The sequence below is a fragment of the Cellulomonas sp. genome, from assembly GCF_036279715.1.
Lineage (GTDB): Bacteria > Actinomycetota > Actinomycetes > Actinomycetales > Cellulomonadaceae > Cellulomonas_A.
In genome coordinates this window covers 1-41,707 of sequence record NZ_DASUIR010000171.1, presented here as the reverse complement: position 1 = coordinate 41,707, position 41,707 = coordinate 1, and the positions used below count along the sequence as shown (strand labels likewise).

Sequence of the window (41,707 nt, the reverse complement as noted above, 5' to 3'; positions counted from 1 at the left end):
CAGCGTTGCGCCGCAACGGGCGCTCGGGCACCGATGCACCGCCGGTCGCGGCGACCCACCCGTCCCGCGCCCACCCGGGGATCCGGCCGGTGGGGGCCAACGGCGCACCCGACGCCGCCGCCCACGCCCGGATCGCCGCATTCACGCGAGTGTCGTGCTTGCCGCTGCGTTCCCACCGCTCGGTCACCCGCCGCGTCGACTCGGCCGTCACCGCGTGGTTCCACTCGCGTACCGCGGCGGGCGTCAGCGATGCCAGCGTCCGGATCCCCAGATGGACGGCCGTTGGCCGCCCAGAGGCCGCGGTCATGGGGACGGGCGCGTCGATCCAGGTGGCCAGCACCTGCTCGTACAGCGCCCGGGTCGACTCGGCGATGTCGGTGCGCGTCGCGATCCAGCCGCGGAACCATTCGCCCAGCAGCTGCTCGCCCAGGCGCGGGTCGCGCCACCCGCCGCGGGCCATCGTGGAGACCTCGTGGGCGAGCGCCTGGTCGGCCTCGGTCTTGGTCGCGAAGGTGCCGATGGTGCGCATCGCGCCGTCGGGCCCGGTGTACCTGGCCTGCCACCTCCCCGACGGCAGCCGACGGATGGCGCCGCTCGCGCGGCGGTGCGAGGAGCGATCAGTCATGGCGGGACCTCCGGGCGCTTATGGCACGTTATGGCACGACAGGCCTGCGACAAGGGTCCAGCGGGGGTCTGACACGGTCGTCGCAGGTCTCTGACCTGCGGAAACGTTGGAGCGGGTGAGGAGAATCGAACTCCCGTAGCCAGTTTGGAAGACTGGGGCTCTACCATTGAGCTACACCCGCATGGTCGGCTCGCGCCGTCCAGCGCACCTAGGTTACCGGGTCGGCGGCACTGGTCGGTGGCCCCACTACACTCGTCGCGCACGGGATGTGGCGCAGGTTGGTAGCGCGTCCGCTTTGGGAGCGGAAGGTCGTGGGTTCGAATCCCGCCATCCCGACCGATCAGTAACTCGACCTCGGCCGCGTGACGCGCCCGCGGCTTTGGGGCGTCGCGGTGCCGTGACGTAGCATCGAGGGTCGCGTGACGCGTGCCGCCTCACCCCGTCCGGTCTCTTCGGACCTCGGGACCAGGCACGGCTCGCGCAGCACGCCACGGATGTCGCCGGAGTCGCCGGCGCCCGCCCCGAGCAGTTGGAGACCACTGAAGTGAAGAGCGCCGTCGAGACCCTGGACGCCACCAAGGTCAAGCTGACCGTCGAGGTGCCGTACGACGAGCTCAAGCCGAGCATCGACCACGCGTACCAGCACATCGCCGAGCAGGTCACCGTTCCCGGCTTCCGCAAGGGCAAGGTCCCGCCACGCATCATCGACCAGCGGGTCGGTCGCGTCGCGGTCATCGAGCACGCGGTCAACGAGGGGCTCTCGGGCTTCTATGCCGAGGCTGTCCGCGACAACAAGCTGCGCCCGATGGGTCAGCCCGCGGTCGAGGTCACGAAGATCCCCGCGCTCGAGGGCACCCCGACGGGCGCCGAGGGCGAGCTCCACTTCACCGCCGAGGTCGAGGTCCGGCCCGAGATCACCGTCCCGTCGCTCGACGCGATCGCGATCACGGTCGACGACGTCGAGGTCACCGACGAGGACGTCACCGAGCGCCTCGACGCGCTGCGCGAGCGCTTCGGCACGCTCGTCGGTGTCGACCGGCCCGCCGCCGACGGTGACTTCGTCGTCCTCGACCTCGAGGCCACGATCGACGGCGAGACCGTCGACTCGGTCAGCGGGACCAGCTACCGCGTCGGCTCCGGCAACCTGCTCGAGGGCCTCGACGAGGCCGTCACGGGCCTGTCCGCCGGCGAGACCACGACGTTCGAGACGGCCCTCGCGGGCGGCGAGCACGCCGGCGAGCAGGCGCAGGTCTCCATCTCCGCGACGACCGTCAAGGAGCGCGAGCTCCCCACGGCCGACGACGACTTCGCCCAGCTCGCGAGCGAGTTCGACACGCTCGAGGAGCTGACCGCGGACCTGCGCGAGCAGGTCGCACGGATCAAGGCCTCCAACCAGGCCGTGCAGGCGCGTGACCAGCTCCTCGAGCAGCTCATCGCCGCGACGGAGATCCCGGTCCCGCAGGGCGTCGTCGAGGCCGAGGTGACCCGTCACCTCGAGTCCGAGGGGCGCCTCGAGGACGACGAGCACCGCGCCGAGGTCGGGGAGCAGGCCACGACGGCGCTGCGCAACCAGATCCTGCTCGACACGCTCGCGGAGAACCTCGAGATCAAGGTCAACCAGAACGAGCTCCTCGACTACCTCGTGAGCGCGTCGCGCCAGTACGGCATGGACCCGAACACGTTCATCCAGACGGTCGACCAGCAGGGGCAGATCCCGGCGATGGTTGCCGAGGTCGCCCGTTCGAAGGCGCTCGCGGTCGCGCTGCGCAAGATCGAGGTCAAGGACGGTGGCGGCAACGTCGTCGACCTGTCCGAGTTCATCGGGACGGACGCGGAGGACGCGATCGAGGCGCTCGCCGAGACGCGCGACGACGAGTCGGACATCATCTTCGACGACGAGCAGCCGGCCACGTCGGAGCCCACGGCCTGACCTGGACGTCCCGCCCCGAGGGCCCCGCACCGCACCCGGTGCGGGGCCCTCGGCGTTCCGGGTCGGGTGCCGCCTCGGGGCCGGGGTGCTGACCTGCCCCAGGGCGTGTGCGCCGACAGCGAAAACGCGCCGACGAGGGACGTTCGGGGCGGGCACGTCGCGTTAGGGTCACTGAACATGCAGGGTCCGCACCGGGATTCCGGTCGCGGACGCAGTCAGACGAAGGAGCCTTCGTGAACGACCAGACACCAGCGATCGCCCGGGCGGACTCGCCTGGATTCGGCCTCAACGACCACATCTACAACCGGTTGCTGCGCGAGCGGATCATCTGGCTGGGCTCGGAGGTCCGCGACGAGAACGCGAACGCCATCTGCGCCCAGATGATGCTTCTCGCGGCCGAGGACCCGACCAAGGACATCTTCCTGTACATCAACTCGCCCGGCGGCTCGATCACGGCCGGCATGGCGATCTACGACACCATGAAGTACATCCAGCCGGACGTGGCGACCGTCGCGATCGGCATGGCTGCCTCGATGGGCCAGTTCCTGCTCTCCTCGGGCACCAAGGGCAAGCGCTACGCGACGCCCCATGCGCGCGTCATGATGCACCAGCCCTCGGGCGGCATCGGGGGGACCGCGACCGACGTCCGAATCAACGCCCAGCTGATCCTGCACATGAAGTCGCTGCTCGCCGAGCTCATCGCCGGCCAGACCGGCAAGACGGTCGAGCAGATCACCGCCGACTCGGACCGCGACCGCTGGTTCACCGCGCCGGAGGCGCTCGAGTACGGCTTCGTCGACCACGTCGTCACCCATGCCGGGTCTGTCTCCGGCGGCGGTGGGACGACGGCGTCCTGACCGGCGCGCCGACCGTCCCCCGCGAGAGCACGAGGAGAACCCCCATGAGCATCGAGTCGCAGTTCTACGCCCGCGCCGGGCGCCTGGGTGGTCCGGGCGCATCGGGCCTGGCCCCCACCTCACCCAACGGACGCTATGTGCTTCCGCAGTTCGAGGAGCGCACGGCCTACGGCTTCAAGCGTCAGGACCCGTACACCAAGCTGTTCGAGGACCGCATCATCTTCCTCGGTGTCCAGGTCGACGATGCGTCCGCGGACGACGTCATGGCCCAGCTGCTCGTGCTCGAGAGCACGGACCCGGACCGCGACATCATCCTGTACATCAACTCACCGGGTGGCTCGTTCACCGCCATGACGGCGATCTACGACACCATGCAGTACATCAAGCCGCAGATCCAGACGGTGTGCCTCGGCCAGGCGGCCTCGGCCGCGGCGGTGCTCCTCGGTGCGGGCAGCCCCGGCAAGCGCCTCGCGCTGCCGAACGCCCGAATCCTGATCCACCAGCCCGCGATGGAGGGCGGCGGCTACGCGCAGGCCTCCGACATCGAGATCCAGGCCAACGAGCTCATCCGCATGCGCGAGTGGCTCGAGGAGACGCTGGCGAAGCACTCGGGCCGCACGGTCGACCAGGTCCGTCTCGACATCGAGCGCGACAAGATCCTCACGGCGGCCGAGGCCCTCGAGTACGGCCTCGTCGACCAGGTGCTCGCGTCGCGCAAGGGCGTCGTCCCGGTCGTCGTCCAGCCGGTCTGACCCTCGACCTGCCGGGCCCGTCACGCGGGCCCGGCAGGGACACGCCGGGCTCCCGAGGGTCCGCAGGCTGACATGTCGGCGCGGGTGGTGTGCAATGGGGGGAGCACGGGGGCGACCGGCGAGGCCGCGCCCCGTCGGAGCAGGACGACGCGCCGCCCAGCCGGACGGAGAGCGACACGAAGGAAGGGGACGCACGTGGCTCGTATCGGGGACGGAGCCGATCTCCTCAAGTGCTCGTTCTGCGGGAAGTCCCAGAAGCAGGTCAAGAAGCTCATCGCGGGGCCAGGGGTCTACATCTGCGACGAGTGCATCGACCTGTGCAACGAGATCATCGAGGAAGAGCTGGCCGAGTCGACCGAGACCGCCATGGTCGACCTGCCGAAGCCGAAAGAGATCTTCGCGTTCCTCGAGCAGTACATCATCGGCCAGGAGCCGGCCAAGCGGACCCTCGCGGTCGCGGTGTACAACCACTACAAGCGGATCCAGGCCGGCGAGCTCGGCCGGGCGGGCAGCGGCATCGGCGGCGACGACCCGATCGAGATCGCGAAGTCGAACATCCTGCTGATCGGCCCCACGGGCTGCGGCAAGACGTACCTCGCGCAGACCCTCGCCAAGATGCTCAACGTGCCGTTCGCGATCGCCGACGCCACGGCGCTCACCGAGGCCGGCTACGTCGGCGAGGACGTCGAGAACATCCTCCTCAAGCTGATCCAGGCCGCTGACTACGACGTCAAGAAGGCCGAGACCGGCATCATCTACATCGACGAGGTCGACAAGATCGCCCGCAAGAGCGAGAACCCGTCGATCACGCGCGACGTCTCGGGCGAGGGCGTGCAGCAGGCGCTGCTGAAGATTCTCGAGGGCACGACCGCCTCGGTCCCGCCGCAGGGCGGCCGCAAGCACCCCCACCAGGAGTTCATCCAGATCGACACGACGAACGTGCTGTTCATCGTCGCCGGTGCGTTCGCGGGCCTCGACGAGATCATCACGTCGCGCGCCGGTCGTCGAGGGATCGGGTTCGGCGCCTCCCTGCACTCGGTCGACGACGTCGACGTGTTCGGCGAGGTCATGCCGGAGGACCTGCTCAAGTTCGGGCTCATCCCGGAGTTCATCGGCCGTGTCCCGGTCATCACCACGGTCTCGCCGCTCGACCGTGACGCCCTCGTGCGCATCCTCACCGAGCCCCGCAACGCGCTCGTCAAGCAGTACCAGCGCATGTTCCAGATCGACGGCGTCGAGCTGGAGTTCACGGAGGACGCGATCGCCGCGATCGCCGACCAGGCGCTGCTGCGCGGCACTGGCGCGCGTGGGCTGCGAGCGATCATGGAAGAGGTCCTCCAGCAGGTCATGTTCGAGATCCCGAGCCGGGACGACGTCGGCCGGGTCGTCATCACCCGCGGGGTCGTGCTCGAGAACGTGAACCCGACGCTCGTCCCGCGTGACGTCCAGAAGCCCAAGCGGACCGAGCGCGAGAAGAGCGCGTGACCGCGGTTCCGGACAGCGCCAGCTCCCAGGAGCCGCTGCCTGCCGAGCTCGTGCGGCTGCGCGGGAGCATCGACAACATCGACGCGGCGCTCGTGTACCTGCTGGCCGAGCGGTTCAAGGCGACGCAGCAGGTCGGCATGCTCAAGGCCGCCCGAGGTCTGCCGGCCTCCGACCTCGGGCGGGAGGCGCAGCAGGTCGCGCGGCTGCGTCAGCTCGCCCACGAGGCGGATCTCGACCCCGTGTTCGCCGAGAAGTTTCTGGCCTTCATCGTCGAAGAGGTCATCCGTCACCACGAGGCCCTCGCCAACGGTCCGGCGGTCCCGGGCGCCTGACCGGGTGACCGATCGCGCCGGGGGTGGCGCCGGACGCCCACCTGGCGGAGGGTAGGTGGGGTCAGCACCCGGAGTGGCGTGCCGCAGGCGCCACCACGGCCGGGTTTGGGAATCGACTCCGGAGACGTTGCCCATGGATCTGAACTGGCTCAAGCCCCTGCTCGGCCGACCCGCCCCCTTCACGACCGTCTACATCGACGCCACCCCCGCGGAGGCGGCCGGCTCGTCCGAGTCCTCGGACCGCTGGAAGGCGGTGCGCCGGGAGCTCGAGCATCAGGGGGCGCCGACCGCCGTGCTGGACGAGATCGGCGATCGTGTGGCCCGCCCCGCCCGCGTCGCGGGGTCGCACGGTCGGGTCCTGATCGCCGACGCGGAGGGCGTCCGGGTCGATCGGGTGCTCGCGGAGCCTCCCGCGCAGTCGCTCGCCGTCTGCGGACCCGCGCCGGCGCTGCTGCCGGCCGCGCGCGCCGCCGACGAGTCGACGCGGTACCTGCTCGTCGAGGTCGATCGCCTGGGCGCCGACCTGACGTGGTCCGAGGGATCGGGTCTCGTCGGTCCGCCGATGGAGTCGATCGAGGGCGGGCACGACGTGCTGCACAAGACCCATGACGGCGGCACCTCGCAGCGCCGGCTCGCGACGCGCGCAGAGGACTCCTGGGAACGCAACGCGCAGGTCGTCGCGGCGGAGCTCGACCGCGTCGTCGGACGGCGCCATCCCGAGCTCGTCCTGCTGACGGGCGACGTGCGAGCGGTCGCGCTCGTTCGCGACGCGGTCGGCCAGCGCGTGCGGGAGATGCTCATCGAGGTCCCCGGCGGCTCACGTGCCGACGGCATCAAGCAGGAGGTGTTCGCGGCCCGGGTGGCCAAGGCTCTGGCCGATCACCGGACGCGGCGCCGCGAGCTCGTCCTCGACCTGTTCCGGACGCAGCAGGGCCGTGGCGGGTCTGCCGTGACCGAGCTGGGTGACGTGGTCGACGTGCTGCGCCGCGGTCAGGTGCGCGAGCTCGTCCTGGCGGAGTCCGTCGCGGGCGCGTCGTCCCCCTTGGCTGAGCGTGAGCTCTGGGTGGGTCCTGAGCCTCTGCAGGTCGCCCTCAGCCGGGCCGACCTCGCGACGATGGGCGTCGAGGAGGGTGCGCGGACCCTACGTGCCGACATCGCCCTCATGCGGGCTGCGCTCGGTCAGGATGCAGGTCTCACGTTCGCCGAGGACGGTGCCGTGGACCTCGTCGACGGGGTCGGCGCGCTGCTGCGGTGGAACGACGGCTCCACACCGCGCGAGTCGGTGCTCAGCCAGTCGGGCGACAGGTCGCGGCTGCGCAACAGCGTCTGAGGCGTCGAACCGAGCGCGCCGCCCCGGACCCCGGTGGCGCGCTCGATTCGTCACCCGCGGGTGTCAGTCGCTCGTCCGGGTGTCGACGTAGAGCGCGTCGATCTCCGCCGCGAAGTCCTTGAGCACCTGGGCGCGCTTCACCTTGAGCGTCGGGGTGAGGTACCCGTTCGCCTCGCTGAAGTCGGTCGGCAGCACGTGGATCTTGCGGATCGACTCCGCGCGCGAGACCGCCTCGTTGGCGCGCGTGACCGCTCGGTCCAGGGCCGCGAGCACCCCGGGGTTGGTCGCCGCCGCCGCCGGCTCCATCGGGGGCAGGCCGTGCGCCGACAGCCATCCGGGCAGCAGCTCGGCGTCGAGGGTCACGAGCGCGCCGATGAAGGGACGCGCGTCGCCGACGACGACGACCTGGCTCACGATCGGGTGGCCCCGGAGCCGGTCCTCGAGCACGGCGGGTGCGACGTTCTTCCCGCCCGCGGTCACGATGATCTCCTTGAGACGACCGGTGATACGCAGGTTGCCGTCGTCGTCGAACAACCCGAGGTCGCCGGTGTGGAACCAGCCGTCGACGAGCGACTCGGCCGTCGCCTCCGGGTTGTTGTGGTACCCGCGGAAGATGTGCGGTCCGGCGATCGAGATCTCGCCGTCGTCCTCGATCCGCATCGAGGTACCGGGGAACGGCGGGCCGACGGTGCCGATCTTGACCGACTCGGGTCGGTTGACGGCGGTCGCCGACGTCGACTCCGTCAGCCCGTAGCCCTCGAGGACCTGCAGGCCGATGCCGCGGTAGAAGTGGCCAAGCCGTTCGCCGAGCGGGGCGCCGCCCGAGATGGCGTACTTCGCCTTGCCGCCGAGCGCGGCGCGCAGCTTGCGGTGCACGAGCGCGTCAGCGACGGCGTGCTGGGCCTTGAGTACCAACCCCGGACCGCTCGCTGTCTCGAGCGCGCGCGAGTAGGTGATCGCGACCTTCGCCGACCACCGGAAGATCCGCAGCGTCGCGCCGGCGCCGGCCTTCTGCTCGGCGGAGTTGTAGACCTTCTCGAAGACGCGAGGCACGGCCAGGATGAACGTCGGCTTGAACGTCTCGAGGTCGGCGAGCAGGTTGCGCGTGTCGGGCGTGTGGCCCAGCACCGCGCCGGACGGGATGCACAGCACCTCGATGTACCGAGCGAAGACGTGGGCGAGCGGCATGAACAGCAGCGTGCGCGAGTCCGGCTGCGCGCAGACCTCGGCGAGGCCCAGGGTGCCGTTGAGCGTGAGCGCCACGAAGTTGCCGTGCGTCAGCACGACCCCCTTCGGGCGGCCCGTCGTGCCGGACGTGTAGATGATCGTCGCGACGTCCTCGGCGCCGAGCTGCGCGCTGCGGTGCTCGATCTCGGCGTCCGGGACGTCCGCGCCGTGGGCGACGAGCGCCGCGATGCCGCCTTCGTCGATCACGACCACCTCACCGAGGTCGGGCAGCTCGGCGCGGACGTTCTCGATGACGGCCGCGTGGGCGGCGGTCTCGACGATCGCGAGCCGCACGTTCGAGTCGGACAGGATCCAGCGGACCTGGTCGGGCGACGACGTCTCGTAGATCGGCACGCTGATGGCGCCCGCGGCCCAGATCGCGAAGTCGGCGACGGTCCACTCATACCGCGTGTGCGACATGATCGACACGTGGTCGCCCGGCGCGATCCCGTGCGCGACGAGCCCCTTGGCCACCGCCGCGACCTCGGCGGCGAAGGCGGCCGCGGTGACCGGGGTCCAGGTCCCACCGAGACCCGACGAGCGCTCGATCACGGTCCCGTGCGGGCTGCGGGCGACGCGCTTGGCGAGCAGTCCCGGGATGCTCCAGGCCGGGTCGGCCTCGACGAGGCTGGGGGACGTGATCTCGCGCATCGGTGCTCCAGGTCAGCAGGGGTCGGGCACGTCGACCCTAGTCGGCGGCTGTGCCCCGCGCTGCAGCGGCGTGCGTCGGGTCGACGACCCGCTGGAGGAACGTGCGGGTGCGCTCCTCGCGCGGCGCGGAGATGACCTGCTCGGCGGGCCCGATCTCGACGACCTGGCCGTCGTCCATGAACACCACGCGGTCGCCGACCTCGCGGGCGAACGCCATCTCATGGGTCACGACGAGCATCGTCATGCCGGCCTCGGCCAGGTCGCGCATGACGGCGAGGACCTCGCCGACGAGCTCGGGGTCCAGGGCCGACGTCGGCTCGTCGAAGAGCATGAGGTGGGGGTCCATGCTGAGCGCGCGCGCGATCGCGACCCGCTGCTGCATGCCGCCCGAGAGCTGCGCGGGGTGGGCGCCGGCCCGGTCGGCGAGCCCGACGAGCGTGAGGTTCGCCATCGCGACCCGCTCGGCCTCGGCCTTCGAGCGCCCCAGCACGTTGCGCTGGGCGAGCGTGCAGTTGTCGAGGACCGTGCGGTGCGTGAACAGGTTGAACTGCTGGAACACCATCCCGACGTGCGTCCGGACGTGGTCGATGTCCACGTCGGGGTCGGTGACCTCGGTGCCGAGCACCCGGATCGTGCCCGCCGTCGGCTGCTCCAGGAGGTTCACGCAGCGCAGCAGTGTGGACTTGCCCGAGCCCGAGGGTCCGATGATGCACACCACCTCACCGGGTGCCACCTGGAGGTCGATGCCGCGCAGGACCTCGCGCTCGCCGAACGACTTGTGCAGGCCGGAGATCTCGACGACGGGTGCGTCGCCCGGGCCGGCCGTGGGGCTCGTGCTCATGGGCGGTTGCCCCCTCCGCTGCGGCGCTCGAGCCAGCGGGCGAGGAACCCGAGCGGGATGGTGATGACGAGGTAGGCGGCGCCGACGACGAAGAGGGCGGTCAACCCGCCCGTGGCCTTGTTGAGGGCGTCTCGGCCGATATAGGTGAGGTCCACCTGCGCCGGCTTGAGCCCGAGCAGGAACACGAGCGAGGTGTCCTTGGTCAGCAGGATGAACTCGTTGGTCATCGGCGGGAGCACGATGCGGAACGCCTGCGGGATGACGACGGTCATCAGCGTGCGCGTGTGCGACATGCCGAGAGACCGGGCCGCCTCGATCTGTCCACGCGGGACCGCCTGGATCCCGGCCCGGAGCGTCTCGGCGATGTAGGCCGCGGAGACCAGTCCCAGCGCGAGCGCGATCTTCACGAGCAGGGACCCGATGTTCACCCCGAAGGCGATCGGCACCGCGAAGCCGAACGCGACGACGACGAGCAGCGCGGGGATGCCGCGGAAGAACTCGATGTACGTCGTCGCGATCCACCGGTAGGGGCGCACCGAGGAGAGCTTCATGAGCGCGAGCAGCGTGCCGAGGCTGAGGCCGACTACGAACGCTGCCAGCGTGTACAGCACCGTGTTGCGGATGCCGGTCGGCAGCTGGTGCATGATGTGCGACGCAGCCGTCGGGTTGAAGAACGACGTCCCGATGCGTGACCAGTCGGTCACGGCGGCGACGGCGGCGAGTGCGACGATCAGCACCACGTACTGGATGCCGCGCGCCGTCCGGGCGCGCTGACGCGGGCTCCGGCCGGTGCGAGGCACCAGCGCCAGTGACTCGCCGTCCGTCACGGCCATGTCAGCTGCCCGTGGGGGCGGTGCCGATGCGCGTCTTGTAGATCGCGTCGTAGGTGCCGTCCGCGTGGATGCGCGCGAGGGTCTTGTTGATCGCCGCGACCAGCGCGGTGTTCCCCTTCTTCACGCCCAGGCCGTACTGCTCGCCGGTCGAGAAGTTCGCCGCCACCGTGAAGCCCTGGCTGACGAACGGGCCGAGCACCGCGATGTCGTTGACGACCGCGTCGACCTGGCCGGTCTTGAGCGCCTGGATCTGCAGGCCCAGGTCCTCGAACGTGACGGCGTCCAGGCCGTTGTCCTTCGCCCACGTCTCGCCCGTGGTCGCCTGCTGCACGGCGACGTTCTTGCCCTTGAGCGACGCGATGTCCTTGAGGTCGGAGCCCTCGGGGACGAGCAGGCCCTGGTCCGCGTTGAAGTACGGGTCGGAGAAGTCGATCTTGGCCTTGCGGTCGGCGGTGATCGTGATCCCCGACGCGACGACGTCGCACGTGCCCGTGTCGAGGTTCGCGCCCGACTGGATGCCCTCGAACGGCGTCACCGTCGTCGCGAGCGAGACGCCCAGGTCCTTGGCGACCTCACCCACGATGTCGATGTCGAGCCCGACGATGTTGCCCGACGCGTCGCTGAACTCGAACGGCTCGTAGGGCGGGTTGGTGCACACGGTGAGCTTGCCCGGGTCGACGAAGGTGACGTCGGTCGTCGCTGCGGTGCTCGCTGCCGAGCTCCCCTCCGTGGCCGCCGTGCTCGCAGCGGGGCTGCTCGACGACGCGCATCCGGTCAGCGCGAGGGCGGCCGCGAGGCCGAGGGGGATCAGACGAAGGGCGGTCTTCATGACGGCAGTCCTCTCAAAGGTGGCTGCATGAGTATGCACTCGGGACACTAGATATGCAAGTTGGCGGGCTTGGGCTCCGCGGGGAGCAGCTCGGTGTCGCGGGCGACCACGGACTCGACCTCGGCGGTCTCGATCGTGAGCGTCCCCGTGACCCGGCCTGCCGCGCGCACGTCGTCGAGCGCGACCTCGACGCCGACCCGCAGCGCGGCAGGGACGAGCAGTGTGACCGCCGCGATCTCGGTCCGCATCGACACCTTGGCCTCGGACTTCACCTTGCGCAAGGCAGCGAGCGCCGAGCCTGCGGCCGTGACGACGCCCGGGTCGGCGTCTCCTGCAGCGGCGCGGAGCGGGTCTGACGTCGGCCACGGGGTGCGGTGCACCGAGCCCTCGCGCCACCACGACCAGACCTCCTCGGTCGCGAACGGCAGGACCGGTGCGAACAGTCGCAGCAGCGTGTCGAGAGCGATGCCCAGCGCGGCGCGCGCGGAGGCCGTGTCGGCCGAGACGTCGGACTCGACGGCACCGCCCGCATATGCGCGGTCCTTGACCAGCTCGAGGTAGTCGTCGCAGAAGGTCCAGAAGAACGTCTCGGTCAGCTCGAGCGCACGCGTGTGGTCGTACTGCTCGAGCGCGGCCGTCGCACGGTCCACGACGTCGGCCAGACCCGCGAGCATCGCGCGGTCGAGCGGGACGGTCACGAGGCCGGCGTCGAGCAGTGCGGCGCGCTCGTCGGGAGCCCCGAACGCGAGGACGAACTTGCTCGCGTTGAGCACCTTGATCGCGAGCCGGCGACCGATCTTCATCTGGCCGATCTCGAACGCCGCATCCGTCCCGAGCCGGGCCGAGGCCGCCCAGTACCGCACCGCGTCGGAGCCGTGCTCGTCGAGCAGGCCCATCGGCGTGACGACGTTGCCCTTCGACTTGCTCATCTTCTTGCGGTCGGGGTCGAGGATCCAGCCCGAGATCGCGGCGTCGGACCACGGCAGGCTGCCGTGCTCGAGGTGCGAGCGCACGACTGTCGAGAACAGCCACGTGCGGATGATGTCCTGGCCCTGCGGGCGCAGGTTCATCGGGAAGACGCGCGCGAACAGGTCGGGGTCGGCGAGCCAGCCGCCGGCGATCTGCGGGGTCAACGAGCTCGTCGCCCAGGTGTCCATGATGTCGGGGTCGCCCATGAACCCGCCGGGCACGCCGCGCTGGTCGGGCGTGTACCCGGCCGGGACGTCGGCGGACGGGTCGATCGGCAGGGCCTGCTCGGGCGGCGTGATCGGCGCGTCGTAGCGCGGCTCGCCATCGGCGTCGAGCGGGTACCAGACCGGGATCGGCACCCCGAAGAAGCGCTGGCGCGAGACGAGCCAATCACCGTTGAGGCCGCCGACCCAGTTCTGGTAGCGGACGGCCATGAAGTCCGGGTGGAAGCTCAGCTCGTCGCCGCGCGCGAGGAGCGTGTCGCGCAGCTCGGCGTCGCGCCCGCCGTTGCGGATGTACCACTGGCGGCTCGTGACGATCTCGAGGGGCTTGTCGCCCTTCTCGTAGAAGTTGGCCTTGCGCTGGGTCGCGACGGGCTCGCCGTCCAGGTCGCCGGCGTCGCGCAGGGCGTCCACGACGATCGTCCGCGCGGAGAACGTCGTCTTGCCCGCGAGCTGGACGAACACGGCCGTGCCCTCGGCCGACGTGATCCAGTCCGGGGTCTCGCGGGCCAGGCGGCCGTCGCGGGTGAGGACCGACCGGGTCGGCAGCTGCAGCTCGCGCCACCACTGCACGTCGGTCAGGTCGCCGAAGGTGCAGCACATCGCGATGCCGGCGCCCTTCTCGGGCTCGGCCATCGTGTGGGCGAGCACCGGGATCTCGACGCCGAACAGCGGCGAGGTCACCGTCGTGCCGAACAGGTGCTGGTAGCGCTCGTCGTCGGGGTGCGCGATGAGCGCGACGACGGCCGGCAGCAGCTCAGGCCGGGTGGTCTCGATGTAGACGGGGGAGCCGTCGGGGCGGTGGAACGCGACCTTGTGGAAGGCCCCGGGGTAGTCGCGGGCCTCGAGCTCGGCCTGCGCGACCGCAGTCTGGAACGTCACGTCCCACAGGCCCGGCGCCTCGGCCGTGTACGCCTCGCCGCGCGCGAGGTTCCGCACGAACGCGGTCTGGGCGACGGTCTGCGCGTCGCGACCGATGGTCTGGTAGTGGTGCGACCAGTCCACGCTCAGGCCGAGGTGACGCCAGAGCGCCTCGAACTGCTGCTCGTCCTCGGCGGTGAGCCGCACGCACAGCTCGACGAAGTTCCGGCGGCTGATCGGCTGCTGGTCCGCGGCGCGGACGCTCTTGCCGTCGGCGCCCTCGAACGGCGGCGTGTACCCCTCGACGTACGGCAGCGACGGGTCGCAGCGCACCCCGAAGTAGTTCTGCACGCGGCGCTCGGTCGGCAGGCCGTTGTCGTCCCACCCCATCGGGTAGAAGACCTCGAGGCCGCGCATGCGCTGGAACCGCGCGACGACGTCGGTGTGCGTGTAGGAGAACACGTGCCCGACGTGCAGCGAGCCCGAGACTGTCGGCGGCGGGGTGTCGATCGAGTACACCTGCTCGCGTGTGCGGGTCCGGTCGAACGCGTACGTGCCCTGGGCCGACCAGGCGGCATCCCAGCGCGTCTCGAGCCCGTCGAGCGAGACCTTGTCCGGTACCTGCTCCGCCGTCGTCCGCGAGATGGTCGGGCCGGTCGGGGGCTGCTCGGGGTTCAAGGCGCTCATGGTCAGCCATCTTCCCAGATGCCGGTGCGGCTCCGTGCAGGCAGTCGACGCCAGCAGGTGAAGCAGCCGGCGGGAACCTGCGCGAAACGAGGACTGGCTACGCTCGTCGAGGCGGTTTCGCACGAGGGACCTCGACGAGCGGGAGACGGTGACGGTGGCGGTGGGCCAGGAGCGGGTTGCGGGGGAGCGCGGGCTGGCGATCGGGTATGCGGCGATGCTCGAGCAGTTCCACCCCACCGAGGCGATCGAGCTCGCGGTGCATGCCGAGTCGCGCGGGTTCTCGGGCGTCATGGCGGCAGACCACTTCCAGCCGTGGGTCCCGGCGCAGGGCCAGTCGGCGTTCGTCTGGAACGTGCTCGCGGCCCTCGGCGAACGCACCCGCGGCGACATCGGTCCCGGCGTGACCGCGCCGACGTTCCGCTGGCACCCCGCGATGGTCGCGCAGGCGTCGGCGACGCTCGCGGCCATGTACCCCGGGCGGCACTGGCTCGGCATCGGATCGGGGGAGGCGCTCAACGAGCACGTCGTCGCGCCCTACTGGCCCGAGGCGCCCGAGCGCATCAACCGCATGTTCGAGGCGGTCGAGCTCATCAAGAAGCTGTTCCACGCCTCGGTCGCGGGCCGGGACGTCAAGCACTCCGGGACGTACTACAAGCTGGAGTCGACCCGGCTGTGGACGATGCCCGAGGTGGCACCCGAGGTGCTGATCGCGACCGCCGGTCCGGTGACTGCCAAGCGCGCGGGACGCGTGGCCGACGGGCTCATCACGGTCGGCGCGCCGCTCGAGAAGATCGCCGGGCTGTTCCAGCGGTTCGACGAGGGCGCGCGCGAGTCGGGGCGCGACCCCGCCACGCTGCCGAAGGTCCTCCAGCTGCACCTGTCGTGGGCGCAGACGGACGAGGAAGCGATGACCAACGCCCTGACCGAGTGGCCCAACGGGGGCATGCGCTTCCCCAAGGCGGACATCCGGTCGCCGTTCGACTTCGAGCAGATGGCTCGGCTCGTGCGCCCCGAGGACTTCGCCGGACGGCTCGTGGTCTCGGCGGACCCCGACGTGCACCGGGCCGAGATCCAGCGCTTCGTCGACCTCGGCTTCAACCGGATCTACCTGCACAACGTCGGCCGCAACCAGCGTGAGTGGATCGACGTCTTCGGCCGCGACGTCCTGCCGGGGCTCGTCCGATGAGCGCGGCACCCGGACCCGGGGCGAGCGCCGAGATGCGCGCATGGGCGCCCGACGGGCTCGCCGAGGTCCGTCCGGGCGACGACCTCGTCGCGCTCCTGGCCGAGCTCTTCGAGGGCGCCGCACCGGGCCAGCGCCTGGTGAACGGCGACATCGTGGTCGTCACCAGCAAGATCGTGTCCAAGGCCGAGGGGCGGGTCGTCGCGGCGGTCGACCGCGAGCAGGCCATCACCGACGAGACGGTCCGGGTGGTCGCGACCCGGGAGCACGCGGGCGGCATCACCCGCATCGTCGAGAACCGGCTCGGCCTCGTGATGGCCGCCGCCGGGGTGGACGCGAGCAACACCGCCGACGGCACCGTGCTGCTGCTGCCGATCGACCCCGACGCGTCGGCCAGGACGCTGCGGGCGGGACTCCAGGAACGGTTCGGGGTGCACCTCGCGGTGGTCGTCACCGACACCGCCGGACGGCCCTGGCGACTCGGGCAGACCGACATCACCATCGGGGCGGCGGGCCTCCTGGTGATCGACGACCTGCGCGGCACGGTGGACACGTTCGGGCGCACGCTCCAGGCCAGCATGGCTGCCGTCGCCGACGAGGTCGCCGCGGCCGCCGAGCTCGTCAAGGGCAAGGCCACCGGGCGACCCGTCGCGGTCGTGCGCGGGCTCGCGCACCTCGTGACCGACGACGACGGTCCGGGGGCGCGGTCGCTGGTCCGGGTCGGGCCGGACGACATGTTCGCGTCCGGCAGCGCCGAGGCCTACGCGCAGGGCTGGAAGGACGCGACCGACGGCGCTCCCGACGTCGGCCCTCCGGCGCTGTGAGCGACCCCGAGGCGACGGTCGAGCACGCCCCGACCCTGCGCTGGACGCTCGTCGTCCCGGTCAAGGACGCGCGCCTCGGCAAGACGCGCCTCGCGCGGCACCTCGACGACCCTGGCCGCATGGCGCTCGTGAGGGCCATGGCCGCGGACACGCTCGCCGCCGCGGGCGCGACAGAGCAGGTCGACCGGCTGGTCGTCGTCACGGGTGACCCTGAGGTGGCGCGGCTCGCCCCCGCCACGGTCGGCGCGCTGGTCGACGTCGTCGCCGAGGAGCACCCCCGCGGGCTCGACGCCGCGGTGCGGGCCGGCCTCGCGCGTGCCCGGGCCCTGGATCCGGGGAACGGCGTCGGGGTGCTCCTCGGCGACCTCCCTGCCCTGCGTCCGGACGACCTCGCGGCAGCGCTCGACGCGGCTGGCGCGCACGCCCGCTCGTTCGTCCCGGATGCGGACGGCACCGGGACCACGCTGCTCCTGGCTCGGCCCGGTGCCACGGTCGACCCGTGCTTCGGCCCGGGATCGGCGCGAGCCCACGCCGACCGGGGTCACGTTCGGCTCGACATGCCGCAGGGCTCGACCGTCCGCCGCGACGTCGACGTGCGTGCGGACCTCAGGGCAGTGCGTCTGCTCGGACCGGGACCCCGGACGCGCGCGGTGCTCGACGGGCTGGGGCCGGCGGTTCAGGCCGGGTAGCGCGACTCAGAGCCCCACGAGCGCGAGGGCGTCGGCGGCGATGCGGGCCGTCGTCGGGACGTCCGTCATGAGGGTCGGCGCCGCACCGGCGCGGAACCCGTCCGCGACGAGCCCCTCGACCGCGTCCGCGTCCACCTCGTCGACGAGCCACGCGTCGAGCAGCCCGCCCGTCGACCGCGGGCCGTAGTGCCGCGCGACCGCGGCGGCGCTCGTCTCGACCCCGATCGCGAGCAGGCACGCGTCGGCCATGCCGCGCACGGGTGCGCCGCCCACGATCGGTGACACGCCCACGACGGCGGCTGGTGTCGAGGCAACGGCGTCGCGCACCCCGGGGATCGCGAGGATCGTCCCGACCGACACGACGGGGTTGGACGGCGGGAGCACGACGACGTCCGCCCGGACGATGGCGTCGAGGACGCCGGGGGCCGGCGCGGCACCGGCCAGACCGACCTGCTCGAACCGCACGGCCGGCAGCCCGGCGCGGTGCCGCACCCACCACTCCTCGAAGTGCAGGAGCCGTTCGTCGCCCTGGTCGCCGGCGACCACGACGTGCGTCTCGACCTCCTGGTCGCTCATCGGCAGCAGTCGGGCGCCCGGTTGCCACCGCTCGCAGAGCCGTGCGGTGACCGCGGAGAGCGGGAGCCCGGCGCGCAGCAGCTGCGTGCGGGCGAGGTGGGTCGCGAGGTCGAGGTCGCCGAGCGTGAACCAGTCCCACCCGACGTCGTATGCGGCGAGGTCGTCGGACACGCGCCGGCTCTCGTCGCGCCGTCCCCAACCTTGGTCCTCGTGGACGGCGCCGCCGAGCGTGTACATGACGGTGTCGAGGTCAGGGCACACCCGCACGCCGTGCAGCCACATGTCGTCGCCGGTGTTCACCACGACGGTGATCTCGGCGGTCGTGCCGCCCGCGCCGTCGGGCAGCCGCTGGGCGAGCAGGTGACGCAGCCCGCGCGTGAACCGCGCGCCGCCGACCCCGCCCGCGAGGACCGTGACCTTCATGTGGACCCCGTCCCGGATTCTCGGCCGTGCTGGTTGTCGTGCTCCTGGAAGGCGATGACCGGGCGGCCCGTGCGCGGGTGCACGAGCACGTCGGCATCGACCCCGTAGACGTCGCGCAGGAGCTGGGGGGTCAGGACGTCGCGGGGGTGCCCGGCCGCGGCGAGCCGGCCGTCGGAGAGCACGAGCACATGCTCGCAGAACGCGGCCGCGAGGTTGAGGTCGTGCAGGGCGGCGACCGTCGTGATGCCGAGGTCCCGGACGAACGTCAGCAGGTGCAGCTGCGCGCTGATGTCGAGGTGGTTCGTCGGCTCGTCGAGCAGCAGCAGCTCGGGCTCCTGGGCGAGCGCGCGCGCGATGAGCACACGCTGCCGCTCGCCGCCCGAGAGGGTCGACCAGGCGCGGTCGGCGAGGTGGGCGGCGCCCGCGGTCCTCAGCGCGCTCAGGACCACCGTCGCGTGCGCGCCGTCGGGATCGGTGCCCCACCGGGTGCGGTACGGGATGCGGCCGAGCGCGACGACCTCGGACACGCTGAGGGGGACCGAGCTCGCCGACTCCTGCTCGAGCAGCGCGATCCGGCGGGCACGCGCGGTGCGGGGCAGCCGATGGACGGGGACCGTGGGTGCGCCGCCGTCGGGCCCCGCGCTCACCAGCACGGCGCCCTCCTCGGGGTCGAGCAGCCCGGCGACGAGTCGCAGCAGGGTCGTCTTGCCCGCGCCGTTCGGACCGAGGAGCCCGGTGAGGCGGCCCGCCGGAGGGGTCGCGTCGACCCCGTCGACGACCCAGCGGCCGCCGAGCCGGGTGCGGACCGCGTCGATCGTCAGCTCCACGCCGCACCTCGCCCCCGGCGCAGCAGGAACGCGAACACCGGGACGCCGATGAGCGCGGTCACGATCCCGACGGGCAGCTCGCGCGGGTTGAAGACCGTGCGTGCGGCGGTGTCGGCCCACACGAGGAAGACGGCGCCGACGAGCGCCACGACCGGCAGCAGGCGGCGGTGCGCGGGACCGGTCACGACCGACACGGCGTGCGGCAGGATCAGGCCGACGAACCCGATTGCCCCGCTCACGGCGACGAGCGCACCGGTGAGCAGCGCGACGAGAGTCATCAGGCCCCAGCGGAGCCGTTCGACGTCGATGCCGAGTGCCGCCGCCGCGGTGTCACCGAACGCGAACGCGTCGAGCTTGCCCCCCTGGGCGAGCAGCACCGCGCCGACGACAGTCAGTGCCCCACCCGCGATCGCGACGGACTGCCACGTCGTCCCGGCGAGCGAGCCCATGAGCCAGCTGAGGATCTCGCGGTAGGAGTCGCCGGTCGCGGTCCAGAAGATGACGAACGAGGTCCCGGCCGCGCACAGCTGTGAGATCGCCAGCCCAGCGAGGACGGCCCGACCGGGGGTCAGCACCCCGCCCGTCCGCGCGAGCGTCAGCGTCGCCACGAGCGCCAGCAGCGCCCCCGCGAACGCCGCGACCGGCAGGAGGAGACCGATCCCGACGATGAGCACGGCGACGGCCCCGAGCGACGCTCCGGACGACAGGCCGAGCAGGTACGGGTCGGCGAGGGGGTTGCGCGTGAGGCTCTGCATGACGGCGCCCCCGAGCGCAAGACCCGCGCCCACCGCCGCGGCCGTGAGCACGCGCGGCAGGCGCAGGTCCCACACGATCGCGTCGGTCAGGCGTGGCACGCTCGCCGTCGACAGCCCCAGGTGCCGACCGATCGCCCGGAGGACGTCCGTGGCGGCGATGTCCGCCGGCCCGATGGTCACGGCGACGACCACCGTGGCCACGAGCACGACGGCGAGCACCGGCAGGACGAGCCGGAGCGGCGGCCTGAACCCGCGCCGCTCCATCGGGGCGCGCCGCACCTCAGCCTGCGGAGTTCAGGGCTGCCAGCTGCTCGCTGAGGCTCACCGCGGCGTCGACGTTGCGCACCCCGGCCTCGGTCGACGGGAACGGCACCTTCAGGTAGCGGTGCTCGCGGACCGCTGTGAGCTGACTCGTGGCGGGGTTCTGCTCGAGCAGGTCGATCTTCTTCGCGGCGGTGTTCCACGTCGCGTCGACGAGCACGATGACGTCGGGGTCGGCGGCCACGACCTGCTCCCAGCCCACGGGCGTCCAGGTGTCGTGCACGCCCTCGAAGATGTTGGTGATCCCGACGGCGTCCATGATCATCTGCGGTGCGCCGATCCCCGCTCCGACGTACGGGGTGTCCGAGCCCGAGCTGTACCAGAGCGCTGACGTCGCCATCGTGGGCTTCTTGATCGCCGCGAGCTGATCCTGCTGCGCCGAGATCAGCGTCTCGGCGCGGTCCGGCACCCCGAAGATCCCGGCGACCTCACGGATCTCGCCGAACACGTCGTCGAAGGTGAGCGGGTCGGGCTGGTAGCCCGGCTCCTTGCACGCCGCGGGCGACACGTAGGTGCCGATCTGGAGAGCTGCGAGGCTCGCGCGGTCGCCCGCGCCGTCCGCCGAGAAGTTGGACTCCCAGCCGGCGTAGACGAAGTCGGGGGTCGAGGTGAGCAGGGCCTCCTGGCCGGGCACCTTGTCCGACAGCACGGGGATCGCCGCGGCGGCCTTCGCGTACTGCGTCGGGACGGGCCCGTCCGCGAAGGCGGTGCCGACGATCCGGTCCTGGAGGCCGAGCGCGAGCAGCATCTCGGTCGACGTCGACTTGATGGTGACGACGCGCTGGGGCGGTGTCGGGACCGTCACCTTCGTGCCGCAGTTGTCGAGCGTCACCGGGCTGAACGTCGCGGTCGGCGTCGACGAGGCGGTCGGGGAGCTGCCTGTCGTGGCCGGCGCTCCCGCGGCCGAGCCCGAGGCGCAGCCGGCGAGGGCGAGCAGGAGGAGGGCGGCGGACGCCGTCGTCGTGCGGCGGCGAGCGGCGGGCAGAGGCGTCATGGGTGCGGGTGCTCCTGATGGGCGTGAACGACGGATGACCCTCATGGCTGCGTCGGCACGAAGGGAGAGTCGGGCGCACGTCGCGCACCATGGACCGGCCACCCACGTCCGGGCGGCTGCACCGGGTCAGAGACGGCCCGGTTCCGGGGACAGAGTAGGCCGCTGACCACGGGTTCTGGCAAGCGGCGGCGCTCCGCTCAGTCGGCCGCCGCGAGCGCGAGCACGCGGGCGACGGCGTCGAACTCGTCCCGTACGAGCCCGACCGTCACGCGCACATGACCGCCGTCGCCGTCGGCAGGTGGTGCGGCGACGAAAGGTGTCCCGGGCGCGGCGCGGATCCCGGCCGCCGCGAGTCGGACGAGAGCGGTCTGCTCGTCGCGCACCGGGAGCCAGAGGTTGAGGCCGTCGCCGGGCTCGAGGGTCACGCCGTACCCGGCGAGGGCCTCGCACAGCGCCCGCCGACGGGCGAAGTACACGCGCCGCGCCGACGCGACGGCATCGAGCGCGTCGCCGTCCGTCAGCAGGTCGACGAGGACGTGCTGGAGCAGGCGGCTCGTCCAGCCGGGCCCGAGCATCCGACGCGCCACGAGGCCGTCGAGCACAGCGGCCGGTCCGCCGACAGCCGCGATGCGCAGGTCGGGTCCGTGCGACTTCGAGTAGGAGCGCACATGCACGACCCGGTCGGCCAGGAAGCTGCCGAGGCTCACGTCGCGTGATGACGAGATCTCGCCCGAGTGGTCGTCCTCGATGACGTGCACCACGGGACTCGTCGGGCCGGCCATGTGCCGGCGGACGACTCCCGCGAGCTCACGCGTGCGGGTCGGGGACATGGAGATGCCGGTCGGGTTGTGCGCGCGCGGCTGCAGGACGACGACGCTCGCGCCCGCCGCGAGGGCGCCTGCCAGGGCGTCGGCCCGCATGCCCTGCCGGTCGAGCTGGACGGGGACGCGCTCGAGGCCGAGCTGGTCGAGCAGGTCGAACACCGGGGGGAAGCCCGGGTCCTCGACCGCGACCCGGTCGCCGAAGCGGGCGACCTGCTCGAGCGTGCGGCTCAGCGCGTCGACGGCACCGTCGACGACCGTCAGCCGTTGCGGGGGGAACGGCCATGATGCGCGCAGCAGCTTCTCGAGCGGCTCGACGAGCGGCGCCGACAGGTAGGTGCCGGTGTCCGCCGCGGGGCTGCGCGCTGCGACCCGGGCCAGCGCCGGGCCGAGCGGGGGCAGCAGCTGGGGGTCCGGCGTGCCGCTCGACAGGTCGAGCCATGTCGCCGCGCCGCCGGTGGCGAGGTCCCGGTACCGGGGCGGCAGCCAGCCTGCCGGCTCGGGCAGCACGAAGGTGCCCGCGCGGCCGCGCGAGACGACGAGCCCGACGGCGCCGAGCGCCTGCCACGCACCGCTCACGGTCGCGGGGCTCACGGCGAGGTCAGCCGCGAGCTCGCGCACCGTCGGCAGGCGGTCACCGGGCTGCAGCTGGCCCGTGCGCACGAGGCGGGACACGGCCGCGGCGATCCCGCGTCGGCTGCGGTCCTCGACGTGCGCGGCCAGGTCCATGTGCCCATCGTCACCCGGCGTGACCCGGTCCGGCCCCGATCCGGCGGGCGGCTGCGGACATCCGGCCAGATGTTTACCGCCCGGACACGCGAGTTCTCACGAGGGAAACGCAGGGAAACGCCGCAGAAATGTTCAACCCCCACAGTCACATTCCAGGCGAGGTGGCCCCGGTGGCGCACCCGCGGACCGGGACCGTACGCCGGCCGCGCAGATCGAATCACCGGAGGAGCCATGACCGTCGTACGCGTCGCATTCACGCAGGCCACCTGGACGGGCGACAAGGAGTCGATGATCGCCCTCCACGAGGCCTGGACCCGTGAGGCCGCTGCGCAGGGTGCGCAGATCATCGCGTTCCAGGAGCTCTTCTACGGGCCGTACTTCGGCATCACGCAGGACTCGAAGTATTACGACTACGCCGAGCAGGTCCCCGGGCCGACGACCGACCGGTTCGCGGCGCTCGCCAAGGAGCTCGGCATCGTCATCGTCCTGCCGGTGTACGAGGAGGAGCAGCCCGGCGTCCTCTACAACACCGCCGCGGTGATCGACGCCGACGGCTCCTACCTCGGCAAGTACCGCAAGCACCACATCCCGCACCTGCCGAAGTTCTGGGAGAAGTTCTACTTCCGGCCCGGCAACCTCGGCTACCCGGTGTTCGAGACCGCGGTCGGCAGGATCGGCGTCAACATCTGCTACGACCGGCACTTCCCCGAGGGGTGGCGGGTCCTCGCGCTGAACGGCGCCCAGATCGTGTTCAACCCGAATGCGACGGCCCCCGGCATCTCCAACAAGCTCTGGGAGATCGAGCAGCCGGCCGCCGCGGTCGCGAACGGGTACTTCGTCGTGGCGAACAACCGGGTCGGGCTCGAGGACAACGAGTACGGGGACGACGCGGTCGCGTTCTACGGGTCGTCGTACGCCGTCGGGCCTGACGGCAGCTACGTCGGCGAGGTGGGGTCGTCGACCGAGAACCAGCTCCTGCTGCGCGACCTCGACCTCGACCAGATCCGCGAGGTGCGCGAGCGCTGGCAGTTCTTCCGCGACCGCCGCCCCGACGCCTACGGCCCGATCGTCGCCCCCTGACCTGACCCTGACCGCACCGAGAGGAACACCGATGGCCACCACGCTCATCACCGGCGGGACAGTCGTCAACGCGACCGGTCGCGGCGCCGCCGACGTGCTCATCGACGGCGAGAAGGTCGTCGCGCTGCTCACGCCCGGCTCGACGGTGCTCGGCACGGACCTCGCCGCGGGCGTCGACCGCGTCATCGACGCGACCGGCAAGTACGTGATCCCCGGCGGGATCGACGCGCACACGCACATGGAGATGCCGTTCGGTGGGACCTTCGCGTCCGACACGTTCGAGACCGGGACGACGGCGGCCGCGTGGGGCGGCACGACGACGATCGTCGACTTCGTCGTCCAGTACGCGGGCGAGAACCCCCTCGACCAGTACGCGCTGTGGCACGACAAGGCCGCGGGGAAGTGTGCGATCGACTACGGCTTCCACCAGATCCTGTCGGACGTGCAGGACTCGTCGCTGACGGCGATGGACGAGCTCGTCAGGGAGGGCGTGAGCAGCTTCAAGCTGTTCATGGCCTACAAGGGCGTGTTCCTGTCGGACGACGGGCAGATCGTCAAGGCCATGCAGAGGGCCGCGAGCAACGGCTCGATGATCATGATGCACGCCGAGAACGGCTCGGTCATCGACCTGCTCGTGCAGCAGTCGCTGGCCCGCGGCGACACCGACCCGTACTTCCACGGCATCTCCCGGCCGTGGCAGGCCGAGGAGGAGGCGACGCACCGCGCGATCATGCTCGCGAACCTCACGGGCGCGCCGCTGTACGTCGTGCACGTGTCCGCGAAGCAGGCCGCGCGGCAGATCGCCCTGGCCCGCGACGAGGGCCAGAACGTGTTCGGTGAGACGTGCCCGCAGTACCTGTACCTCTCGCTCGAGGAGCAGCTCGGCGCGCCCGGCTTCGAGGGCGCAAAGTGGGTGTGCTCGACGCCGCTGCGCTCGCGGGCCGAGAACCACCAGGACCACATGTGGCGCGCGCTGCGGACCAACGACCTGCAGCTCGTCTCGACCGACCACTGCCCGTTCTGCATGACGCAGAAGCAGCTGGGCGTCGGCGACTTCTCGAAGATCCCCAACGGCATCGGCTCGGTCGAGCACCGGCTCGACCTGCTCTACCAGGGCGTCGTCACCGGCGAGATCACGCTCGAGCGCTGGGTCGAGATCTGCTCGACGACCCCGGCCCGCATGTTCGGCATGTACGGCCGCAAGGGCGTGCTGGCGCCGGGGGCGGACGCGGACGTCGTCGTCTACGACCCGAACGGACACACCTCGATCGGCCTCGGCAAGACCCACCACATGGCCATGGACTACTCCGCCTGGGAGGGCTTCGAGATCGACGGGCACGTCGACACCGTCCTCTCGCGCGGCTCGGTCGTCGTCGACGGCGGGACGTTCCACGGCCGTACCGGTCACGGCCGGTACGTCAAGCGCGAGCTGTCCCAGTACCTCATCTGACCGGGAGACATCATGGACTTCGGCGTCGTCCTGCAGACGAATCCCCCCGCCTCGCGCACGGTCGACCTGGCCCGCCAGGCCGAGACGCACGGCTTCGACTACGTGTGGACGTTCGACTCGCACCTGCTGTGGCAGGAGCCGTTCGTCATCTACTCGGCGATCCTCGCCGCGACCCGGAAGATCATGGTCGGGCCGATGGTGACGAACCCCGCGACGCGGGACTGGACCGTGCTCGCCTCGCTGTTCGCGACGCTCAACGAGATGTACGGCAACCGGACGGTGTGCGGCATCGGTCGCGGCGACTCGGCGGTCCGCACCCTCAACGGGCGGCCGTCGAACCTCGCGACGCTGCGCGAGTCGATCCACGTCATCCGCGAGCTCGCGAACGATCGCGAGGTGACGGTCAACGACCGCACGCTGCGCTTCCCGTGGAGCAAGGGGTCGGCCCTCGAGGTGTGGGTCGCGGCGTACGGGCCGCTCGCGCTCAAGCTCACGGGTGAGGTCGGCGACGGCTTCATCCTGCAGCTCGCCGACCCGGACATCGCGGCCTGGATGATCAGGGCCGTGCGGGACGCGGCGGAGAAGGCCGGCCGGGACCCCGACACCGTCAAGTTCTGCGTCGCCGCGCCCATGTACGTCGGCAACGGGGAGTCGCCCGCCGAGCGCGCCCACATGCGCGAGCAGTGCCGGTGGTTCGGCGGGATGGTCGGCAACCACGTCGCCGACATCGTCACCAAGTACGGTGACGGCTCGACCGTGCCGAAGGCGCTCACCGCCTACATCGAGGGCCGCCAGGGCTACGACTACAACCAGCACGGGCGTGCGGGCAACACGCACGCGGACTTCGTGCCCGACGAGATCGTCGAGCGGTTCTGCCTGCTGGGCAGCCCGCGCGAGCACGTCGAGAAGCTGCAGGCGCTCCGTGAGCTCGGGGTGACCCAGTTCGCCGGGTACCTCCAGCACGACAACAAGGAGGAGACGCTCCGGGCGTACGGCGAGCGGGTCATCCCGGCGATGGCCGAGAACGTCGTGGCGACCGCGTGAACGCGCGACCGGGCCCGGCCCGTGCGGTGGCGGCGCTGCGGCGCGGGGGAGTAGGCATCGCCGCGCTGATGCTCGCGTGCGCGCTGTGGGAGCTCTACAAGCTCGTCGGACCGGACACCGGCGCCCACCTCTTCGGTGCGAGCGTGCTGCCGCGGGCCGACGCGCGGTCCATGCCGCACGTCTGGGACGTCGTCGCGCGCATGGGGACGCCCGAGAGCTCGGCGGCAGGCTCCCCGAGCGTCGGCGCCGCGATGCTCCAGGCCTGCTGGTTCACGTTGCGCGTCTCGATCGCGGGGTGGCTCGCGGGGGTCGTGGGCGGGTTCGCGCTCGCCGTGCTCATGCACGGCTCGCGGATCGCGGAGGCGGCCGTCTATCCGTGGGTCGTCCTGAGCCAGACGGTCCCGCTCATCGCCCTCGCGCCGCTGGTCGTCGGCTGGGGCGGCAAGATCCACGTCGGCGACCTGGTGTGGGAGCGCTGGATGTCGGTCGCGCTGATCGCGTCGTACCTCGCGTTCTTCCCCGTCGCGGTCGGCGCGTTGCGAGGGCTCCAGTCGCCGCAGCAGGCGCACGTCGAGCTGTTCCGGGCGCAGGCCGCGAGCCCCTGGCGCACGTTCCGGTCCCTGCGGCTGCCGGCGAGCATCCCGTACGTGCTGCCCGCGCTGCGGCTCGGCGCCGCGACGGCCGTCGTCGGTGCCGTCGTCGCTGAGGTGTCGACCGGCACCAAGGGGGGCATCGGCCGCCTCATCATCGCCTACGCCCAGTCGGCGAGCGGCGACCCCGCGAAGCCCTGGGCCGCCATCGTCGCGGCCGGGGCCCTCGGGCTCGTCGCCGCCGGGCTCGTCACCCTGCTCAGCCTCGGGCTGGGCCGCTACCGCATCGCGGAGGTCTCATGAGCACGCAGATCCCTACCGGCACGCTCGCCGCCACGCCGCCCTCGACCGGCCTCACCCCGGCCGTCGAGGCGCGCGGCATCGGCAAGGTGTTCACGACGAGGGCGGGTGCGGTCACCGCGCTCGAGAACGTCTACCTGACCATCGCGCCGGGGGAGTTCGTGTCCCTCATCGGTCCGTCCGGGTGCGGCAAGTCCACGCTGCTGCGCCTCGTCGCCGACCTGGACGCCCCGACCTCCGGCGAGCTGTCGGTCTTCGGCAAGGCGCCGCGCGTCGCTCGCGAGAACCAGGACTACGGCATCGCGTTCCAGCAGGCCGGGCTGCTGCCGTGGCGGACGGTGCGCGCCAACATCGAGCTGCCGCTCGAGCTGCACGGGGTCGGCCGGGCCGGCCGGGCGGCGCGCGCGACCGAGCTGCTCGAGCTCGTCGGCCTGGCCGACTTCGCCGGGCACTTCCCCCACCAGCTGTCCGGTGGCATGCAGCAGCGCGTCGCGATCGGCCGGGCGCTCGCCGAGCAGCCGAGCCTGCTGCTCATGGACGAGCCGTTCGGGGCGCTCGACGAGATGACGCGCGAGCGCATGCAGACCGAGCTCGTGCGGATCTGCCAGGAGAGCCAGGCCGCCGTCGTGTTCGTCACGCACTCGATCCCCGAGGCGGTCTTCCTCTCCGACCGTGTCGTCGTGATGTCGCCGCGGCCGGGACGCATCCGGCAGGTCGTCCCCATCACCTTGGCCGGCGGCGCCGAGCGCTCCGAGGAGCTGCGCGAGGACGCCTCGTTCTTCGCCGCGGTGACCGCGGTGCGCGAGGCCCTGCACGAGGGCCACGGCGACGAGGGCGGCTCAGACGGCCCCGCGACGACCCCGACGCCGCGCGGCGTGGACGCGCGATGACCGCCGCGACGCGTGCTGCCCGGAGCTGGCTCCCGCCGCTCGTCCTCGGGTCGGTCGTGCTGGCCGGCTGGCAGGCGCTCGTCGTCGGCGCGCGCATCAAGCCGTACCTGCTGCCCAGCCCGACGGCGATCGCCACCCAGGCGGGTGCGCTGGGACCGCTGATCTGGACCGCCGCCCTGGCGACCGGCTCCAACGTGCTCGTCGGGCTCGTCGTCGGGACGGTCGTGGCGATCGGTGCGGCGATCGCCGCGACACGCGCCCGGTGGATCGACGCGCTGATGTCCCCGACGGCCGCGGCCGTCTCGGTCATGCCGATCGTCGCGCTCGCACCCGCGCTCAACACCATGTTCGGGACGACGTCTACGACGCCGCGCCGCATGATCGTCGCGGTCGTGGTCTTCGTGCCCGTGTTCGTCAACACGCTGCGGGGTCTGCGCGAGGTCCAGCCGGTGCACCGCGACCTCGTGCGCGCCTACGCCGCAACACCCCGTCAGACGGCGCGCGTGCTCACGATCCCCGGCTCGCTGCCGTTCCTGTTCACGGGCCTGCGCATCGCCTCGTCGACGGCGGTCATCTCTGCGGTCGTCGCCGAGTACTTCGGCGGGCTGCAGAACGGTCTCGGGTCACGGATCACGGCGGCCGCGTCCAACAGCGCCTATGCCCGGGCCTGGGCCTACGTGCTCGGGGCGATCGCTCTCGGGCTCGTCTTCTACCTCGTGACGCTCGCGCTCGAGCGCGTCGTCGCGCGCCGCCAGGGTCGATGACCCGCCACCCACGTCCGCCTGCCGGTGCTGCCAGGTCGGTCGATCACCACCCACCGAGAAGAGGGATGACGATGAGACTCACCAGGCGTACCGGATGGGGCGCAGCCGCCGTCGGCGTTGCCGCGGCGCTCGCTCTCACCGGGTGCAGCAGCAGCAGCGCGACCGAACCGGCGGCCACAGGGACGGCCAGCGGGACGGCGGCCGCGACGACGGCCCCGCTCACCCCGGTCAAGCTCCAGCTGCAGTGGTTCACGCAGGCGCAGTTCGCCGGCTACTACGCGGCCCTCACGCAGGGCTTCTACAAGGCCGAGGGCCTCGACGTGACGATCGTCGAGGGCGGCGTCGACATCGTGCCGCAGACCGTCCTGGCCGACGGCTCGGTCGACTATGCGATCGCGTGGGTGCCCAAGGCGCTCGCCTCGCGGGAGCAGGGCGCGGGCATCACCGACGTCGCGCAGATCTTCCAGCGGTCGGGCACGCTGCAGGTCGCGCTCGCCGGCAGCGGCATCACGACCGCCGCCGACCTCAAGGGCAAGAAGGTCGGCAACTGGGGCTACGGCAACGAGTTCGAGCTCTTCGCGGGCATGACGAAGGCGGGGCTCGACCCGGCCAAGGACGTCACGCTCGTCCAGCAGCAGTTCGACATGAACGCGCTGCTGTCCGGCGAGATCGACGCCGCCCAGGCGATGACCTACAACGAGTTCGCCCAGGTGCTCGAGGCGACCAACCCGGCGACCGGTGCGCTGTACCAGCCGTCCGACTTCTCGGTGATCGACTGGAACACCGAGGGCACCGCGATGCTCCAGGACGCCATCTGGGCCAACACCGAGAAGCTGAGCTCGGACAAGGCGTACCAGGACACGACCGTGAAGTTCATCAAGGCGAGCCTCGAGGGCTGGATCTACGCCCGCGACAACCCCGAGGCCGCCCGTGACGCCGTAGTGGCCGCCGGTTCCCAGCTCGGCAACAGCCACCAGCTGTGGCAGACGAACGAGGTCAACAAGCTCATCTGGCCGTCCAAGGCCGGCATCGGCATGATCGACGAGGCCGCCTGGAAGCAGACGGTCGACGTGGCCCTGACGACCAAGAACGACCAGGGGGCGAGTGTCATCACCAAGGAGCCGGACGCCGAGGCGCACACCAACGAGTATGTGACGAAGGCGCTCGCGGAGCTCACGGCCGAGGGGGTCGACGTGACGGGCTCGACGTTCGCCCCGCTCACCGTGACCCTCGCGGCGGGCGGCAGCTGACCGCGAGCGCGTCGGCACCGCACGACCGCACCATCCCAGGCACCTGACCGGGGTCGGCGCCGCTGCACCGCAGCGGTCGTCGGCGTCGACCCCGGCGGGTGCCGGGCACCACCCGAGAAAGAGGCGAGAGGCATGACCGCACCGCTCGATGACGCCGGACAGCTCGCGTACGAGCTCGACCGCGCCCACGTGTTCCACTCCTGGTCCGCCCAGCGCAGTCTCGACCCGATCGTCATCACGGGCGCAGCGGGGTGCGAGGTGCAGACGGCGGACGGGCGCACGCTGCTGGACTTCTCGAGCCAGCTCGTCAACACGAACATCGGCCACCAGCACCCGCGGGTCGTCGCCGCGATCGTGGCGCAGGCCCAGGAGCTCACGACGGTGGCCCCGAGCCACGCGGTGCTCCCGCGGGGTCTGGCGGCCGCCGCGATCGTCGCGCACGCGCCCGCCGGGTTCTCCAAGGTCTTCTTCACGAACGGCGGCGCGGACGCCAACGAGAACGCGATCCGCATGGCGCGCCAGGTGACCGGCCGCGACAAGGTGATCTCGTTCTACCGTTCGTATCACGGCAACACCGGCTCGGCGGTCGTCGCGACGGGCGACTGGCGGCGGATCCCCAACGAGTACGCACGCGGCCACGTCCACGTCTTCGGGCCGTACCTGTACCGCAGCGAGTTCTGGGCGACCACACCCGAGCAGGAGTGCGAGCGCGCGCTCGTCCATCTCGAGCGCGTCCTGCAGTCCGAGGGTCCGTCGTCCGTCGCGGCGATCCTCATCGAGACGATCGTCGGGACGGCAGGCGTCCTGGTGCCACCGCCCGGGTACCTCGCGGGCGTCCGGGCGATCGCCGACCGCTACGGGGTGCTGCTGATCCTCGACGAGGTGATGGCCGGGTTCGGGCGGACCGGGGAGTGGTTCGCGTTCGACCACGACGGCGTCGTCCCGGACCTCATCACCTTCGCGAAGGGCGTGAACTCCGGGTACGTGCCCGCGGGCGGCGTCATCATCTCCGACCCGATCGCCTCGGCGTTCGACGACCGCGTGTTCCCCGGCGGCCTGACCTACTCGGGGCACCCGCTCGCGATGGCGGCCGTGGTCGCGACCATCGGCGCGATGGAGGACGAGCACATCGTCGAGAACGCCGCCCGGATCGGCGCGGACGTGCTCGGTCCCGGCCTGGTCGAGCTTGCCGAGCGGCACGACGTCATCGGCGAGGTCCGGGGGCGCGGGGTCTTCTGGGCACTCGAGCTCGTGAGCGACCGCTCGACGCGCGCGCCGCTGCCGGCCAGCGCGATGTCCCAGGTCAAGGGCGAGCTCATGGCGCGCGGCCTGCTGCCGTTCCTGGCGGACAACCGCATCCACGTCGTGCCGCCGTGCATCGTCACGGACGACCAGGTGCAGGCGGCGCTCGCGATCTACGACGAGGCGCTCGCGGTCGTGGGCGGTGCGCTGTGACCGCCGATCGGCTGCGCGCGGTCGTGACGGGGGCATCGAGCGGGATCGGCGCGGCCACGGTGCGTCGGCTGCGCGCCGACGGGTGGGACGTCGTGGCCGTCGCCCGGCGAGCAGACCGGCTCGCGGCACTGGCCGCCGAGACCGGCGCGGAGGCGTTCGCGGCGGACCTCACGTCCGACGACGACGTCGCGCGGCTCGCGGCGTTCATCGACGACACCGGGGGCCTGACGTCGCTGGTCAACAACGCAGGTGGCGCGCTCGGGCTCGACCGGGTCGAGCAGGCCGACGTCGACGGCTGGCGCGCGATGTACGAGACGAACGTGCTCGGCACGCTGCGCGTCACCCAGGCGCTCCTGCCGGCGCTGCGCGCGAGCGGTCGCGGTGACGTCCTCGTCGTGACCTCGACCGCGGGCATCGCCCCGTACGAGGGCGGCGCGGGGTACACCGGGGTGAAGCACGCCGAGCGGATGCTGACGACGACGCTGCGCCTGGAGCTCATCGGGGAGCCGGTGCGCGTCATCGACATCGCGCCGGGGAACGTCGCGACGGAGGAGTTCTCGCTCGTCCGGTTCGCCGGTGACGCCGAGCGGGCGGCGAAGGTCTACGAGGGGTACGAGCCGCTGCTGGCCGAGGACGTCGCGGACGTGATCGCGTTCGCGCTCACGCGTCCGCACCACGTGAACATCGACACCCTCGTCGTGCGGCCCCGCGCCCAGGTGTCGAACACCCAGATCGGTCGGCGGCAGCCCGCAGCCGATCGGGCGTAGGCCGCGGCACGCGGGCAACTGCCCCGGCCTCAGGGCGCGGAGCGGACCTGGTCCCGACCCGCGGCCTTGGCCCGGTAGAGCGCCTCGTCGGCCCGGCCGAGCAGGTCCAGCACCGCCTCGTCGGCGTGGTGCTGGGCGACCCCGATGCTGATGGTGATCCCGCCGCCCGGGATCAGGTCGTGCCACGCGTGCGCCCGGACGGCGTCCCGGAGGCGCTCACAGACCTCGGCCGCGGTCAGGGCGTCGACGCCGTCGAGCAGCAGGACGAACTCCTCGCCGCCGTAGCGCGCCGCCCGATCGCTCGTTCGAAGGGTTCCCGCCAGGATCGCGCCGATCCTGGCGAGGACCTGGTCGCCGACCTGGTGCGACCAGCGGTCGTTGACACGCTTGAAGTGGTCGACGTCGATGAGGGCGCACGCGAAACCGCGCGGACGGGACGTCACCCAGTCCGTGAGCGCCGTGTCGAGCGCGCGCCGGTTCGCGAGGCCGGTGAGCGCGTCGTGGGTGGCGTCGTGCTCGAGCCGGGCGTTGTGCTCCTCGAGAGCCGCCGCGCGGCGACGTTCGGCCGCGGCGCTCTGCTCGATCCGCTCGACCTCGAGGCGCGAGCTGAGCAGGTCGGCGCGACGGTCCGCGGCCCGGTCGTGCTGCCGGGTGGTCGCCAGGTGCAGCTCGCGCAGCGTGCGCAGCGCCGCCGCGAGGTCGCCGCGGCCCTCGTGCGCGTCCACGAGGGTAGCCAGGAGCTCCAGGCGCTCGGCGGGGCGACCGATCGCCTCGCAGCGGTCGAGGCCGTCGCGCAGCTCGAGGATCGCCTCGTCGAGCCGTCCCGAGCGCACCAGCCAGCGACCTCGGAAGCTGGCCAGGGCGATCTGCTGACGTGATGTGGGGAAGCGCGCGAGCATCACACGCGTGGCCTCGAGCGCCTCACCCGCAGCGTCGAGGTCTCCGCCGACCATGTGCGCGCCGACGACGGCGAGCCTGGCGTCGATCGCGACCCGGCCCATGCCGGTCGCATCGGCCTCGTCGACCGCCTGCCGCGCGATCGTCAGGGCGTGCCGGACGGCGCTCAGCGCGCCCCGGGGGTTCTCCTGCTGGAGCCGGCGGCTTGTGACGACGAACGTCATGGCGAGGTTCGTGAGCGCCATCGCAGCGTGGTCGGGGTCATCGGCTGCGAGCCACAGTCGACGAGCCTGGGTGAGCAGCTCGGCCGCCTGGGGCGCGAGCTGGGCCATGCCGGTGTAGACGGTGCCGAGGCTGTTGAGGACCGATGCCGTGCCGGCGTCGTCCCCGGCGGCCCGGCGCAGGGCGAGCGCGTGCGTCAACAGGTCGATCGCGGTGTCGAGGTCGCCGATCTCGTGGTGGACGAGGGCTCGGCACACGGCCGCCCGCGACTGCCACACCAGGTCGCCACGCTCGCGGGCGAGGGTCTCGGTGCGGGTCGCGGCGGCCAGTGCTGCCGCGTCGTCGGCCAGCACGTGATGGGCGTAGGCCGCGTGGCACGAGAGCCGCATCTCGGCGTCCTCGTCGCCGAGGGCGCGGGCCAGCTCGAGTGCACCGAGCGAGCGGACCACGCACGCCTGCGGGTCCGTCTCGCTCAGCAGCTCGAGCTCGTCGACGAGCAGGTCCCAGTCGGGCGTGCCGGGACGGTCGATCGCGGCCGGTCGCTCGTCCACCGCTGAAATGGTCCTGGCCTCTCTCACACCTGTGCGCGACGGCGTCGTCGTTGCCGCGCGATTTTCCCATCGGCGCGCGAACGCCGGAACTGAGCACATCGCACCTCCGTGCCCGCGCCGCGACGCGTGCGCATAGGGTCGGCCCATGAGCACACCAGCCAGCACATCCACGGTCATCGGCGCCCCAGGCGCGGGGCTGCGAGCCGTCGTGACCGGCGCGTCGTCGGGCATCGGCGCGGCGACCGTCCGACGCCTGCGCGCCGACGGCTGGGCGGTCGTGGCCGTGGCGCGGCGCGCGGACCGGCTGGCGGCGCTCGCGGCCGAGACAGGTGCCGAGGCGGTCGTTGCTGATCTGACGTCGGACGACGACGTCGCGCGGCTGGCGCGTGAGGTCGCCGCAGGTGGCCCGGTGCATGCGCTCGTGAACAACGCGGGCGGCGCCTTCGGCCAGGATCCCGTCGCGACCGGTTCGCTCGACCAGTGGCGTCAGATGTACGAGATCAACGTGCTCGGAACCCTGCGCGTCACTCAGGCGCTGCTCCCGGCGCTGCGCGCGAGCGGCCGCGGAGACGTGCTGGTGCTCAGCTCGACCGCGGCGCACGACACGTACCCGGGGGGCGGTGGCTACGTCGCGGCGAAGCATGCGGAGCGCCAGATCGCGACGACGCTGCGCCTCGAGCTCGTCGGCGAGCCGGTGCGTGTCCTCGAGATCGCGCCCGGCATGGTCCGCACCGACGAGTTCAGCGTGACGCGGTTCGGGGGCGACCAGGCGCGGGCCGACGCCGTCTACGAGGGCGTGGTCGGTGGTCCGCTGGTGGCCGAGGACGTCGCGGACGCGATCGCGTGGGTCCTGTCGCGGCCCCACCACGTCAACATCGACCTGCTCGTGATCCGCCCGCGGGCCCAGGTGTCGAACACGATGGTCGCCCGCGCCTGACACATCGCGCGGTCCTCACGCCAGCAGGCGCGTCAGGGCTGCAGGGCGCGTGCCCAGCCTCCGTCAGTCGGGGCGAACCCTGCGTGCCCGAGGTACGTGCTCACCGAGGCAAGCTCGGGACCCGTGACCACCCGCTGGGCGCCGCGGGCGGCGAACGGTCCGGCGGGGGAGTAGAGGAACGACCCCGCGGTGTAGTCGCGATACCCCGGGATCACGTAGTCGACGAGGAGCCGCCACGTGCCGGCCGGCGCGCCGTCGTCTGCCACGGCGGCGACGAGCCCGACAGTGACGTCGCCGTGCAGCACGAGGGCGCACAGCGTGTTCGCCGCGCCCACCGTCGCGAGCGTCGCGGGCAGGTCACGGGCCACGGGGAAGAACTCCGCGACGTCGTCTCCGTGGTGCGCCAGGAATCGGCTGACGAACGGGTCGCCCGGCCCGGCACCGACCCACTCGAACGCGCTGCCGCGGCGCCGCTGGCGGACCAGGGAGACGGCGAACCAGGCGTTGATGACGCACAGCGCGGCGTTCATCGCGACCATGGGCCAGACGCCGATGATCGCGTTGAACGCCACCAGCGCGAGGGACGCCGCGAGGTTGAGCACCCGGAGCCGCAGCATGCGCGACTGCAGCACCGAGTAGACGAGCAGCGCTGATCCGGCCCATCCGAGGGCGTCGACGAGATTCACGTCGTGAGCGTAGCGAGCCGCGAGGCGTCAGGCAGCGACGCCGACCCGCCCGAGCACCTCGGCGACCAGGGCGTCGAGGTCGTCGACGAGCGCGACCGCACCGGCCTGGGCCAGCTCGCCGTCCGCGGCGTACCCCCACGTCACGCCGATGCACTCGATGTCGTTCTCGGCTGCGCCCTGCACGTCGTGCGCGCGGTCGCCGACCATGACGACGCGCGTGTCGTCCGAACGGCGCGCGAGTCCCAGCCCTGCGAGCGCGTCGGCGATGACCATCGCCTTCGTCGAGGTGCGCTCGTCGAGCGGTGCGCCGTACACGGCGTCGACGAGGCCGGTCAGTCCGAAGTGGTCGCAGATCGGGCGCGCGTAGACGACGGGCTTCGACGTGGCGACCACCAGCGTGCAGCCGGCCGACCGCAGCCGGGCCAGGGCGTCGGGGACCCCGTCGAACACGGAGTTGTCGAACATGCCGCCGGCCTCGAAGACCGTCCGGTAGGCACGCACCATCTCGGTGAGCCGCTCGACGGGGACGCCGTGCCGGGGGAAGGAGTCCGTGATCGGCGGTCCGACGAACGAGCGGAGGGTCGCCGCGTCCGGCACGGGCAGGCCCAGTGTCCGGTAGGCCTCCGCGGCCGAGGACACGATGCCAGGCGCGGCGTCCATGAGCGTCCCGTCGAGGTCGAGCAGGACGAGGGAGGTGGGGGCCGGGTTCACCCCCTGATTGTGCCGCCCCGGAGCCACTACCCCGGAACCGGGTGCCGCGACCGGGACGTGCGGCCAGCGACGCGCGCGTGCGCGGCGCCTACGCTGCGGGCATGGCGATGACCGAGGCGGCACCCGGACAACGGCTCCCCGACGACCGCGAGATCCTCGACTGGGAGCTGTTCGGTCAGGCGACCCGTGCGCTCGCCCGGGCCGTCGTCGCCTCCGGGTTCGAGCCGGACATCGTCGTGGCCGTGGCCCGCGGCGGCCTGCTGCCCGGCGGTGCGCTGTCGTACGCGCTCGGCACGAAGGCGGTCGGCACGCTCAACGTCGAGTTCTACACCGGCATCGACACCCGGCTCCCGGGGCCCGTCGTCCTCCCGCCGCTGCTCGACACCGACGCGTTCCACGGCCTGCGGGCACTCATCGTCGACGACGTCGCTGACACGGGGGAGACCCTGGCCCTCGTCCGCGAGCTCATGGCGTCGCACTGTGCCGAGGCACGGACGGCCGTGCTCTACGCGAAGCCGCACTCGATCGTCACACCCGACTACGTGTGGCGACGCACCGACCGGTGGATCACGTTCCCGTGGTCCGCGCTGCCGCCGGTCGACCGACCCGCGAGCGCAGCGGCTAGCATGAACGGCACAGGCGTCGACCCGGCCATCACCGGCGAGCCTCCGGAAGAACAGCTCTCCGCAGGGGGAGCCCAGTAGAACCGGACGGGCAGGCCCGTCACAGCCGTCAAGGAGCGGCCGTGCGCGCGGTACCGGGTCACCGGCCGGACGTGCGGCAAGCGGGGTGGTACCGCGGTGGCGGACCGGTTCGAGCCGGGCGCCGTCGTCCTCGTGCAGGTGATGACGAGTGAACGACCGACCGACCCCTGGAGCCCGAGCGATGGCCTATCCGCTGCACCGTCACGACGACGGCGTCCCCGCCAGCCCCGACCTGCCTGCCCTCGAGAACGCGGTGCTCGCGTACTGGGACACCGACCACACGTTCCAGGCATCGATCGACCAGCGCCCCGCGGGCGACGAGGGTGCGAACGAGTTCGTCTTCTACGACGGCCCCCCGTTCGCCAACGGCCTCCCGCACTACGGCCACCTGCTCACGGGCTACGCGAAGGACCTCGTCGGGCGCTACCAGACGCAGCGCGGCCGCCGCGTCGAGCGCCGGTTCGGCTGGGACACCCACGGGCTGCCGGCCGAGCTCGAGGCCGAGCGGATCCTCGGCATCACCGACAAGTCGCAGATCGACGAGATGGGCATCGCGGAGTTCAACGACGCCTGCCGCACGTCGGTCCTGCGGTACACGAAGGAGTGGCAGGAGTACGTCACGCGGCAGGCGCGCTGGGTGGACTTCGACCACGACTACAAGACGCTCGACCTGACCTACATGGAGTCGGTCATCTGGGCGTTCAGGCAGCTCTACGACAAGGGCCTCGCCTACGAGGGCTACCGCGTCCTGCCGTACTGCTGGCGCGACGAGACGCCGCTGTCGAACCACGAGCTGCGCATGGACGACGACGTCTACCAGTCGCGTCAGGACCCGGCTCTCACGGTCGGCGTCCGCCTGGAGACCGGCGAGCTCGCGCTGCTGTGGACGACGACGCCCTGGACGCTCCCGAGCAACCTCGCGCTCGCGGTCGGCCCCGACATCGACTACGTCGTCGTCGTGCCCGCCGAGGGTCTGCTGGCCGGGGAGCGCGTCGTGCTCGCGCAGTCCCGGCTCGCGTCGTACGCCAAGGAGCTCGGCGAGGACCCTGCCGTCGTCGAGCGGCTCGTCGGGACCGACCTCGCCGGGCGGTCGTACACGCCGCCGTTCGCGTACTTCGCCGGTCGCCCGAACGCGCACCGGGTGCTCGTCGCGGACTTCGTCACGACCGAGGACGGCACGGGGATCGTGCACCTCGCGCCCGCGTTCGGCGAGGACGACATGGTGGTGTGCGACGCCGCCGGCATCACCCCGGTCGTGCCCATCAGCTCCAAGGGCCGGTTCACGAGCGAGGTCCCCGACTACGAGGCCCTGCTCGTCTTCGATGCCAACGCGCCGATCATCGCCGACCTGAAGGCCGGCACCGGGCCGCTCGCGGCCGTCGACGCGGCGCGCCGGGCCGTCGTGCTGCGCCACGAGACGTACCAGCACTCCTACCCGCACTGCTGGCGTTGCCGGAACCCCTTGATCTACAAGGCCGTGTCCAGCTGGTTCGTGCGCGTGACGCAGTTCCGTGACCGCATGGTCGAGCTCAACCAGGAGATCGCCTGGGTCCCCGAGCACATCCAGGACGGGCAGTTCGGCAAGTGGCTCGCCGGGGCGCGCGACTGGTCGATCTCGCGGAACCGCTACTGGGGCACGCCGATCCCCGTGTGGACGAGCGACGACCCCGCGTACCCGCGCACCGACGTGTACGGCTCGCTCGCCGAGCTCGAGGCCGACTTCGGGGTGCCGGTCACGGACCTGCACCGCCCGTTCATCGACGACCTGACGCGGCCGAACCCCGACGACCCGACCGGTCGGTCGACCATGCGCCGCATCCCCGACATCCTCGACGTCTGGTTCGACTCGGGGTCGATGCCGTACGCCCAGGTCCACTACCCGTTCGAGAACGTCGACTGGTTCACGAACCACTACCCGGGCGACTTCATCACGGAGTACATCGGGCAGACGCGCGGCTGGTTCTACCTGCTCCACGTGCTCGCCACGGCCCTGTTCGACCGGCCCGCGTTCCGGACGTCGGTGTCCCACGGCATCGTGCTCGGCTCGGACGGCCGCAAGATGAGCAAGTCCCTGCGCAACTACCCGGACGTGTACGAGGTCTTCGACCGCGACGGCTCGGACGCGATGCGCTGGTTCCTCATGGCGAGCCCGATCCTGCGCGGCGGCAACCTCGTCGTCACGGAGGAGGGCATCCGGTCGGAGGTCCGCCAGGTGCTGCTCCCGCTGTGGAGCACGTGGTACTTCTTCGCGCTCTACGCGGGCGCCGCGAACGGCGGCGAGGGCCTCGAGGCGCGGCGCGTCACGGCCGAGGACCACGCGGGCCTCGCGACGATGGACCGTTACCTGCTCGCCCGCACCCGGGACCTGGTCACGCGGGTCACGGCGCAGCTCGACGCGTACGACGTGCCGGGCGCGTGCGAGTCCGTCCGCGAGCATCTCGACGTCCTGACCAACTGGTACGTGCGGACGTCGCGCGAGCGGTTCTGGGCGGAGGAGGCCGGTGCGTTCAACACCCTGTGGACCGCGCTCGAGACCCTCACGCGACTGATGGCTCCGCTCGCCCCTCTGCTGTCGGAGGAGATCTGGCGCGGCCTCACGGGCGGTCGCAGCGTGCACCTCACCGACTGGCCCGACCTGACCCCGGGGTCGGCGGACGACGTCGCGCTCGTGGCCGACGACGAGCTCGTGGCCGCGGTCGACCGCACGCGCGAGATCGTCTCGGCGACGCTCGGTCTGCGCAAGGCGCACTCCCTGCGCGTCCGCCAGCCGCTGCGCGAGCTGCGGGTGGCGGTGGCCGATCCGGCGCTGATCACGCCGTTCGTCGGTCTCGTCGCCGCCGAGCTCAACGTCAAGCGCGTCACGCTCCTCTCGCTCGAGGATGCCGCCGCAGGCGACGTCGGGGTGACCACGCAGCTGAGCGTCAACGCGCGAGCCGCCGGTCCGCGCCTCGGCCGAGGGGTCCAGGACGCCATCCGGGCCGCCAAGGCGGGGGACTGGTCGCAGGACGCGGCCGGGGTCGTCGTGGTGCACACGCCGGCGGGCGACGTCCCGCTCGTCGCCGGCGAGTACGAGCTCGCGACGGTGGCCGAGGCGGGAGCCGGCGCGCCCGGCGCCGCCGAGCTCGCGGCCGCGGTCCTGCCGTCGGGCGGGTTCGTCGTGCTCGACCTCGTGCTCGACGACGCGCTGCGCGCCGAGGGATATGCGCGGGACGCCGTGCGCGTCGTGCAGGACGCACGCAAGGCCGCCGGGCTGCAGGTCAGCGACCGGATCCGCCTCACGCTCGAGGTGCCCGGCGCGGAGGTCGACGCGGTGCGGGCGCACCAGGAGTTCATCGCGACCGAGACGCTCGCGACCGAGGTCATCATCACGGCCTCGGACGCGCGCGAGCTCGCCGTCCGAGTGGAGAAGGCATGAACGCGTCATTCCGGGACAGCGGTGCGGACAACGTCCGCCGGGAGGCCGCCCGTGCAGCGAGGTCGGCCGCCGACGAGGTGTACGCCGCGATCCTCGAGCGCGCACCCGAGAACGACATCGACCCGACGCTGGACCGGGTGCTCGCCGTGTGCGAGCTGCTCGGTGACCCGCAGCGCGCCTTCCGGGTCGTGCACATCACGGGCACGAACGGCAAGACGTCGACGTCGCGCATGGTCGAGCGCCTGCTGCGCGAGCACGGGCTGCGCACGGGCCGGTTCACGAGCCCGCACCTGACACGCGTGACCGAGCGGATCGCGATCGACGGCGAGCCGATCAGCGACGAGCGGTTCGTCGAGGTGTGGCAGGACGTCGCGCCGTACGTGCACATGGTCGACGTGCGCTCGCTCGAGCAGGGCGGGGCCCGGCTGAGCTTCTTCGAGGTCTTCACGGTGATGGCGTTCGCGGCGTTCGCGGACGCGCCCGTCGAGGTCGCGGTGATCGAGGTCGGCATGGGCGGCCGTTGGGACGCGACGAACGTGGCCGACGGCGACGTCGCAGTGATCCTGCCGATCGCGCTCGACCACGAGCGCTACCTCGGGCACACGCTCGTCGAGATCGCCAGCGAGAAGGCCGGGATCATCAAGGACGGCGCGACCGTGGTGCTCGCGCCGCAGCACGACGACGTCGAGGGCGTGCTGCTCCAGGTCGCCGCCGAGCACGGGGCCCGCGTCGTGCGTGACGGCGTGGACCTCGCGGTCGTCGACCGGCAGATCGCCGTCGGCGGTCAGCTGCTCACGCTGCGGGGCATGGGCGGGGTCTACACCGATGTGTTCCTTCCCCTGTACGGCGAGCACCAGGCGCACAACGCGCTCGCGGCCCTCGCTGCGGTCGAGTCCCTGGTCAACGGTGGCGCGGCGCTCGACGGCGACGTCATGGGTGCGGCCTTCGCCGACGTCGACTCCCCGGGTCGGCTCGAGGTCGTCCGCACGAGCCCGACCGTGCTCGTCGACGCGGCGCACAACCCGGCCGGTGTCGCGGCGCTCGTCGAGGCCGTCGAGGAGGCGTTCGAGTTCACGCGGCTCGTCGGCGTCGTCGGCGTGCTGAACGACAAGGACCCGGAGAACATCCTCGCGGGGCTCGAGCCGCTGCTGGCCGAGGTCGTCATCACGCACGTGTCGAGCCCGCGCTCGATGGACGTCCACGACCTCGCCGAGATCGCGATCGATGTCTTCGGCGAGGACCGCGTGCACGTCGAGGAGCGGCTCGATGCCGCGATCGACCTGGCTGTCGCGCGGGCCGAGAGCGAGGAGGACTACGGCTCCGGCGTCCTCGTGACCGGGTCGGTCGTGCTCGTGGCCGAGGCGCGGATCCTGCTCGGCAGGCCGTGAGGCTGGTGCGGCGGCCCTGCACGAACGTGCAGGG

General features: G+C 72.0%; 35 protein-coding genes, 2 tRNA genes and 1 pseudogene. 23 read left to right on the top strand and 15 right to left on the bottom strand.

Going from position 1 to position 41,707, the window contains the following annotated elements; genetic code table 11:
- Positions 1 to 625 (bottom strand): annotated as a pseudogene (locus VFW79_RS16220) (hypothetical protein); the annotation flags it as partial.
- A gap of 107 nt (positions 626 to 732) precedes the next feature.
- Positions 733 to 806 (bottom strand) — tRNA-Gly (locus tag VFW79_RS16215).
- Positions 807 to 887: 81 nt separating this feature from the next.
- On the opposite strand from VFW79_RS16215, the gene VFW79_RS16210 reads away from it, so the two are divergent.
- The 7 genes from VFW79_RS16210 to VFW79_RS16180 all read left to right on the top strand — a co-directional run bounded on the left by VFW79_RS16210 (position 888) and on the right by VFW79_RS16180 (position 7,311).
- Positions 888 to 961 (top strand) — tRNA-Pro (locus tag VFW79_RS16210).
- A gap of 208 nt (positions 962 to 1,169) precedes the next feature.
- Entirely contained in the window at positions 1,170 to 2,555 is a 1,386-nt protein-coding gene (gene tig, locus VFW79_RS16205; RefSeq protein ID WP_329678319.1) for a trigger factor, read from the top strand.
- 233 nt (positions 2,556 to 2,788) lie between these two features.
- A complete protein-coding gene (locus VFW79_RS16200; protein WP_329678318.1) occupies positions 2,789 to 3,412 on the top strand; it encodes an ATP-dependent Clp protease proteolytic subunit in 624 nt (207 codons plus the stop codon).
- 44 nt (positions 3,413 to 3,456) lie between these two features.
- Positions 3,457 to 4,164: an ATP-dependent Clp protease proteolytic subunit gene (locus VFW79_RS16195; RefSeq protein ID WP_109130261.1), complete on the top strand. Its 708-nt coding sequence runs from the start codon at positions 3,457 to 3,459 to the stop codon at positions 4,162 to 4,164.
- 195 nt (positions 4,165 to 4,359) lie between these two features.
- Positions 4,360 to 5,649 (top strand): ATP-dependent Clp protease ATP-binding subunit ClpX, encoded by a 1,290-nt coding sequence (clpX, locus tag VFW79_RS16190; RefSeq protein ID WP_329678317.1) that lies wholly within the window; start codon positions 4,360 to 4,362, stop codon positions 5,647 to 5,649.
- Entirely contained in the window at positions 5,646 to 5,981 is a 336-nt protein-coding gene (locus VFW79_RS16185; RefSeq protein ID WP_329678316.1) for a chorismate mutase, read from the top strand. Before clpX ends, VFW79_RS16185 begins: the two co-directional genes overlap by 4 nt.
- 133 nt (positions 5,982 to 6,114) lie before the next feature.
- Positions 6,115 to 7,311: a Vms1/Ankzf1 family peptidyl-tRNA hydrolase gene (locus tag VFW79_RS16180; RefSeq protein ID WP_329678315.1), complete on the top strand. Its 1,197-nt coding sequence runs from the start codon at positions 6,115 to 6,117 to the stop codon at positions 7,309 to 7,311.
- A gap of 63 nt (positions 7,312 to 7,374) precedes the next feature.
- On the opposite strand, the gene VFW79_RS16175 is transcribed toward VFW79_RS16180, so the two are convergent.
- From VFW79_RS16175 to valS, 5 genes are read right to left on the bottom strand one after another with little or no spacing between them, the layout of a single operon-like run.
- Positions 7,375 to 9,189, bottom strand: a complete 1,815-nt coding sequence (locus VFW79_RS16175; protein WP_329678314.1) for an AMP-dependent synthetase/ligase — start codon at positions 9,187 to 9,189, stop codon at positions 7,375 to 7,377.
- A 37-nt stretch (positions 9,190 to 9,226) separates the two neighbouring features.
- Entirely contained in the window at positions 9,227 to 10,030 is an 804-nt protein-coding gene (locus tag VFW79_RS16170; RefSeq protein ID WP_329678313.1) for an amino acid ABC transporter ATP-binding protein, read from the bottom strand.
- Positions 10,027 to 10,863, bottom strand: coding sequence for an amino acid ABC transporter permease (locus VFW79_RS16165; RefSeq protein ID WP_329678312.1), 837 nt, complete (start codon positions 10,861 to 10,863; stop codon positions 10,027 to 10,029). Before VFW79_RS16165 ends, VFW79_RS16170 begins: the two co-directional genes overlap by 4 nt.
- 1 nt (position 10,864) lies before the next feature.
- On the bottom strand, positions 10,865 to 11,692 hold the full coding sequence (locus VFW79_RS16160; RefSeq protein WP_329678311.1) for a transporter substrate-binding domain-containing protein: 828 nt from the start codon (positions 11,690 to 11,692) through the stop codon (positions 10,865 to 10,867).
- A 47-nt stretch (positions 11,693 to 11,739) separates the two neighbouring features.
- The gene (gene valS / locus VFW79_RS16155) at positions 11,740 to 14,430 is read right to left on the bottom strand and encodes a valine--tRNA ligase (protein ID WP_329678310.1); all 2,691 of its coding nucleotides are present in this window, start codon (positions 14,428 to 14,430) and stop codon (positions 11,740 to 11,742) included.
- 148 nt (positions 14,431 to 14,578) lie between these two features.
- Here valS and VFW79_RS16150 point away from each other — a divergent pair, with 148 nt between their 5' ends.
- From VFW79_RS16150 to cofC, 3 genes are read left to right on the top strand one after another with little or no spacing between them, the layout of a single operon-like run.
- Positions 14,579 to 15,616 (top strand): TIGR03557 family F420-dependent LLM class oxidoreductase, encoded by a 1,038-nt coding sequence (locus VFW79_RS16150; protein ID WP_329678309.1) that lies wholly within the window; start codon positions 14,579 to 14,581, stop codon positions 15,614 to 15,616.
- A complete protein-coding gene (locus VFW79_RS16145; protein ID WP_329678308.1) occupies positions 15,613 to 16,437 on the top strand; it encodes a coenzyme F420-0:L-glutamate ligase in 825 nt (274 codons plus the stop codon). The genes VFW79_RS16150 and VFW79_RS16145 overlap by 4 nt, the downstream gene beginning before the upstream one ends.
- Entirely contained in the window at positions 16,434 to 17,126 is a 693-nt protein-coding gene (cofC, locus tag VFW79_RS16140; protein WP_329678307.1) for a 2-phospho-L-lactate guanylyltransferase, read from the top strand. The genes VFW79_RS16145 and cofC overlap by 4 nt, the downstream gene beginning before the upstream one ends.
- Positions 17,127 to 17,132: 6 nt before the next feature.
- Here the strand turns inward: cofC and cofD are convergent, their stop codons facing one another.
- The 5 genes from cofD to VFW79_RS16115 form a co-directional block, all read right to left on the bottom strand.
- Positions 17,133 to 18,125 (bottom strand): 2-phospho-L-lactate transferase, encoded by a 993-nt coding sequence (cofD, locus tag VFW79_RS16135; protein WP_329678306.1) that lies wholly within the window; start codon positions 18,123 to 18,125, stop codon positions 17,133 to 17,135.
- The gene (locus VFW79_RS16130) at positions 18,122 to 18,952 is read right to left on the bottom strand and encodes an ABC transporter ATP-binding protein (protein WP_329678305.1); all 831 of its coding nucleotides are present in this window, start codon (positions 18,950 to 18,952) and stop codon (positions 18,122 to 18,124) included. The genes cofD and VFW79_RS16130 overlap by 4 nt, the downstream gene beginning before the upstream one ends.
- Complete coding sequence (locus tag VFW79_RS16125) at positions 18,943 to 19,971, bottom strand: putative F420-0 ABC transporter permease subunit (RefSeq protein WP_329678304.1); 1,029 nt, start codon at positions 19,969 to 19,971, stop codon at positions 18,943 to 18,945. Before VFW79_RS16125 ends, VFW79_RS16130 begins: the two co-directional genes overlap by 10 nt.
- 16 nt (positions 19,972 to 19,987) lie before the next feature.
- Entirely contained in the window at positions 19,988 to 21,022 is a 1,035-nt protein-coding gene (locus VFW79_RS16120; protein WP_329678303.1) for a putative F420-0 ABC transporter substrate-binding protein, read from the bottom strand.
- Positions 21,023 to 21,219: 197 nt separating this feature from the next.
- A complete protein-coding gene (locus VFW79_RS16115; protein ID WP_329678302.1) occupies positions 21,220 to 22,572 on the bottom strand; it encodes a PLP-dependent aminotransferase family protein in 1,353 nt (450 codons plus the stop codon).
- Between the two features lie 231 nt (positions 22,573 to 22,803).
- On the opposite strand from VFW79_RS16115, the gene VFW79_RS16110 reads away from it, so the two are divergent.
- The 9 genes from VFW79_RS16110 to VFW79_RS16070 all read left to right on the top strand — a co-directional run bounded on the left by VFW79_RS16110 (position 22,804) and on the right by VFW79_RS16070 (position 32,162).
- Entirely contained in the window at positions 22,804 to 23,652 is an 849-nt protein-coding gene (locus VFW79_RS16110; RefSeq protein ID WP_329678301.1) for a nitrilase-related carbon-nitrogen hydrolase, read from the top strand.
- Positions 23,653 to 23,683: 31 nt separating this feature from the next.
- Entirely contained in the window at positions 23,684 to 25,102 is a 1,419-nt protein-coding gene (gene hydA, locus VFW79_RS16105) for a dihydropyrimidinase (RefSeq protein WP_329678300.1), read from the top strand.
- A 12-nt stretch (positions 25,103 to 25,114) separates the two neighbouring features.
- Positions 25,115 to 26,146, top strand: coding sequence for a TIGR03842 family LLM class F420-dependent oxidoreductase (locus VFW79_RS16100; RefSeq protein ID WP_329678299.1), 1,032 nt, complete (start codon positions 25,115 to 25,117; stop codon positions 26,144 to 26,146).
- The gene (locus tag VFW79_RS16095; protein ID WP_329678298.1) at positions 26,143 to 27,039 is read left to right on the top strand and encodes an ABC transporter permease; all 897 of its coding nucleotides are present in this window, start codon (positions 26,143 to 26,145) and stop codon (positions 27,037 to 27,039) included. The genes VFW79_RS16100 and VFW79_RS16095 overlap by 4 nt, the downstream gene beginning before the upstream one ends.
- Positions 27,036 to 27,926 (top strand): ABC transporter ATP-binding protein, encoded by an 891-nt coding sequence (locus VFW79_RS16090; RefSeq protein ID WP_329678297.1) that lies wholly within the window; start codon positions 27,036 to 27,038, stop codon positions 27,924 to 27,926. Before VFW79_RS16095 ends, VFW79_RS16090 begins: the two co-directional genes overlap by 4 nt.
- Positions 27,923 to 28,690: an ABC transporter permease gene (locus tag VFW79_RS16085; protein ID WP_329678296.1), complete on the top strand. Its 768-nt coding sequence runs from the start codon at positions 27,923 to 27,925 to the stop codon at positions 28,688 to 28,690. Before VFW79_RS16090 ends, VFW79_RS16085 begins: the two co-directional genes overlap by 4 nt.
- Positions 28,691 to 28,761: 71 nt before the next feature.
- A complete protein-coding gene (locus VFW79_RS16080; protein WP_329678295.1) occupies positions 28,762 to 29,940 on the top strand; it encodes an ABC transporter substrate-binding protein in 1,179 nt (392 codons plus the stop codon).
- Between the two features lie 132 nt (positions 29,941 to 30,072).
- Positions 30,073 to 31,395, top strand: a complete 1,323-nt coding sequence (locus VFW79_RS16075) for an aspartate aminotransferase family protein (RefSeq protein WP_329678294.1) — start codon at positions 30,073 to 30,075, stop codon at positions 31,393 to 31,395.
- Positions 31,392 to 32,162: an SDR family oxidoreductase gene (locus VFW79_RS16070; RefSeq protein ID WP_329678293.1), complete on the top strand. Its 771-nt coding sequence runs from the start codon at positions 31,392 to 31,394 to the stop codon at positions 32,160 to 32,162. Before VFW79_RS16075 ends, VFW79_RS16070 begins: the two co-directional genes overlap by 4 nt.
- Before the next feature lie 29 nt (positions 32,163 to 32,191).
- Here the strand turns inward: VFW79_RS16070 and VFW79_RS16065 are convergent, their stop codons facing one another.
- Positions 32,192 to 33,832, bottom strand: a complete 1,641-nt coding sequence (locus VFW79_RS16065; RefSeq protein WP_329678292.1) for a tetratricopeptide repeat-containing diguanylate cyclase — start codon at positions 33,830 to 33,832, stop codon at positions 32,192 to 32,194.
- 145 nt (positions 33,833 to 33,977) lie between these two features.
- Between VFW79_RS16065 and VFW79_RS16060 the strand changes: the two genes are divergently transcribed.
- Entirely contained in the window at positions 33,978 to 34,769 is a 792-nt protein-coding gene (locus tag VFW79_RS16060; RefSeq protein ID WP_329678291.1) for an SDR family oxidoreductase, read from the top strand.
- Between the two features lie 32 nt (positions 34,770 to 34,801).
- On the opposite strand, the gene VFW79_RS16055 is transcribed toward VFW79_RS16060, so the two are convergent.
- The gene (locus VFW79_RS16055; protein WP_329678290.1) at positions 34,802 to 35,455 is read right to left on the bottom strand and encodes a hypothetical protein; all 654 of its coding nucleotides are present in this window, start codon (positions 35,453 to 35,455) and stop codon (positions 34,802 to 34,804) included.
- Between the two features lie 27 nt (positions 35,456 to 35,482).
- A complete protein-coding gene (locus tag VFW79_RS16050) occupies positions 35,483 to 36,166 on the bottom strand; it encodes an HAD hydrolase-like protein (protein ID WP_329678289.1) in 684 nt (227 codons plus the stop codon).
- A 101-nt stretch (positions 36,167 to 36,267) separates the two neighbouring features.
- Here VFW79_RS16050 and VFW79_RS16045 point away from each other — a divergent pair, with 101 nt between their 5' ends.
- The 3 genes from VFW79_RS16045 to VFW79_RS16035 all read left to right on the top strand — a co-directional run bounded on the left by VFW79_RS16045 (position 36,268) and on the right by VFW79_RS16035 (position 41,673).
- Positions 36,268 to 36,870 (top strand): phosphoribosyltransferase, encoded by a 603-nt coding sequence (locus VFW79_RS16045; RefSeq protein ID WP_109130238.1) that lies wholly within the window; start codon positions 36,268 to 36,270, stop codon positions 36,868 to 36,870.
- Positions 36,871 to 37,051: 181 nt separating this feature from the next.
- Entirely contained in the window at positions 37,052 to 40,285 is a 3,234-nt protein-coding gene (gene ileS, locus VFW79_RS16040; RefSeq protein ID WP_329678288.1) for an isoleucine--tRNA ligase, read from the top strand.
- Positions 40,282 to 41,673 (top strand): folylpolyglutamate synthase/dihydrofolate synthase family protein, encoded by a 1,392-nt coding sequence (locus tag VFW79_RS16035; protein WP_329678287.1) that lies wholly within the window; start codon positions 40,282 to 40,284, stop codon positions 41,671 to 41,673. The genes ileS and VFW79_RS16035 overlap by 4 nt, the downstream gene beginning before the upstream one ends.
- Positions 41,674 to 41,707 lie beyond the last annotated feature (34 nt).

Coding starts and splice junctions, on each gene's coding strand:
- VFW79_RS16195 (WP_109130261.1), top strand. CDS start 3,457: ATGAGCATCGAGTCGCAGTTCTACGCCCGCGCCGGGCGCCTGGGTGGT.
- VFW79_RS16180 (WP_329678315.1), top strand. CDS start 6,115: ATGGATCTGAACTGGCTCAAGCCCCTGCTCGGCCGACCCGCCCCCTTC.
- VFW79_RS16175 (WP_329678314.1), bottom strand. CDS start 9,189: ATGCGCGAGATCACGTCCCCCAGCCTCGTCGAGGCCGACCCGGCCTGG.
- VFW79_RS16170 (WP_329678313.1), bottom strand. CDS start 10,030: ATGAGCACGAGCCCCACGGCCGGCCCGGGCGACGCACCCGTCGTCGAG.
- VFW79_RS16165 (WP_329678312.1), bottom strand. CDS start 10,863: ATGGCCGTGACGGACGGCGAGTCACTGGCGCTGGTGCCTCGCACCGGC.
- VFW79_RS16160 (WP_329678311.1), bottom strand. CDS start 11,692: ATGAAGACCGCCCTTCGTCTGATCCCCCTCGGCCTCGCGGCCGCCCTC.
- valS (WP_329678310.1), bottom strand. CDS start 14,430: ATGAGCGCCTTGAACCCCGAGCAGCCCCCGACCGGCCCGACCATCTCG.
- VFW79_RS16145 (WP_329678308.1), top strand. CDS start 15,613: ATGAGCGCGGCACCCGGACCCGGGGCGAGCGCCGAGATGCGCGCATGG.
- cofD (WP_329678306.1), bottom strand. CDS start 18,125: ATGAAGGTCACGGTCCTCGCGGGCGGGGTCGGCGGCGCGCGGTTCACG.
- VFW79_RS16125 (WP_329678304.1), bottom strand. CDS start 19,971: ATGGAGCGGCGCGGGTTCAGGCCGCCGCTCCGGCTCGTCCTGCCGGTG.
- VFW79_RS16120 (WP_329678303.1), bottom strand. CDS start 21,022: ATGACGCCTCTGCCCGCCGCTCGCCGCCGCACGACGACGGCGTCCGCC.
- VFW79_RS16115 (WP_329678302.1), bottom strand. CDS start 22,572: ATGGACCTGGCCGCGCACGTCGAGGACCGCAGCCGACGCGGGATCGCC.
- VFW79_RS16110 (WP_329678301.1), top strand. CDS start 22,804: ATGACCGTCGTACGCGTCGCATTCACGCAGGCCACCTGGACGGGCGAC.
- hydA (WP_329678300.1), top strand. CDS start 23,684: ATGGCCACCACGCTCATCACCGGCGGGACAGTCGTCAACGCGACCGGT.
- VFW79_RS16100 (WP_329678299.1), top strand. CDS start 25,115: ATGGACTTCGGCGTCGTCCTGCAGACGAATCCCCCCGCCTCGCGCACG.
- VFW79_RS16090 (WP_329678297.1), top strand. CDS start 27,036: ATGAGCACGCAGATCCCTACCGGCACGCTCGCCGCCACGCCGCCCTCG.
- VFW79_RS16085 (WP_329678296.1), top strand. CDS start 27,923: ATGACCGCCGCGACGCGTGCTGCCCGGAGCTGGCTCCCGCCGCTCGTC.
- VFW79_RS16080 (WP_329678295.1), top strand. CDS start 28,762: ATGAGACTCACCAGGCGTACCGGATGGGGCGCAGCCGCCGTCGGCGTT.
- VFW79_RS16075 (WP_329678294.1), top strand. CDS start 30,073: ATGACCGCACCGCTCGATGACGCCGGACAGCTCGCGTACGAGCTCGAC.
- VFW79_RS16060 (WP_329678291.1), top strand. CDS start 33,978: ATGAGCACACCAGCCAGCACATCCACGGTCATCGGCGCCCCAGGCGCG.
- VFW79_RS16045 (WP_109130238.1), top strand. CDS start 36,268: ATGGCGATGACCGAGGCGGCACCCGGACAACGGCTCCCCGACGACCGC.
- ileS (WP_329678288.1), top strand. CDS start 37,052: ATGGCCTATCCGCTGCACCGTCACGACGACGGCGTCCCCGCCAGCCCC.
- VFW79_RS16035 (WP_329678287.1), top strand. CDS start 40,282: ATGAACGCGTCATTCCGGGACAGCGGTGCGGACAACGTCCGCCGGGAG.